Here is a 57,671-nt window from a genome sequence, read left to right as displayed (position 1 = left end):
ATGATCGACAAATATGGTGTGGCAGTGCGGACTGGAAGTATGTGTGCGCAGCCAATCGTGAATAAAATGGGATTAGACACAGTGATTCGTATTTCTCCGGCATTTTACAATACGATGGAAGAAATGGAAAAACTTGGCGAATACACAGAAAAAGTAATTGCTTTTTTTGAGAGGATAAAACGATAGAATAGTATGGGGATATTTTGTGAGACTGTTCCGAAAGGAACATTATAAATCAATTTTGGAGAGGGCAGCACCTAAGCGTGCTGTCCTTTTTCAGCATGAGAACCGGTTGTAATTAATAAAAAGTTTATAGAAAATTCCTTGTGTCATGGCGAAATTGCGGTATAATATAGAAAAAGTTATCATAATTAATGCAGAATTTCACAGATTTTTCATACTGCTTGAATCTGCAATGACGCAATGAACGTACACAGAAAGGGGTTTTGAAAATGGCTTTTTTTGACAAATTAGGAAACACAATTTCAGCAGCAGGAAAAACAGGATTAAGCAAAGCAAAGGAAATTAAAGATACAGCGCGAATCGCATTAGATATCCAGGAACGTGAAGGTGCAATCCGTAAACTTTATCAGGATCTGGGTCAGGCATATTATCATGCACATAAGGATGATGAGAATTCCGAATATACACAGATTGACGAGATTAAAGCAGCGTTTGAAGAAATCGGTGAACTGAAAGCTACGAAAGATGGTATTCGTGGAATCAGAAGATGTCCGGAGTGTGGCGCAGCTATCGCTGATGATGCGAATTTCTGTTCTTCCTGTGGTACAAAATGTGAGAAACCGGAGCCGGAAGTATATGAAGGTGAAGTAGTAGATTCTGAGGAAGAAGCGGATGAGGAAACTGTGGAATCAGAGGAAGAAGATGCTCCGGTAGAAGAGGAAGCATTCGAAGACGAAGAGAAGACAGAAGAATAAAAAGTGATGCAAGAATTTGTTTGACTTTTAAAAAAATAGGAAATATAATAACTAGAAACGAGTGGCGAGTAAGCGTAAATCCAGTTTACCGGCTACTCGTTTTTCTGTTTGGTAGAAATCGCATCGAATTTCCTATCAAATAGAAAGCACTTCGTGCAGACGATGCGCATTCGCACGTAGTTAAAATGAATATTTGCAAGAAAAAGTGTGTAGCCTGTCAGCGTAAGTCCAGCTTATATGACAGCGTTACACTTTTTTTGTGCAGAAAAGGGAGGAATGGAAATAAAATGGCAGAAAGTATCAAGATGAGAGATATGCCGGTGAATAAGCTGATGATTCAGATGGGAATCCCAATGATTCTATCAATGGCATTACAGGCGGTTTACAACATTGTAGACAGTGCATTTGTAGGAAATATGAAAGTGGGCAGTGAAGCAGCATTAAATGCTCTGACTTTGGTATTTCCGGTTCAGATGCTTATGGTTGCAGTTGGAATTGGAACAGGTGTAGGAACCAATGCACTTCTGGCAAGGACACTGGGGCAGGGAAACAGTAAAAAAGCTGCGAAGGTAGCAGGAAATAGTCTGTTTCTGGGTGTAATCATTTACGTCGCATGTTTTCTTTTTGGCATCTTTGGAGTGAAAGCGTATATTTCATCTCAGACAGTAGATACTGAAGTGCTCGAAATGGGTGTCGGTTATCTGCGGATATGTTGTGTGATTTCTTTTGGAATTATCTTTTTTTCTTTATTTGAAAAATTACTTCAGGCAACGGGACGTTCTCTTTATTCTACAATCGGACAGGTGGTCGGAGCAGTTGTAAATATCATTCTGGATCCGATTATGATCTATGGCATCGGACCGGTTCCGGATATTGGCGTGAAAGGTGCGGCTTATGCAACCGTGATCGGCCAGGTGGCATCCGCAGTGTTGTTGTTCATTTTTCATACGAAGCTGAATAAAGAATTTGAACACGGTACGAAATATATGAAGCCGGATACGGAGATTATAAAGGAAATCTATGCAATCGGACTTCCGGCGATTATTGCACAGGCATTGATGTCTATTATGGTTTATGTAATGAATCTGATTCTGAAGTTTGATCCGTCAGCACAGACAGCATATGGTCTGTTCTATAAAGTACAGCAGTTTGTTCTGTTTCTTGCATTTGGACTCAGAGATGCAATCACTCCGATCCTTGCATTTGCTTATGGAATGAGAAGCAGGAAGAGAATCCAGGATGGAATCAGATATGGTCTGATCTATACCACTGCATTAATGATTTTTGGCATTGCAATTACAGAGATTTTCCCCGGAGCATTTGCTACGCTGTTTAATGCGGGAGAGTCGCGGGTATACTTTATCAGTGCAATGAGAGTGATTTCTGTCAGCTTTTTATTTGCTGGAATTAATGTTGCTTATCAGGGTATTTATCAGGCACTGGATGGTGGTGTGGAATCGTTAGTCATTTCGCTTTTGAGACAGTTTGTGATCATCTTACCGCTGGCAGGGATTTTTTCTCTGTTTGTCAGAAATGGTCAGATAGGGGTTTCGCTGATCTGGTGGGCGTTTCCGATTACGGAAGTGATTGCATGTCTGGTGGGATATCAGTTTTTAAAGAGAATAAGAAAAAATGAAAGCAGTAAAATGTGAAAAAAGTGTGAAATTAGCACTCACCTCTTGATAATGGAAGTCGATTTTTGTCCTGTCTTGTGTATCCCGGAAGTGCCTGTTTTACAGGCTTTCCGGGGTATCAGTCATTTTGTCTGGTATTGTAAAGCAGTGTCAGATTTGTCGTAAATGTCGTAAATTTGTGGTCAAAAAATGATGAGAAATGGAGAGTGCTAATAAAATGGAATTAACGTATACAAATGTAAATGGATATCTGATCCCGAATCTCACCTATAAATCCGGTGAGCAGATGGAGCAACTTGGCAAGTATGGTTTTCTTCGCAGAGATTATCTGAAAAACTATCGAAATTCAACCTATCAGGTGATGCTTTTACAGGATACCATTGGAGAGCATCTTCTGGAAGTAGATAAGGCAGCCAGAGAACGGGAAGAAATGATTCTGAAACAGTTGGAAGAAAAAGAACCATTGTCAGATAAAGAAGCAGATCAGATGACCTGGGTAAGAGCTGCTAATCAGCACAGAGCGATTGCAGAAGAGATTATCCTGAAAGAGTTGATTTATGTATAAGGATTGCCAGTAACTAATCTGGCAGGTAACTGATAAAAATAGAATATTGTGAGCGAAGTAAGACGTGAGTCATAAGATATGGCTTGCGTCTTTTTCTTTTGAACTGGAAAGGAGGATGGGAGCATGGCACAGATTTTTCGTGTAGAGAGAACTAAGAATTTTACGGTGATGAGTAATCAACATTTCAAGAATAAGAATCTGACATTGAAAGCGAAAGGTCTATTGTCACTGATGTTAAGTTTGCCAGAGGACTGGAATTACAATATGCAAGGACTGGCAACACTGAGCAGAGATGGGATTGATTCTGTTCGTTCTGCAATTAAGGAATTAGAGCATCATGGATATGTGGAACGCCATAGATTGCGTAATGAATATGGCTTTTATGGCGATACCGAATATATTATCCGGGAAGTTCCATTAGGAGAAGAAAATGATTAAGCGAAGGAGAAAATGCTTAATGGTGGACAGTCCAATTTTGGACAATCAGGTCATAGGAAATTCCTATTTCCGGACATCAGAAAATAGGAAAACCAGATATGATAAATCCCATATTGGACAAACCGTCGCTATTAATAACCAATGTTATCAAATATGAATTATTAAAGAACCAGTAAATAAAATATCCATCTTATCAATTCACGTAAGTATTAATAGGATTGGATAAGAAAAGAAAGTATGAGGTATGATTATGAGAATGATGAAAAACAAAAATAATGAGACAGTTACAGTGATCGGGATTGATCATGGTTATGGAAACATGAAAACAGCTACCAGATGCTTTCCATCCGGTGTAGCCAGATATGACAAGGAGCCAATTTTTCAGAATAATCTTCTTGTTTACAATGGCATGTATTACCAAATCGGAGAGGAACACAAGGAGTTCTGTGCAGAGAAAACGCAGGATGAGGACTATTATGTGCTGACACTGGCGGCTATCGCAAGAGAACTTGATGGGAAAGGAATGAATCGGGCAAAGGTACACATTGCAGCCGGACTTCCGCTTACCTGGGTAGCTACACAGAAAGAAGATTTCCAGAAATATCTTCTCCAGAATGAAAGTGTGGATTTTATATTCCGCAATAAAGAGTATCATGTAGAGTTTGCAGGAGCTGATATTTACCCACAGGGATTTGCAGCAGCCTTTTACCGCTTACAGGATTTCAAAGGAATCAACATGCTGGTGGATATTGGAAACGGAACTATGAACATCATGTATATCAACAATTCCCGTCCATTAGAGAAGAAATGCTTTACAGAGAAATATGGAACGCATCAGTGTGTGCTTTCTGTCCGGGAAAGTCTGCTGAAAGAACTGGGAACGGTGGTGGACGATCTGGTGATTGAGCAGGTGATCCGTACCGGGACAGCAGATATTGGTGAGAAATATCTGATAGTCATTCGTAAAGCTGCCGGAGATTATACGAAAGAAATCTTCCATAAGCTGAGAGAACGGGAATATAATCCAGAACTGATGCGTCTGTATGTGGTCGGCGGTGGCGGTTGTATGATCCAGAATTTTGGAGAATATGACAAGAGTCGGGTAACGATTGTACGGGATATATGTGCCACAGCGAAAGGTTATGAAGCAATGACCGTAAGGAAAATCCAGAGAAACGGAGGGATGCTTGTATGAGAAAAGAACGGAAAATCATCAATACAAATATCCGTTTAAATCTTTGTGATGAACAGGACAGGCAGGCATGGGAATATTTGCAGACGATGGACAGGGAGAAATATAAATCGTACACCAGAGCTGTTGTAGTTGCTTTGAATGATTATTTTTCCAGAGAGTACAGGAATGAAGCAGATCCGTATCTGGAAACCAGAGAAAAGGAAGATGCGTTTCTGGAAAGAGTAGAGACAGCTGTCCGGGATGGAGTGAAAGAATCTGCCCCGATGGCTATAGCGAAGAATCTGATGGAAATGCTTGTACCGTTTGTAAAAGAATCGGTAAGAGAAAGTAATCTGCCGGACAGAACACTAACAATGGAGAAAACGGATGGAGAGATTGCAGAAGATAATCTGGACTGGGAGAAAGAAGCTGATATGGATGCAGCACTGGATTTTGCAGACAGTTTTTAGATAGTTATGAAATAGCAGTAACAGGAAAACAGACTGACAGTAAGAAATAGCTTTACAAAAACAGAATAGCAGAAAAAGACAATGGCAGTGGTTACATTTCAGACATTATGAATTGGAGAAATGTTTATGACTGCTATTTTTATTTTTTTTAGCAGAAATGGAAAGAGATCCAGAAAAAGAAAGACAGAAATTACGGAAAAATATAACAGAAAAGCGTTGGCAGATGGGTGGATTGAACAAGCAAGGCGAAGAAAAGAATAGAGTGCCGGATACGGCACATGATTGTCCGATACTTCGCATCGGAGTGATGCAGGAACAGCCTGTCTCAGAAAGAGAAAATCTATCGAAATGGGAGCTTTTCTATTTCTTCCACAGTCTGTCCCTGCACCACAAAACCACCGTCATCTCCATTTTGATCTGATAACGTAGGGTGAAAAATATGGCTTGGTGGGTGTCGGTTCAGTGGTGGGGAGATGACAGGCAAGTTTCGCAAAGTGGCAAGCCACTCTGCACCGGACCCAGCCTTTGGGCTGTTCCTAAACTTGCCAGAGGGCTCTGCCCCTTGGAACCCCGGCACGTCAATGGCGTAAGTATTCCTGCGAAATGTCCACCGGACATTCCTACGGAACACTTACTGATTGACTAGGACTCTGTCCTGCACCTGTATAAGAGAGCGTTGCACTCTCTTATAAATCTCCTGCCAATATACACCAAAACGCTGTGTCTGTTAATAAAGAATGAAAAATCAGGCAAAGAAAGGAGACAAAAGCCTATGAGAAAACGAAATCATACAGTAACTATACGGATGAATAAAGCGGAATATGAGCTACTTCAAAGCAAAGTAAAGGAATCCGGAAGAACACAGCAGGAAGTTGTGATAAAAGCAATTGCAGACTTGAAGATAGCTTCTACAGAGGAAGTGGAAGAACTGAAAAGATTGAACCAGATGTTTGCAGATATTTTCAGTCAGCTTCGTGGAGCTACTACAAATATCAATCAGATTGCAAGAAAGCTGCATACAGATGGAGAAGTTCCAAATGACAGTACGCTGTATTTCCTCAATAAAAATATTCTTAAGTACCGGAAGGAGAGTGAAAAGATATGGCTATTAATAAGACGATTAATAAGCGGACAAATACACATGGAGCAATGAGAAACTGCATCGAATATGTTTTGCGACAGGACAAAACCAACGAATTATTTACCTGTGTAACAGGTCCGTACTGCCATGATGAGATTAACTATGATCTGGTGTATAGAACCTTTTTAGAAGAAAAGAAGATGTGGGATAAAGATTCTGGAAGAATGTACGCTCACAACATTATTTCCTGGCATAAGGACGAGCAGATTACTCCAGAGCAGACATTAGAATTTGGAAAAGAGTTTGCAGAAAATTGGTTCAGTGGATTCCAGACCTTAGTGGCTGTGCATAAGGATAAAGATCATATCCACTGTCATCTGGTTACAAATTCTGTGAGTTATGAAGATGGAAAAAAACTGCATAACACCAAAAAGGATCTGGAACGTATGAAACAGCTTACCAATCAGATGTGCCGAGAACGTGGACTGACAGTTGCCGAGAAAGGAAAGCACTTTGATGGAAGCCAGATTGAAAAAGGGGAAGTCATTGCATGGAGCAAAGATAAATATAACCTGTTCCGTCAACAGGTAAAGGAAAGTTTTATAGCGGACTGTGCAATGGCGGTATTAAAGGCACTGGAAAATTGTATCAGCAAAGAAAAGTTTATAGAAAAAATGAAACAGTTTGGATGGAATGTGAACTGGACAGAGAAACGAAAGCACATCACTTTTCAGAATCAGGATGGAAAGAAAGTGCGAGACAGCAATCTGTCAAAAACATTTCATCTGGATATCAGCAAGGAGGGACTAGAGAATGAATTTAATGGAAATTACGAAAGGGTACGAGCCGAAGCAGAACGAACAAACGGAGCAGATGAAGAGCTTGCCGGATACTACCGACAAGTGGAAGCAGCTTGCGAAGGAGCAGGCGGCGTCACTGGAGCTAGTGACGGAAGAGAGAGACGAGTTACAGGTGAGAAATCAGAAGATGTACGAGTTTATCCAGAAATTTCAGGAAAGGACACACAAGCTGAAAATGGAAAAACAGAAGCTATTCTTCGAGAATCACGAAATGCAAGACGAAATTCGGAAATTAAACGACGAAATTCATCGTTTGACAACAGAACTGTCCGAAACGCAGAAGCTGAATCAATCGCTTCAGAAGAACAACGACGATTTGAGGAACAGAAACGGTTTGAAGAGCAGGAGCGAGCAAGAGCTGCTCGAAGAAGAAATAAAAGACGTTCGGAACCAGAACTCTAAATTACAGATACAGGTGAATAAATCATCTGTGCAAGCTGTTGATGAGGCATATAGAAAACAAAAAGAAGCAGAAAAACAATTACAGTCATTAAAGTATCAGGTGGAACAGAATAGAAAGACAGCTGAGAACGAAGTGCAAAAATTGAAAAAAAGGATAAGATTGCAATCAGAGAAAATAAACGAGATAAAATTTTTCTGTGGAATCGGATATATAGTGGCACTTGTACTTTCAGCTTGTCTTATTAAGATGTGCTTCTTGTGATTTTAAATGCGATATTTCAGAGTTGAATTACGATTTTTGATAGATTAGATTGTTTGAAACGCATTTTTATGATATGATGATAAATACCATGTGAACAGATATTTCAAGCAAATAAGATTGAGGTGAAAAAATGGCAGTTAGTTACAAGAAATTGTGGAAATTGTTGATTGATAAAGAAATGATGAAGAAAGATTTGCGTGCAATGACAGGAGTTAGTACAACAACGATGTCTCGATTATCAAAAGATGAAAATGTAAGTACAGAGATTCTGTCAAAGATATGTTCTGCTTTGAATTGTGACGTGGGAGATATCATGGAATTTGTTCCTGATAAAAAAGAGGAGCAGTAAGGAGGTACGGGAACATGGATCATTCTTATCCTTATATTGCGTCTTTGACCAGAGAGCCGTTCCTTTTCTACGAAATGCGTTCTACCGCAAAGCTAATGGTAGAAGGAATTTCCAATGATGCGATTGTAAAAGAAATTGTAGAGCAGAATCTCTTCCAGTACCCAACGGAAAAATCTATCACACGCATGGCGAAAGCCTGCATCAAACGGCTTCATGCTCTGGAAGATGATTCTCTGGTTTCTGCGATTGCGTCACAACCAACAGATGTAGCAAAACAGATTTGTCTGTATGCGTTAATGAAGCAAAGCCGACTGGTCTGGGAATTTATGCTGACCGTCATTGGCGAGAAGTACAGATTAAGGGACACATCTTTTGGTAAGATTGATTTGAATACATTTTTTATGCGTTTACAGGAACAAAATGATACCGTAGCTTCCTGGAGCGATAGTACGATAACAAAGTTAAAACAGATTATTGCCAGAGTGCTTGTCGAAACAGAATATCTCGATAATCTCAAGGCAGATCATTTGAATCCAGTATGGCTGCATCCTGTTTTGGAAAATGCCATCAGAAGCAATGACGATACGGCGATACTGCCGGCGTTTAATTGCTTTGTGTAGGAGGTAACCAGATGAGTGAAATAAAAGAGCGCCTGGACAAAGTTCGGGCATTGATTCAGGAATCAGAGTTTCTGGAAGGCAAGGGACTGAGCAATGAGGTGAATATCAGAATCTTCTGTTATGAACCGGAGAATGAAATGGTTGTCCGCCATTTTGTGAATCAGCTGGAAACTGATCAGTCCTTAGATTGCCATTTGAACGTTTGTAATTTATATAAAACATTTCTCTCTATCTGCGATGATATGGACATCACAGATGCGATTCCCGATATGGAAGAAGCTGACGGAAGTGCTTATCTTCTGGAGCAGCTTAACTCCGCAATCGGTAATGGAGAGTTCATTGATAAAATCCAGTATGAGCCACACGAACCAGGTGATGTGCTGATGCTGACAGGTGTGGGCGAGGTGTTCCCGTTTATGAGAATCCATACGTTACTGGAAGCCTTACAACCGTATTTTTCAGATGTTCCGATTTTGGTGATGTATCCGGGTGAGTTTGATGGTCGTCATGTAAAACTGTTCAATCGTCTGACACCAAATGATTATTACCGGGCATTCAATGTCATAGATTAAGGGGGATAAAGCCATGATGATTCGAGATATGTTTGCGGATGACATCAACCGCAAAATCAATGGTGTAATTAAAGTAGATCAGGCTGCTGATGATGTAATCGAGCAGGAGTTAAATGAATATGTCATTACCAGAGAATTGAAGAAACATTTCATTACGTTCTTCAATTATTATGGTGATGCTTTCGACCAGCCGACCGCTGATATGGGTGTTTGGATTTCTGGTTTCTTTGGAAGTGGTAAATCTCACTTCTTGAAAATGCTTTCCTATCTTTTGGAAAATAAAGAGGTAAAAGGCATTCGCAGTGTGGAACGTTTCCGTAAAAAATTTGAGGATGATCCGGCAACTTTTATGCTGATTGACCGTGCCACGAAGGGGCAGACGGAAACCATTCTTTTCAACATTGATATTGAAGGATTCAGCAATAAAGATAAGACAGCTGTACTTCGTGTATTTGCCAAAATGTTCTACAACCATCTGGGATTTTACGGTGAAAATCTGAAAGTTGCCATGATGGAGCGTTATATCGACCAGCAGGGAAAAACTGAGGAGTTCCGCAAAGTTTTTGAAGAAAAGAAAGGCAAGCCTTGGCTTGAAATGCGCCGTGCCTTTGCTTTCAATGGCAAGTTCATCATCCCGACATTGATGGAAGTTCTGGATATGAGTGAGGACGATGCTAAGGCGTGGTTCAATGATAAAACCGCAACAGAGATTTCTATTGCACAGCTTGTGGAAGATATGAAAGCCTATGTAGATACTAAACCTGCGAACTTCCGTCTGCTGTTTATGATCGACGAAGTTGGTCAGTATGTCGGCACAGACACCGATATGCTTTTGAACCTCCAGTCTTTGACAGAAAAAATCGGAAGTGAGTGTGAAGGAAAGATTTGGGTGATCTGCACCGGACAGGAAGCGATTGATGAAATCATCAAAGTTCGTGCCGATGAGTTCTCCCGTATTCAGGCTCGTTTTAAGACAAGACTGAGTTTATCATCTTCCTCTGTGGATGAAGTCATCCAGAAGCGTATTCTGAAAAAGAAACCAGAAGCAGCTAAAAATCTGGAAGATGTTTATGAGCAGAATGATTCTGTTCTTCGTAACCTGTTCAGCTTTAGCGGTTCCATTCTGGATATTAAAGGTTATTCCGGCCCAAGGGAATTTACCGAGAACTTCCCGTTCGTGCCGTATCAGTTTATCATCATGCAGAAGGTATTTGCTGAAATCCGGAAACATGGAAATTCCGGTAAGCACCTGTCTGGTGGTGAGCGTTCCATGCTGTCCGGTTTCCAGGAAGCTGCACAGAAAATTCAGGAGAAGGATGAATACGCACTTGTTCCATTCTTCCGTTTTTATGATACCGTACATACTTTTCTGGATGGTTCAATCCGTCGTGTAATTGAGCGTTGTCAGAAAGCTGCCGACAACGGCGATGGCATCGAACAGCAGGATGTGGATGTGCTGAAACTTCTGTACTTGATTCGATATATTGATGATATTCCTTCTAATTTGGACAATATCGTTATCCTTATGGCAGACGATATTCGTGTAGATAAGATTATTTTACGCGAAGCTGTCCGGGATAGTTTGAATCGATTAATGGGGCAGAAAAATTATATCAATAGAACAGGGGATACTTATAATTTCTTGACGGATGAAGAGCAAGATGTTCAGAAGGAAATTAGAGATACTAATGTCGATACTGCTTCTATAGTGGAGCGTATAGCTCAGATGATTTACGGCGGTATTTTCACAACCAAAAAATTCCGTTATGGAAAATATGACTTTGCTTTCGACCAGATGGTGGATAGCATTACGGTTGGTGTAGCAACAGGCGGTATGCGATTGCGTTTTCTGACCGTTGCTACCGATGCTATTGAAAAAACGGATTATCGTCTGATGGCAGAATCCAAAGGTAACGAAGCAATCGTAGTTCTGGCTGATACGCCTTACTATGAATCTTTGGAATCGGCTATGAAGATTCGTAAGTATGTATTGCAAAGAAATGTAAACTCATTACCAGATACAGTAAAGAAAATTATTGAAAACCAGCAGAGTGAAGCCACAAAATATGAAGAGAGTGCTGTGACCGAATTGCAAAATGCCATTGAAGGAGCGCAGTTCTATGTAGACGGTGAACATCTGGAAATCAAAGCCGGAAATGCAAAGAGCAGGATTGAACAGTCTCTTGAATATCTGGTTGCTCATGTATATAGCAAGCTTGACCTGATTACAGATAATGCAGGCAGTGATGCAGATATTATTGCGATTCTGACAGGTGCGGTAACGGCACTTCCGGGCATGGAGCCAAACCGTGATGCTGCTTCCGCTATGGAAGAATATCTGGAAATGCAGGATGCGAAAAAACTGCCGACATCTATGGCAGACGTGCAAAGCAAATATAGTGCAATTCCGTATGGATGGAAAGAAATTGATATTGCTGCGGTTGCGGCACAGCTGATTTATTCCCAGAAAGTAACCATCAAGTATGCAGGCAATACCATTCAGCCAGATGACCCGAAATTGCCAGATATGCTCCGAAAAAAGAGTGAGATCGGCAAGACTTCCATCAGCAAGCGTAAAACCATTTCTGCTACGATGATGCGTGATGTAAAAGCGATGCTCCGAGAGTATTTCGACATCATGGATGTACCGGACGATGAAGATGGGCTGATTCGCTTTGTGACTGAGAAATTTGGTGAACAGCGTGATTACTATACTTCTCTGGATGCCCGTTATGACGGACATAAATACCCAGACCGTGCATTAGTTCAGGAAGCCATTCATCTGATGGATGATGTACTTTCTCAGAAGAAAGACAATATTGCTCTGATTGAGCGTGTGCTGAAAAAAGAGGATGCTCTTTTCGACAATAAAGAAGCCATGAGCAACGGCATTGAAAACTTCTTCAAAACCCAGGTAACAGTATTCGACCAGGCAGTGCAGTTTGAAAAATCTCTGCATGATGATCTTGACTGTATTGCAGAAAATGAGGAAGCACACAAGGCACTGAATACCATTCGTTTGATTATCATGGTTCAGACCGGAAGTAAGTTCAACTATAACCGGATTCGTGAACTGAATCCGCTGATGGATACGGTTCGTACAGCTCATGACAAGATGTTGGAAGAAAAACGTGTTGAGATTCTGGAAACGGTTCGTCAGTGTATGGAAGCAACCCACACTGCCGCAAACGGCGATTCCAAGGTATCCCATCTGATTGAGAAATCAGATCGGTATTTCAGCCAATGCAAGGAGAAAATCGCAGAATTAAAGAGCCTTGCCCTTCTGGATGCCATGTTTCTGCCAATGTGTCAGTACAAGGATGATACAGTCAGCAATATTGAATCTGTTTTGGAACCGCCTGCACCGAAGCCACAGGTACAGCCGACACAGCAAGGAAAAGAGCAAGCAACTGCAAAGAAAAAGGTTGTCCGAGTCTATAACCGTCAGGTTGTATTCCAGGCAAAGACCTTACAGACGGATGCGGATATTGATGATTATGTAGAGAAGATTCGTTCTCAGCTGAAACAGTTGCTGAAGAATTGCGACGAAATTAAGCTGAATTAAGGAGTGTACCTATGGAAGAATTACTTGAAAGACTGGTTATTGCAGTTGAACAGCAAAATTCAGCTTTTCCTTGGGATAGTGTAATTTCAATATTAGCACTAATTGCTTCATGGGTTACAATTTTCTTTTTGCTCAAGGAACGAAGTGAGAAAAATCGCCCTTATATGCAAATATCGTTTGAACTTGTTCGCTCAACGTTGGCGTGCATTGTTTTGAGAAATGTTGGCACTGTTCCATTGGAAGTTAAAAGTTTGACGTTTAATGAAACTTTTACCAAACAGTTGCAAACGAAAACGCAGAAACGATTAAAAAAGAAAGAATCGACGAGTATTGTGATTTTTCCAAATCAGAAATGGGTTATTTCATTTGATACAAATGTTTTTAATATCATAAACGATTTTGAAGAAAAAACAGTAAGGATTGGTTACGAATATTGTAAGTATGGGAAAAACAAATCTTATATTGAAAAAATTGCAATCGATTTTTCAGAGTACAGTGGATTTTTAAACTATATTTCAGAAGTGGATGAGTTTAAGAATAGTGTTGATAATTTGAGAAAATCAATGGAGAATATTGATAAAGGTATTAAGAAATTGTCTGTTCGAATAGAAGATGGAGAAAATTATGGATAAGAATGCGATTAAAAAATTTGCTGTCTGGGCAAGAACAGAGCTGATCGCCCGTGTTTCACTAAAAGGTGTGGAATACGGTATCACAGAGGACAACATTGAGGATGCCAATGCGGACAGTGTTGGCGGAAAAGTCCTCGCTGCCAATGAAAAGAAACAGCGTCAGGCTCTGATTGCCGAGATTAACGATAAAGGATATAAGCAGGTCATGGAAGAGGTTGCCTATACTTGGTTCAATCGCTTCTCTGCTCTGCGATTCATGGAAGTCAACGGCTATCTTCCTTCTCATGTGCGTGTATTTACGGACGAGGAAAACAACTTTAAGCCGCAGATTATAACCGAAGCCATTCATCTGGATTTGGATGGACTCGATATGGAAAAGGTCTATGAACTGAAAGATGCAGAAAAGAGCGAAGAACTGTATAAATATCTGTTGATTGTGCAGTGTAACGCTCTGAATAAAATTCTGCCGGGAATGTTTCAGAAGATTGCGGATTACACCGAGCTTCTTCTGCCGGACAATCTGCTTCGTGAAGGCAGTGTGATTCAGCAAATGATTGAGCTGATACCGGAGGAGGACTGGAAGGATGCCGTCCAGATCATCGGCTGGCTGTATCAGTATTATAACAGTGAGAAAAAAGATGATGTTTTTGCGGCACTGAAAAAGAATGTGAAAATTACGAAAGAAAACATCCCTGCAGCAACCCAGCTTTTCACACCGGACTGGATTGTTCGCTACATGGTAGAGAACAGCCTTGGTCGTCTGTGGCTGGAGGGACACCCGGATGTCAAAGAACAGCTTCTTCCGACAGAGGAAGAACAGTCTGCTTATGCTGCCGGAAACCGTGACCCGGAAGATACCAAATGGCACTACTATCTGGAAGAAGCCGAGCAGGAACCGGAAGTGCAAGCACAGCTTGCAGAGATTCGCAAGGAATACGCCGCACTGACACCGGATCAACTGAAAGTCATTGACCCATGCTCCGGTTCCGGTCATATCCTTGCATATATGTTTGATGTGTTGATGAAGATTTATGAATCCTACGGATATACTACCCGTGAAGCGGTGGCAAGCATTGTGAAGAATAATCTTTACGGTCTGGATATTGATGACCGTGCGGCACAGCTGGCTTATTTTGCGGTAATGATGAAAGCCCGTCAGTATGACCGCCGATTCTTTAGCCGTGGCATTCAGCCCCATGTGTATGCTATTGTGGAGAGCAACCATGTAGATAAATTTGCTGTGGACTATTTCTGTAATGGCGATATGAAGCTAACAACGGCTATGGATACCATCATCAAAGAGTTGCATGATGCCAAGGAATATGGTTCGATTCTGACCGTAACACCACAAGATTGGTCTGCCCTGTATGATCGCTTTGCTGAGATTACAGAAGATATAAATATGTCCCGTGAAACGGCACTGCGAGAATTACTGCCGCTGGTACAGGTGGCGGAAGCACTGGCACAGAAATATGATGTGGTTGTGACAAATCCGCCGTATATGGGTGCGTCTAATATGAATCTGAAGCTGAATGAGTTTATTAAAAATAACTATGCAGATTATAAGAGCGATTTCTTTTCTGCGTTTGTCATTCATGCTTCTCAAATGACAAAACAGAGTGGTTACTGCGGATTCTTTACACCTTATGTTTGGATGTTTATTCAAAGTTATGAGAAAATGCGTAATTACTTGTATAACCAAGCAACCATAGAAACATTGATTCAGTTTGAATATTCTGCTTTTGAGGAAGCAACGGTTCCGGTATGTACTTTTGCTTTCCAAAATCGCCATGTACAGAAAAAAGGATGCTATTTGCGCTTGGTAGATTTCCGTGGAGGTATGGAAGTTCAGAGACAGAAAACATTGGAAGCAATTAAAAACCACGATTGTGGGTTTTATTACGAGCAGAATACAGATAATTTTTCAATAATACCAGGAAGTCCTGTGGCATATTGGGCAAGTACAAAAATGCTTGAAGCATTTCAGACAGGAAATAAATTTGCAGGTGAAACAAAAAAGGGAGTGTTGACTGGAGATAATAATACATATCTTCGTTTATGGCATGAAGTGAATATTGGCAAGATTGGGTTTGAATTGTATTCTCATGCTGAAATGATAGATTCGTCAATGAAATGGTTTCCTGTTACATCTGGAGGAGAAAAGCGACGGTGGTATGGCAATTTTGATACGATTGTAAATTTAGAGAATGATGGGGCGGATATAAAAGCAAATGTTAAGAATTATCGTTTGAGAGATTCACAGTATTATATGCTGGAAGCTATAACTTGGACAGAAATTTCTTCAAGCATTTTTACCTGTCGGTATGTTCCAAAAGGAATTTTGTTTGGAAATGGTGGACCAGTTAGTTTTTTCTTTAATAAAAAACTTATGTATCATTTAGCACTCTTAAATTCAAAAGTTGCAATGGAAATATTAGGATATTTAGCACCGACAATTAACTATGGTCCTGAGCAGATAAATAGAATACCAATTGTATATTCAAATGAAGATGAGGTAAATCAATTAACAAAATGGAATATTTTATTATCACAAACGGATTGGGATTCTTTTGAAACTTCATGGGATTTCCAGCACCATCCGTTACTTCGCAAAGTTCCTACCATTGCTGAAGCCTTTGACCAGTGGCAGGCTGAATGTGATGACCGCTTCAACCAGCTGAAAGCCAACGAGGAAGAACTCAACCGTATCTTTATTGATATTTACGGTTTACAAGATGAGTTAATACCAGAGGTTGAGGATAAGGATGTTACTGTCCGCAAGGCTGACCTTGGCAGAGATATTCGTTCTTTCATTTCCTATGCGGTTGGCTGTATGTCTGGTCGCTACTCTCTGGATGTGGACGGTCTTGCCTATGCAGGTGGCGAATGGGATGCAAGCAAGTATGCTTCCTTTGCTGCGGATAAGGATAACATTATCCCGATTTGCGACGATGAATACTTCGAGGATGATATTGTTGGTCTGTTCGTGGAGTTCGTGAAAACCGTTTATGGTGCAGATACTCTGGACGAAAACCTGAAATTCATTGCGGATGCTCTGGGCGGCAAAGGTCAGCCGAAAGATGTGATTCGGAATTACTTCCTGAGCGACTTTTATTCTGACCATTGCAAGATTTATCAGAAACGCCCGATTTACTGGCTGTTTGACAGCGGTAAAAAGAACGGTTTTAAGGCTCTGATTTATATGCACCGCTATCAGCCGGACACCATTGCCCGTATTCGTACTGATTATGTGCATGAACAGCAGGCACGTTATCGCACTGCTATTGTCGATTTGGAACAGCGTATTGCCAATGCTTCCGCTGGTGAGCGTGTGAAGCTGAACAAAAAGCTGACTACCTTGCAGGCACAGGATACTGAGATCAGAACCTATGAAGAAAAGATTCATCACCTTGCTGACCAGATGATTTCGATTGATCTGGACGATGGAGTGAAGAAGAATTATGCAATTTTCCAGGATGTTTTGGCTAAAATAAAGTAAGGAGGGCTTGCGTAAATGGAAAATATATTTGCTACGTTTTTACAAACTGCGGGATTATATGATTCTAAAGAAATTTGTGAAGATAATATTGCAGACTTGATTGAGTTACTTAAGGGAAATGTTAAAATTAGCGCTTATTGTAAAGAGTGCAAGCAAGAGCGTGTTTTTCACATGAAACCTATTGAGTATTATTTTGAAACGGGTCCAGAGGGGGATGAAGAAATTAGGTGTGCATCTCTTGGCGAGGAAATAGAATCACTTCAAAATATGATATTTAGCACCAAAGCCAGACAAGAAAAGAGTTCTGCTGAAGAATGGAAATGGATAAATTGGCAAATAGCTGATACGACGAGATTAATGAAATTGGAATATATTTGTTCAATGGATGAGAAGCATCATCTGGATTATATTATTTTGACAACAGACAATTCAATGATGAAAATCGGGCAGTATCCATCTATTGCAGATATGACATTTCCAGAATTAGATGCTTATAAGCATGTGATTTCTAAACAAGATCGAAAAGAGCTTGGAACTGCCATAGGGTTATTTGCAAGTGGTATTGGTGCAGGTTCATATGTTTATTTGAGACGAATTCTTGAAAGACTTATTTATCAAGCAAAAGCAACTGCGGGAGATAAAGTTAATGATGAGGAATTTGAACAGGCAAGGGTGGCTGAACGAATTAAGATGTTACAGGGATATTTGCCTGAGATACTCATCAAAAATACAACTATTTACGGAATCCTAAGCAAAGGTATTCATGAATTAAGCGAAGAAGAATGCAAAAAATATTTTCCTGTTGTGAAAGAATGTATTTATCAGATACTCGGTATGTGGGAAAGTGAGAGAAGAAAAAAGGCTGATGAAGATGCTTTAAGCAAAGCACTGAGCTCAATTTCTTCATCAATCAAGTAAAAATATGGTGGTTAGGACTGTTAAAGAGAGCGAGGTGTTACGATGACCATAGAAGAAATTCTTGCAGGGGAATCAAAAAATGTAGAGTTTAAAGAGAACCTGCCGGAGAAAAGCATCAAATATATGAAGTCTGTGGTTGCCTTTGCAAATGGAACCGGAGGAAAAATCATTTTCGGAATTGCCGATAAAACCAGAGAGGTTATTGGCTTTGACAAGGAAGATGTGTTCAAGAAAATGGATGCTATTGCCAATGCTGTATCAGACAGCTGTGAACCAGCAATTATCCCGGATATCACTTTACAGACGGTTGATGGTAAGACTGTTATTGTGGTAGAGGTTTCTGAGGGCAGACAGCGCCCGTATTATATCAAAGCCCTTGGCAGAGATGGCGGTGTATATGTTCGTGTTGCCGGAACTACCCGCCTTGCCGACGAGTATATGATAAAAGAATTGTTGTTTGAGGGCAGTAATCGTTACTACGATCAGGCTTTATGTACTGGGTTAAATGTTACAGATGAAGATATTGATGCCCTTTGCAAAGCTATGAAAGAGCAGGCTGTCAAAAATGCCCGTACAGAGGAACAGAAAGCATCGATTAAAGATGTAGGCAGACAGCAGTTGCGCTCCTGGGGGATTTTGATTGAGCGTGATGGAAAAGATTATCCGTCCAATGCTTTTGCTATTTTAACAGGCAACGGTGGACTTCATGTTGCAACGCAATGTGGCGTGTTCAAAGGGACAACGAAAGCGGTATTTGTTGATCGTAGAGAATATACCGGTCCGCTTTGGGAACAGATAGACGAAGCGTTTCAGTTTGTTTTGAGAAATATTCATCTGGGTGCTACAATTGTGGGAATTTATCGCCAGGATGTTTATGAGATTCCACCGGATGCCATTCGTGAGTTGATTATAAATGCTATGGTACATCGTAGTTATCTGGATCATGGTACGATACAGGTAGCGGTATATGACAACCGATTGGAAATTACTTCTCCAGGAAAGCTGCCAATGGGACAAACGATGGAGCGTATGAAAGAAGGCTATTCCAAAATCAGAAATGAAGCCCTTGCCCATGCGTTTGCCTATATGAACCTGATTGAGCATTGGGGAAGCGGCATTCCGAGAATTATTGATAAAGTAAAAGCTGCCGGACTGCAGGAGCCGGAGTTTATTGGTGGCGAAGTTGATTTGCGTATCAATATTTATCGAGGTCAGGTTGATACCAATAACGCCATAATTAACGCCAATGATACTAAAAATGGCGCTAATGGCGTTAAATGTGGCGCTGATGATGGCACTAATGGCGCTGAAGTGCCGCTTAATAAGGAACAGACGCAGATAGAAAAATTGTTGCAGATTATAGAGAAGAATCCGTCTGCAACACAGGCTTACTATGCAGAAAAAATGGGTATATCGAAAAGAACGGTTTCTCGAATGTTCGCTTCTTTACAGGAAAAAGGTAGATTGGTACAGAGCGGAACAAAACGAAAAGCAAATTGGAAAATTATAAGGTAGGAGGACAGCATGGATACAGATAAAATAATACAAGATTTAAATCGCAGGTTTGCTGCACCTCTTCCTGAGTTTTATCAGCGTCGTATCATTTTCTGGTATGATGAAGATAAGGAATTTGAGGATAAACTGGATGAAGTGGTTTTGGAAAATGCAAAGGTGATTGCGCTGACAGGAAATAATGCGTTTTCTGTAAAAAAACTGCTTTCAGTAGATGATTTGACCACAAATTATCTGGTTTACAGTCCGTGTGTCTATAATCGCCCGGATGATAACTGGCTTCTGGATGTAGAGCTTTACAGTGAAGAGTTTCGGGCAGATCTGATTTCTATCTGGATGGATGAGATGGGACTTATATCAAATCCGGCAATGAGGAAACAGGTTAAAAACTATCGTGCTTATTTTAATGCGAAAGACCGTCGTTTGAAAGTTAGCACGCAGAATAAAGTTCCGGAAACACCGGCACAGTTACACATGGCTGTCATGGCGGCAATCTGTGGATTGAAAGATGCACAGCCTAATATGATTCTCCGGAGTGTGTTCCAGGCGGGACTTGATTTGAATAATAACACGGTTTATCAGGATTTTGTAAAATATCATGCAGACGCAGCATTTTGGGCGATGGTTCGTCAGGGATGCGGATTTGTGGAGGAAGAACCAGACCTTGGGCGGTTAGCAATTCATCTGCTTTTAACTGCAGCGACCCGCACCATGCGACAGGAATATCTTGCCGGACTGGACAGCTTTATTTCCATGCCACATCAGGCATATTGCTATGATTTTATTTCTGAATGGCTTCATAGTGACAACATTCCGCAATTATATGATGTGGCACGTTATGTTGAGGATGAAGCCCGTCTGCATCAGCGCTTTGAAAAGCTGACGGTAGAGGATTTGGTAGGAACAGAGTGCTTTCCGTGTATTAATGAAGTGATTCTGACAAAGCTAATGACAGAGATCAGTGATCATATCATTGATGTGGATACCATTACGAATACCGTTGAAAAACGTAGAACTTGTGTATGGTATGAGCCATTTGAAAATTTTTATGATGGTATCTTACAAGTGGCGAATATGCAAAGTTTCTTTAAGGAACATTCTGCCGGATTCCATAACGCAGAAGCGAAAAGTATCTGGAAAGAATATACAGAGAGTTACTATCAGATGGACACTTATTACCGATTGTTCCATCTTAGTTTTCAAAAGAGTTTGGAGACTTCCAATATTCTGCTAGATGATCTATTCAAGCACGTTGTCGATAAAGTGGAAGGACTCTATAATCATTGGTTCTTAGGTGAGTTGGGCAACAACTGGTCAGATGTATGTGCGAATGAACTGGCAACTTACGGTAAAGTTCTGGAAGTACCGCAACAGGAGGATTTTTACCGTTCCCGTATTCAAACCTCGGATACGAAAGTATTTGTAATTATCTCAGATGCCATGCGTTATGAAGTGGCAGCTACGATGGCAGATCAGCTTCAGCGAGAAACGCAAAGTAAGGTTTCTATCAGCAGTATGCAAAGTATCTTCCCTTCTACTACAAAGTTTGGTATGGCAGCTTTGTTGCCGCACAAAGAACTGACAGTAGAGGTTCGGAACGATATTTTGACAGTTTTGGCAGATGGACAGTCTACGGCAAGTACTTATAGGGATAAGGTTCTGAAAACAGAAGATTCGGCAAGTGTGGCCTTAAAGTACAATGACATCATTGCTATGAAGCGAGCGGAAAGAAGTGCTTTGGTAAAAGGTATGGATGTGGTCTATATTTACCACGATACCATTGATGAAGCCAGCCACACTTCGGATACTGCTGTTTTTGCAGCGTGTGACAAGGCGATTTCAGAATTGAAGAATCTTGTGCGTATTATCGTAAATGAATTTGGTGGAACGAATATTCTAATTACGGCAGATCATGGATTTCTTTATACATACAGTCCTTTGAAGGAAGAGGACAAAGTAGATAAAAGAGGCTTTTTTGATGTGGATGTAACAAACTCTGACATTACAAAAAAAGAAAGTATCAAGCGATGTGTGGAGTATGGCAGAAGATATGCAATTATGCAGAAGGGTGTGCAACCAGATTACTTGATGCCTGTAAAATTTCTGGGAGGAAATACAGAATTTGATGGATTTGCGCCGAGAGAAAGTATTCGTATCAAAATGAATGGTGGCGGTATGAATTTTGTGCATGGTGGTATTAGTTTGCAGGAAATGGTTGTTCCGGTGATTGAGTATCATTATCTCCGCAATGATTCTATGGAATATAAGCGAAATAAGCAGAAATATGATACCAAGCCGGTAACAGTCAATTTACTGTCCGCAAACCGTAAAATCAGCAATATGATTTTTTCATTGAACTTCTATCAAAAAGATGCGGTCAGTACAAACCGTGAAGCAGCAATCTATCAGGTTTACTTTACAGATGAGGACGGCAAGCAGATTAGTGATATTCAGAAGATTATTGCAGATAAGACCAGCGATAATGGTGCAGAAAGAACTTTCCGTTGTCAGTTTAATTTGAAATCTCTGAAATACAGCAATACAGCTACTTATTATCTGGTAATTGCAGATGAACAGGGATTACAGATGCCACAGCGGGAGCCATTCCAGATTGACATCGCCTTTGCGGTGGACGAGTTTGATTTTTTTAGTTAATGCCGTAGGAGGAGAGAAAGATGGAGCAATTTGCAGAGAGTGAAAGTACCCGTGAAGAAATAAAGAACAAGCTCCGTCAGAACTTTGACGGTAAGATTGTTCGGAAAGACCTGACAAAGAAAATTAAAGAAGGGGCGAATGTCCCAGTGTATGTTCTTGAGTTCTTGTTGGGACAGTATTGCAGTTCAGATGATGAGACGGTTATAGAGAAAGGCGTACAGAATGTGAAGCGTATTCTTGCTGACAACTTTGTACGCCCGGATGAATCACAGAAAATTCTGTCTCAGTTGCGTAAAAAAGGCAGTCACACAATCATTGATATGGTGACTGTTCGATTGGATATGAAAAAGGATTGCTTTTTTGCAGAGTTTTCTAATTTGGGCATTGGTAATGTACCGATTGCCGATGAATATCCAGAAAAATTTGATCGCCTGCTCTGCGGCGGTATCTGGTGTATTGTTCAGCTGGATTATGAGGTTGAAGGTGACAATAACTTTGGTATTGAGGACATTGATGGAAATCTGCTTCGTTCCAAACAGAAAAAGCAGAAAGATATTTCACCAATTAGTATCCGTAAGCTGACACCAATCCAGATGCCACACATTGATATTGATGAACTGAAGCAGGGACGAAAGGCTTTTACGAAAGATGAATGGCTGGATATTCTTCTTCGTTCTATCGGCATGGAGCCAGATGAATTTACATATCGTGAGAAATGGCTGCTCCTGACCCGCATGATTCCATTAGTTGAGAATAACTTTAATCTTTGTGAGCTTGGACCGAGAAGCACCGGTAAATCTCATCTTTACAAAGAGATTTCACCAAACAGTATTTTGATTTCCGGTGGACAGACGACGGTTGCAAACCTATTTTACAATATGGGACGCAAAACGGTCGGACTGGTCGGCTTATGGGATTGTGTAGCCTTTGATGAAGTGGCAGGTATCAAGTTTAAAGATAAAGATGGCATTCAGATCATGAAGGATTATATGGCATCCGGATCTTTTGCCCGTGGCAAAGAAGAAAAAGCTGCTACTGCGTCCATGGTATTTGTGGGAAATATCAATCAGAGTGTGGATGTGCTGTTGAAAACCTCCAGTCTGTTTGCACCTTTCCCGCAGGAAATGGGAACAGATACAGCATTTCTTGATCGTATGCACTGCTATCTTCCTGGATGGGAGATACCGAAGTTCAGACCGGAGCATTTTACCGATGATTACGGTTTTATCAGTGACTATTTAGCAGAGTTCATCCGAGAGCTTCGCAAGGAGCAGTATGGAGATGCACTTGATCATTACTTCCGCTTGGGGAGAAATCTGAATCAGCGTGATACAATTGCGGTTCGTCGTATGATAGACGGTTATCTGAAGTTGATGTACCCAAATGGTGAGTTTACCAAAGAAGAACTGGAAGAAATTATTCAGATTGCATTGGAAATGCGTCGCCGTGTCAAGGAGCAATTGAAGAAACTGGGCGGTATGGAATTTTATGATGTAAACTTCTCTTATATAGATTTAGAAGATATGTCAGAATATTATGTTTCCGTACCAGAACAGGGTGGCGGTAAGCTGATACCGGATGGAATGTGTAATCCGGGACAGGTTTATACCGTATCCAGAGGAAAAAGTGGCATGATTGGTGTATTCCGTTTGGAAAGTCAGATGCTTCCAGGCAATGGCAAAATTGAACGGACTGGCTTAGGCAGTGATTCTAAATGCAAGGAAGCGGTGAACACGGCATTTAATTATCTGAAAGCCAACGGCAATCGGATCAGTGGATCTATCAGCACCTCAACTAAGGATTACATCATCAATTATCAGGATTTGCAGGGTATCGGCATGACAGATAAACTGGCACTTCCAACATTGATTGCACTTTGTTCGATTGCCCTTGGAAAGCCTGTTGTCAGCAACTTGGCAGTGTTGGGAGATATAACAATTAGTGGCACAATGATAAAGGTGGATGAACTTGCCAATACACTTCAGGTGTGTCTGGATAGCGGCGCAAAGAAGGTGCTGATTCCAAGTACCTCATTTGTTGATTTTGCAAGCGTTCCGGCTGATCTGATGAGTGCATTTCAGCTGATTCCGTATCAGAGTGCGGAAGATGCAGTGTTTAAGGCGTTGGGGGTAGAGTAATATAAGGAGGGATAAAATGTTTGAATCAGGGCTTGAATTTTTAAGGGCAGATTTTCATCTGCATACACAAAAAGATAAAGAATTTTCATATAGTGGTGAACCAAATGATTTTGTGAAATCATATATTTCGGCATTGAAACAAGCTAATATTTCTGTTGGAGTTATTACCAATCATAATAAATTTGACAAAGATGAATATAAAGCCTTAAAAAGGGCAGCAAGCAAAGAAAAAATATTTATATTACCTGGTGTAGAATTGACTGTTAAAGAGGGAGCTAATGGTATACATACTCTTATAGTTTTTAATCCTGATGAATGGTTAGAAAATGGCAATAATCACATTCAAACATTTTTAACAGCCGCATTTGCAACAATATCTAATCCTGAAAATAGAAATACAAAATGTTGTTATGATTTAAAAAGCACATTGGAAAAACTGGAGGAGTATGGAAAAGATTATTTTGTAATATTTGCCCATGTTGATCAAGGCAGTGGTTTGTTTAACGAATGTGGAGGCGGTCTTTTAGAATCGCTCTCAGGGCTTGCTCCGTTTAGAAAACGAGTTTTAGGAATACAAAAATCGAGGACAAGGGATAATATAAATAAATTTAATCGTTGTTTTGGATATATTCCAGCTCTTATAGAGGGATCGGATCCTAAATCATTGAAAGATATTGGAAAAGGCGATAAACAAACATATTTAAAAATCGGAGAATATTCATATGCGGCGATTAAATTTGCATTACAGGACTATAAAAGTAGAGTTGCTGAATCATTACCGGAAAGAAGACATGGGTATATTGAATCTATAAGTTTTCAAGGCGGAAAATTTGATGATCAGACTATTAGATTTTCATCAGAGCTTAATTCGTTAATTGGAATTCGCGGAAGTGGAAAGTCGTCTGTGCTTGAAGCAATTCGTTATATATTTGATTTACCGTTGCAAACAGATAAAGAATATAAAGAATCACTGATAAAAAATATTTTTGGCTCAGGAGGAAAAGCAACATTATCTGTTGTTGATAAACATGGCAAACATTATATTGTTAGTCGTATATACGGAGAACAGAGTAATGTTATAGATGAAAATGGACTTGACTTAAATATACAACCGTCAAGCTTGTTTGATGGAATTCAATATTTTGGGCAAAAAGATCTATCAAATAGTGCTGATCATGAAAATGGTCTTCTTGAGAAATTGGTTGGTGGAAAAATAGGGAAAAGTGCAGAAATAACATCTTGTGTGAAGGAGTTGACAACATCGGTTTCTCAATTATTAGATGCGAATAAAATTCCAGAGCAGATTGAGGAATACAAAATTAAAAAATCTGAAGTTGAGCATAAAATGTCTATTTACAAGGAAAAAGGCGTTGCAGAAAAATTAAAAAAACAAACTGGATACACAACAGATAAAGCAAAGTTGGATTCTGTAAAAGGACGAATTGATTCAGCAGTACGAGAATTAAAAAAGTGTTATGATAATAATAAAGATGTGACTTTAGGCTTGCAGGGCGTGGAAAGTGTTTATAATTCTGATATTATAAAGAAGGCAAGTGATATTTTAAGTGCAATTGGAAATGAAATTTTAAAAATTGGAGAGGCCGTCACGCAGATAGAAAGTAATTCGTTAGAATTTGCAGATGTAGTGGAAATGTTATCGAAAAAAATAGATGGATTATCTGATGAATTTGCTGAAATAAAAAGAGAAATCAAAGATGATACGTTAGATATTGATGGATTTGTCAAAATGACAGAAGAGCTGGAAAAATATAAAGAGAATTTAAAGCAACTAGATGAACGAGCTAAATCCAAAAAACAAATAGAAAGTGCATTCAAGAAAGCAATGCGTGAAAGAAATGATATATTATTAGAACAATTCAATGCATATAAACTTGAAATTCAGAAAATTAATGAATCACAAAATGAATTAAAAATCACTATTGATTTTAAAGGTGACAGAGATAATTTTAAATCACAGATGAAGACTGATTTTAGGGGGTCAGGTATTTCTGAAATAAAATATCAATACTTATGTGACACGTTTAGAGATTATGTGGAGCTTATAGAAGACTGGATATTATGTGATGGTATGAAAATCAAGGAAATTATTTCATCCTCAGAATATACAAAGCTTGATAAAAAATTGCAAGATCAGTATGCGGATCTTCTGAAGAATTAGGTTTCCAATAATGTTGAAATATATTATCATGACAAATTATTACGACACCATTCAATAGGGCAGCGTGCGTCAGCTCTTATATTGTTTATACTCATGCAGTCTGATAATGATATTATTCTTATAGATCAGCCAGAAGATGATTTGGATAATAAAATTATTTACGATGAAGTAATTACAGCAATTGCGAAAAAGAAACAAGATATACAATTTATTTTTGCTACACACAATGCTAACATTCCAGTTCTGGGTGATGCTGAAAGAATTTTTGTGGTTGAGTATCAAGATACAACGATTGATATATCGCAAGGGAATATTGACCTGAAATCTACACATAAGCAAATTGTAGATATTATGGAAGGCGGAGAGGAAGCATTTGATAAAAGGCAATTAATTTATACATCATGGAAATAGATTGCATAGATGATCAGATTAAAAAATCAAGAACAAACAAATATGTATATTCCATATTGGGCATAATTTAAGTTTCGCTAAGTTTCACTTATATAGGTGTCTGAGGAAAATTTAATAGGAAAAACATAAAAAAAGCACTGAAAACCATTGGATTATTGGTTTTACAGTGCTTTTCCTTTTGCAAAAGAGGAAAAATGCAGTGAATTTAAGTTTCACTGAGTTTTGATTTTACAGAGAGCCATTGCTTCTTAGGCTCATATTTTCCACATCCATCACAAGTCTGCGGCCAGTTAATTTTCCATTCAAAATATTCATCTCTGGTAATCATACCGGATTTCAGCTCATCCATTCGAACTACCCATTCTTTCAGAAAATCATTCAGAACCCCATAGTCAAACCACATACAGACAGGTGCATGAGCCGGCCAGCTATCATTGTCATGGTAGTAAACGGAAGTGTCTGCTACTTCATTGCATTTTTCACCGGGAAATTTCTTAGGGAGAAGCAGATGCAATGCAGATGGATTAAATTCATCCAGCCAGAAAAGCAGTTCCATCATTTCGGAAGCGTCACGTCCAGCGGTATCATAGAGGGTATAAGGATTGACATCCAGAGCCTTAGCCATTTTATCAACCAGATCTTTTTTTGGAACACGAACACCTTTTTCATATTGTACAATTCTATGCTGATCGGTCAGTCCGATTTTCTCTGACAGTTCTTTTTGTGTCATTTTCCGGAATGTCCTGATTTTTTTTAGTTTCAGATTAAAATTCATAAAGTCACCTCTGCATTAGTCCTGATAAACATCCGTTGAAGATAGTAAAATCAAGAAATAAATAACTATTTGTCCATATTATAACATAAACTAGCAGAAAATCAATAAAAAAGAGTACAAAAAAGAACCTATAACGCATGAAGTGCTATTGACATTAGCAGTAACGGGGGATATAATGGCATTAAATCAAATAGGTACAAAAATGTATACCTGCAAAGCTTTTGATTATTGAACCTTGAAAATTGAATGAGCTGTATGGGTGCCTTTCGGGCTTAAAGGTAACACAGGATTCCACCGCTGTATCAGAGAGTAAGTAGTATGTGGAAACCGAAGATACTCCGGCAACGACTGGTATGCTTGAGAAGAAGCTGCCAGTATTCAGAAAGATTTCTGATAGAGGTCAATTGTAACGTTGACACCGCCACATACAAATGGAAGCCAACACGCCGAACGGAATGGAAAATCATTGTAAGAAGTCTAAACAAAAAGTAGAGTGTACTGACAACGGGCATAACCGCTGTCTGGGAGGTGATGCAGAAGAATACGGAGGAAAGGAGGTAGGTGCATCATGAGAAAAACAACAGAGTATAAGGCTGAGAACCGTCTGACGGTAGATATTGAAGGATTAATGGCAATGTTATCCTGCGGAGAAGTAACTGCAAAGAAAATTGCAGATTATGCAGAAGCAAGAGTGATTGTTGGAAGACGAGTTCTTTATAACGTGGATAAGATAAAAAAATATCTTGATGCAATGGCAGTGTAATGAAAGATGAGAAGATAAAATACAGCAACTTTCCTTCGGAATGAAAAGTAAAAAAGGGAAAAATTCCTGTAAAATAGGCAAATAAAAATTAGCATTTTGCAGGAATTTACCCTTGGAAACCATAAAATATTATGTTAATCTGTGAGCAGATATCAGACAGTATATGACTGATACCGACAGGACAAAAATCATTCCGAATAACGAAAAAATGAAGTGAAAGGAATGATTGATATGGCAAGAAAAGATAATAAAGGCAGAAATTTAAAAACAGGTGAATACCAGCGTCCGGATGGACGTTATGAGTATCGCTACAAGGATGAAATTACCGGAAAGCGTAATTCGGTTTATGCAGCTGATTTGGCGAGTCTGCGAGAAATGGAAAAGAAGATTAATAAGGATATGGATGATCTGCTTATTACAGATGCATCCGTCAAGAAGTTGACCATAAATACGTTGTTTGAGCGATACATGTCAACAAAGAATATCAAGGAAAGAACGAAAAAGAATTATATCCGTATGTGGGACTATCGGATACGAAATACTTTGGGAAACATTCGTGTTGTGGATTTTAAGACGTCTCACGTAAGGACGTTTTTTTCCTCATTGTCAGATGAAGGACTGGCACACAGCACGATCAAAGGTCTTTATGGTTTATTGAATCCTAGTTTTGAACTGGCAGTGGAAGATGGGATTATCCGCAAGAATCCGGTAACAGGAACACTTGGAGATTATGGGGCTCCGGCAAAGGAGAAAGAAGCACTGACACTGGAACAGCAGGAAAAACTTCTGAAGTTTGTTGAACAGAGTAATGTGTATAAGCCTCATCTTCCAATGATGCAGGTTATGTTTGGGGCTTGCCTGAGAGTGAGTGAAACCATCGGCTTAACCTGGTCAGATGTGGATATGAAGAACCGGGAGATTCATGTAGGTGGACAGCTTGTGTATTATGAAGGTAATGAAGGATATTGTTTCCATGATTCAGAAACCAAAACGGATGCAGGAATCAGAGATATTCCTATGACACAGATGGTATATGATGCGTTCCGTAAACAGAGAGAGCTGAACCTGATGCTTGGTTTGCAGAGTAATGTGGAGATCGGTGGACGCAGTGGATTCATCTTCAATACCAAGCATGGACGTCCGATCATGCCGGCGGGAGTGAACAGCTTTCTGAAAAATATTGTCAATGCCTATAATAAGAAAGAAAGCAAACTGGCAGAAGAAGAGAAGCGAGATCCGGAGCTGATGCCTCCTATTTCATCGCATACCCTTCGTCATACGGGATGTACCAGACTGGGTGAGAACAATGTCAATCCCAAAGTTATGCAGTATGTTATGGGCCATTCAGATGCACAGATCACAATGAATGTCTACAATCATATTGCAGAGAAGTCTCACGTGGAGAATGAGATGTCTAAAATGAATCTGCCGGGAACTGTACCTGCTGTGGTATAAACCATAAGCTGTTGTCGTAAAATGTGGTAAGAAAATCAGACGAATATATTTTTCCAAGAATTTGTCGTAAAAATGTGGTCAAACCAAGAAAATCGAGTGCGAAAGTAAGTGAAAAATCCCTGTGAAGCCCGTAAAATCAAGGCTTCACAAAATCTTCACAAAAAATTAGCACTCACCTCTTGACATGGCTAATAATAGGTGATATAGTACAGATAGAACAAAGGAAGAGAGATAAAAGGAACAAAGAAAAGTTCCGAAGATCCAAAAATCCAATGCTCAATGCGAACAACACTTCGGTTACTCCGAATGTGCAGACAATAAAGACAATTACTGAAAGGAGTAATGACTTATGATGATGCCTAGAATTTTTGGAGAAAACTTATTTGATGATTTTATGAACGACTTTGCATTCCCGGATTTTACAGACAGTGCAAATATTGAGAAAGCTTTGTATGGTAAACATGCTAAAAACATAATGAAGACAGATGTCAAAGATACCGAAAACGGATATGAAGTAGATATCGATCTTCCGGGCTTCAAGAAAGATGAGATCACAATGAAACTGGAAAACGGTACATTAACCGTCAGCGCAGCAAAAGGTCTTGACAAAGATGAAGAGCAGAAGGATAAGAAATATGTAAGACGTGAACGTTACGCAGGTGCTATGAGCAGAAGCTTCTATGTGGGCGAGCATGTAGCAGTAGAAGATATCCATCCGAAATATGAGAATGGTATTTTAAGCTTTACCGTTCCGAAAAAAGAGCAGAAAGCAGTAGAAGAGAAAAACAAATTTATTGCCATTGAAGGTTAATCTGAACGCAGATAAGATAATTGAATCTTAAATGAACTTTCCCTAAATAAAAATCCCTGGCAGGAAATAGATCCTGCCGGGGATTTTTTTGTCAAAGAATTACAAAGAGATATTTTGCGTTGATGCTTGTTTTGGAAACGCTGTTTTGGTATAAACAACCATTAATATTGCACCGATCAACCAGGAAATCGGATATACCATGTATACACCATCAATGGTTGGAATATGTGGTACTGCCAGCCGGATCCAGATCACGCGGTAAACACAGAGTGAGAACAGGATAATGACCATTGGCGGAACAGATTTTCCGATTCCGCGGATGGCGCCTGCCAGTCCATGCATAATGGCCAGCAGGAAATAAAATGGGCAGAAGTACAGCATGGCTCTTACACCAAATTCGATGACCGTCGGATCTTTGGAAAAGATACCGATCAGCGGATGTGCAAACAATAGCAGGATACTGCCGACGCAGATACAGTAAATAACACCCATGGCAACAGTGACCCGCATGCCTTTCCGTACACGCTCCATATTGCCGGCTCCGTAATTCTGTCCGGAAAAAGTAGTAGCTGCCATACTGAAACTCATGACGGGCAGAATGTTAAATCCGTCGATCTTGATATATGCCGCAAATCCCGCCATGGCGAGCGCACCATAGCTGTTGACACTGGCCTGAACCAGAACATTTGCAAAAGAAATTACGGTATTCTGGATGGCGGTCGGTACACCAACCTGGATAATACGGATAGCAACCGTTTTATGAATCCGGATTTTTCTCAAGACTACTTTGTAGCTTTCATTTACACGCATCAGATAAAGCATACAGAGTACGGCAGAGAGCAGCTGACTGATATCTGTCGCAATCGCAGCGCCGGCAATGCCCATCTTTAAGACAGGGATAAATAACAGATCCAGTATAATATTGGTAAAAGAAGCAATTGCCAGATATAATAATGCACGCTTGGAATTGCCGACAGCGTTCAAAATGCCACTTGCCATATTATAAAGAATACTGAAGATTACGCCTGCGAAATAAAGCCGCAGATAAGTGATGGATTGAGGCATAACTTCTTCTGGTGTGCCCATCCAGCGAAGAATCTGCGGAGACAGAATAAGACCGGCAGCGGTCAGGACAACGCCGAGGATCAATGCAATTGCCAGTGCAGTATGTACGGACTCATGGATTCCTTTTTTGTTCTGTGCACCGATAAACTGGGAGACAATGACACCGGCACCGGCAGCGGCTCCCATACTGAAAGAAATTAGCAGCATGATCAGGGAAGAACTGGAACCGACGGCAGCCAGAGCTTCACTTCCAAGGAAATTTCCGACCACGATCGAGTCGACCGTATTATATAACTGCTGAAGCATATTTCCCAGAATTAGCGGAATAGAAAAAAATAAAATATGTTTCCAGATACTTCCTTCTGTCATCAGGGTAGAATGTGATGTCTTTTTCTTGTGTAATGCAATCCCCATATTTGATAGACTCCCTTCTGTTGTAACTTGTATAAAAGAATGTTTCACGCAAAATAAAGTTCCAGAAAAAATACTCATGTGTTATGTATATAAGTATGTATTGCATTTTCCCTGAAACTTTATAGAATTTTTTCATTGAATCTATTATAACGCTTCTTATTTGTAAGAATCAATATAGAAATATGCAAAGATATAGTCTCCGGCAGAATTGCAGAGTAAATGAGCATTGCTTTGTAAAAATCTTTGCTGAAAACCAGCTTTATGCCTGTCTGCTTCATTGACTTTTCAGGGTGCCTGTGATACGCTTAACTACTAGGAAAAAAAGAAAAATTCGTCCGTATAAAACCCAAAAGGAGTGATTTGATTATGTGTAAAACCTGCAAAGGAAAATATTATATGACAACAGCGATTGCCTACACATCAGGCAAACCGCACATTGGAAATACTTATGAGATCGTACTGGCAGACAGTATTGCCCGTTACAAACGACAGGAAGGTTATGACGTATACTTCCAGACCGGAACAGACGAGCATGGTCAGAAAATCGAGTTAAAGGCAGAAGCAGCCGGTGTGACACCGAAGGAGTATGTCGACAAGACTGCCGGAGAAGTAAAACGCATCTGGGATTTGATGAATGCTTCTTATGACAACTTCATCCGTACAACGGATGAAGATCATGAGAAACAGGTGCAGAAAATCTTCAAAAGACTGTACGATCAGGGAGATATTTACAAAGGATATTATGAAGGAATGTACTGCACACCGTGTGAGTCTTTCTTCACAGAGTCTCAGCTGGTAGACGGCAAATGCCCGGACTGCGGTCGTGAGGTTCAGCCGGCTCAGGAGGAAGCATATTTCTTCAAAATGAGCAAATATGCGGATCGTTTGATCGACTATATCAATACACATCCGGAATTTATCCAGCCGGTTTCCAGAAAAAATGAGATGATGAACAACTTCCTGCTGCCGGGATTACAGGATCTGTGTGTATCCAGAACTTCTTTCAGCTGGGGTATTCCGGTAGATTTTGATCCGAAGCATGTCGTATATGTATGGCTGGATGCGCTGACAAACTATATTACAAAGATCGGTTACGATGCAGATGGAAATTCTTCAGATCTGTTCAAGAAAAACTGGCCGGCAGATCTTCATCTGATCGGTAAAGATATCATTCGTTTCCATACGATTTACTGGCCGATCTTCCTGATGGCTCTGGATCTTCCGTTACCGAAACAGGTATTTGGTCATCCGTGGCTGCTTCAGGGCGATGGAAAAATGAGTAAATCCAAGGGCAACGTACTGTATGCAGACGAGCTGGTAGATTTCTTCGGCGTAGATGCAGTCCGTTACTTCGTGCTTCATGAGATGCCGTTTGAAAATGACGGCACGATTTCCTGGGAACTGATGGTGGAGCGTGTAAACTCGGATCTTGCAAATACGCTTGGAAACCTTGTAAACCGCACGATCTCCATGAGCAACAAATATTTTGGCGGCGTGGTAAACAAAACAGGCGTTGAGGAAGACGTAGATGCTGACCTGAAAGCAGTTGTAACAGGAACCCGCGACAAGGTAGCTGCAAAAATGGATCAGCTGCGTGTGGCAGATGCAATTTCAGAAGTATTTACCTTATTCAAGAGATGCAATAAATATATTGACGAGACGATGCCTTGGGCACTTGCAAAAGATGAGGCAAAACAGGATCGTCTGGCAGAGGTTCTCTACAATCTGGTAGAGAGTATCAATATCGGTGCAGAGCTGTTAAAGAGCTATCTGCCTGAGACATCTGCAAAAATCCTTGCTCAGATCAACGGCGCAGAGCGTGATTTTGACGATCTGGCAACCTTTGGTCTGCGTGAGAATGGTCTGAAAGTAACAGATACACCGGAAATCCTGTTTGCACGTCTGGATCTTGCAGAAGTTATGAAAAAAGTAGAAGAACTTCATCCGCAGGTTACAGAAGAAGCACCGGCCAGGGAAGCAGAAGCTGATGAGGAAGTGATCGACATCGAACCAAAGGAAGAGATTTCTTTTGAGGATTTTGGAAAAATGCAGTTCCAGGTTGGTGAGATCATTGCCTGTGAAAAAGTGAAAAAATCCAAAAAACTGCTTTGCTCCCAGGTGAAAATCGGAAGCCAGGTAAAACAGATCGTTTCCGGAATCCAGAAACATTACACACCGGAAGAGATGGTTGGCAAGAAAGTGATGGTACTTGTAAACCTGAAACCGGCAAAACTGGCAGGTGTGCTTTCCGAAGGTATGCTGTTATGTGCAGAGGATGCAGATGGTAATCTGTCCCTGATGACACCGGAGAAAGCAATGCCATCCGGAGCGGAGATCTGCTAATGATTTTTGATACACATGCACATTATGATGATGAACAGTTTGATACAGACAGAGATGCTCTGCTGCGCGGAATGGCAGAGCAGAATGTCGGCACGATCATAAATGTCGGTGCGTCTTTGGAAGGCTGTTGGCGCAGTGTGGAGCTGGCGCATCAATATCCCTTTGTCTATGCGGCCGTTGGCATTCATCCGGATGAGGTGGGAGATTTAAATGAGGAGTCTTTTGCCCGTCTGCGGGAAACCGCCCGCATGGAAGAAAAAGTAGTCGCTATCGGTGAAATTGGTCTTGATTATCATTGGGATGTTCAGCCGCACGAAGTGCAGAAGTACTGGTTTGTAAAGCAGATGGAACTGGCGAAAGAACTGGATCTGCCGATTGCGGTGCACAGCAGAGATGCGGCAAAAGATACCTTTGATCTGATCGCAGCCAGAGGAAAAGGTCAGCGTGGCGTGATCCATTGTTATTCCTATTCTCCGGAGATGGCACAGGAATATGTAAAGCTCGGATATCATATCGGACTCGGCGGTGTGGTTACATTTAAAAATGCAAAAAAGGCAAAAGAAACGGCCAGACAGATTCCGCTGGATCACATTTTACTGGAAACGGACTGCCCGTATATGGCACCGACACCATTTCGTGGAAAACGTAACAATTCCGCATACATTGATTATGTGGCGCAGGAAATCGCAGATCTGAAAGGAATTTCCAAAGAAGAAGTGATTGCTGTTACCGAAGAAAATGCAAAGAAGTTATTTGCAATTATTTGATAAGATGGCTCTGAATCGTTGAAATATAGGAGAATCATATGAGTGAAAACAGACCAAAACCATATCTTGGAAATCCGCAGGAGACCATTGTGGTATTAAACCGTTATAAATTTGCATTTCAGAAAAAGTTCGGTCAGAATTTCCTGATCGATACCCATGTGCTGGAGCGCATCATCGATGAGGCTGGTATTACACCGGATGATTTTGTGCTTGAAATCGGACCGGGTATCGGTACCATGACCCAGTATCTTGCCTGCGCAGCCCGTGAGGTTGTGGCAGTGGAGATTGACAAAGTGCTGATCCCGATTCTGGAAGGTGATACGCTGAAAGCATTTGACAATGTAACTGTCATCAATGAAGATATTTTAAAAGTGGATATCAACAAACTGGTGGAAGAGAAAAACGGTGGCCGTCCGATCAAGGTGGTGGCAAATCTGCCATATTACATTACGACACCGATCATCATGGGACTTTTCGAGAGTCATGTACCTATCGAGAGCATCACGATCATGGTGCAGAAGGAAGTTGCAGACCGTATGAAAACCGGACCCGGTTCCAAAGAATATGGTGCCCTGTCTCTGGCGGTACAGTATTATGCAAATCCGGAGATTGTAGCAAATGTTCCTCCGAACTGCTTTATGCCTCGGCCAAATGTCGGTTCCGCAGTGATCCGTCTGACAAGATATGAGACACCTGTGGTTGATGTCAAAGATGAGAAGCTGATGTTTCGTATTATCCGTGCATCCTTCAATCAGCGTAGAAAGACACTGGTCAATGGACTGAAAAATTCCGGTGAGATTAATTTTAGCAAAGAACAGATCGAGGCGGCGATCACAACCATCGGCAAACCGCTGACAATCCGTGGAGAGGCACTGACGCTGGCTGAATTTGCAGCGTTATCTAATGCTTTTTCTGATATGTAATGATCAGATAAGAATATCTCATGCGTTTGGCTTGAAGGAATCAAAGGATTTTGTATAAGAATAAAGTATCTGTGGAATAAATAATAATCTGAGTCATAAAGTTTAGAATGAAAGAAAAATTCAAACTTTATGGCTCAATTTTTATATTGGTTATTTTTGTTCCCTTCCTGTTGATGCTCTGGGTAGAGGGAGGCTTCGGAGGGAGACAGGCGGATCCTGTGCAGCAACAGATCGAAGAGGCACTGCCTTTTGTGGTCGCAAAGGAGGTTTCTGTGGGAAGCAGAACAGAAACACTGAAAGCGCAGGCAGTCATTGCCAGAACGAACCTCTGGGGAATGTATCTGAAAAATCAGAGTGATGATGCGCAGGGGAAAAGAGATTGGCTGGAGCCGGGTGGAACAGAAGACTTAATGACATTGTGGGGAGCATCTGCCTATGAGAAAAATATGGAGAAATTCAGACAGGCTGTGAAGGAGACGCGTGGTGAGATCCTGACCGTTGAACATCAGCCGATCCAGGCGGCATACCACTATGCGGCAAATTGCAAAACCCGAAATGCATCGGAAGTTCCGGGGCAGGAAGCCGCAGTGTATCTGCAGAGCGTGGATAGCCCGGATGATATGCTGGCGGATGGATTCTTAAGCATCAGCTATATGGAAAAACAGCAGATGGCAGATGCATTGGCATCGTTGTTTCAGGAGGATGCTCCACAGGCGGAAAATTTGCCGGGAGCACTGGAACTGACTGTCAGAGACAGCGCCGGTTATGTGACGGAGGTCACCTGTGGAAGGACGGTGGCAAACGGCGAGGCAGTACGTCAGGCACTGCATTTGAATTCAGCCTGTTTCTATTTTTCAGAGCTGGATGGAAAGATACGGATTTTGACAAAAGGCATTGGACATGGGCTCGGTCTGAGCCAATACGGTGCCAACGAACTGGCAAAACAGGGAAAGAATTACCAGGACATTCTGAAATATTATTATCAGGATGTTACGTTAGAACACTGGTAATGATTATATGATTTTACATAATTTATGATGCCAGGGTCAAAAGCCTGAAATAATTAATTTCTGTATTGAATAGTTTTTCATTTTTCCGGAAAGAATAAAAGTAAAACAGCAGCCGATGGCGGAATCTGGAGGAGAAAAATGGAAAAAAAAGAAAGACGACGGGTACTTATTCATAGACAGAAATCATATTTGACAGCAGGCGTGGTCACATTGGTGGCAGTAGTGGCCATGATGGGCGCATATCAATACGAAAAGCGTGCAGAAAAACAGGAACAGCAGGAGCAGGTGACTCTGGCGGAGCAGACGGATACCGATGAAACACAGAATACCACAAATGCGGATGATACGCAGGAGACCATGGTGACACAGAAGCCGGATCAGCAGACTGAAAATACGGTCAGCAATCAGGCAGACAGTTCTGCCCTGGCGCAGACGGATACCGTGCAGGGAAGCACAGACACGACGGCAGTATATCAGCAGGTACAGACCAATGAAGAACCGGTGCTGCACTTTGCGGCGACAGATACCATTGGCTGGCCGTTGGAGGGCGATGTAATCCTGAATTACAGCATGGATCGTTCGGTATATTTTGCCACATTGGATCAGTATAAATATAATCCGGCACTGATCATTGCCGGGGCAGTAAATGACCGTGTAGTGGCTGCTTCCGATGGACAAGTTATCGGTGTGGATACCACCGCAGAAACCGGACAGACGGTGACCATTGGGCTGGGAGACAGCTATCAGGCCATCTACGGACAGCTCAAGGAACTGGAAGTGTCAGCCGGTGATTATGTCAGCCAGGGAGACACCATTGGATATCTGGCAGAACCGACAAAATACTATTCCGTGGAGGGAGCCAACCTGTATTTTGCCATGACAAAAGAAGGAAAACCGGTGAATCCAATGGATTATATAAGATAAGTAATGATTTGATCTCAGAATGTTTTGCGGATCGTATTTGCAGCACACATTTTATTCGGAATTGTGTATAATAACAATATAGAGATCAAAATTCGCAATCGATATAAAAATGATACAGTTTTACTTCAGAAAAAGACGGTTATCTCAATCTGAATTGAGATTCCGCTTCTGCAAGTGATGAGTAATAACAAATCCTTTTCAGTCGGAGAACCGATTTCTGACCTGAATAAAATACAGTACGTCGATTGCTTTTTATAAGAGTGCCTGAGATGCCATGAATGATGGAAAACCAGAGATTTTGATGTGGCATCTCGGGATACAAACATAAAAAAAGCAATAGTATAAATACCTGATCGTACAGATGCAAAAGCATACTACAAAGTGAGATGATCAGAATAAAAAATGGGAATAAAATGAGAGTGACAACAGAGAACACAAAAAAAACGGCAGAGACAGAAACAAAAAATGCCTCCGTAAAAAAAGCAGATGAACAATCAACAGAATCTGCAAGAAAAAAAGCAGAAAAACCGAGCGGGAATGCAGCTGCAAGAAACTATACATATATTTTGAAATGCGGGGACGGAAGTCTCTATACCGGATGGACAAATGATATTGCAGCACGTCTGGAACAGCATCGCAGAGGAAAAGGAGCGAAATATACCCGGGGACGGGGACCGCTGGAACTTGTGTATCTTGAAGTGCATGATACAAAGTCAGAGGCAATGAGCCGGGAAGCGCGGATCAAACGATTTACAAAAAGAGAAAAACTGAATCTTCTTGGAACAGAAGAATGGCGCTTGGAACTGACAGGAACAGAACTGGAGTTGCTGGGATAAAGTTTTGCGAGAAAGAGGAAACAGATAAAAAACTGCCTTTTGGGGCAGTTTTTTATCTGTTGCGGTCTGGTTATCGGGAAACAATAAGTTTGCAGATCGGATTTCCCATAGAGGAAAACTTCTGCTCATATTCAGTCATGACATTTCCCTGATTCAATGTTTCATCATGGTGCAGATCCCAGGTGAAGGCATCCAGATGCCAGCCTGCCGGTTCCACCTGCTCCAGAGAAAACTGAAACAGATCTTTGTTATCGGTCTTAAATTCTACATGACCTTCCGGTTTCAGGATCTTATCATATCTGCCGAGGTAAGTCGTGGAAGTCAGACGTCGTTTCGCATGTCTGTCTTTGGGCCACGGATCGGAAAAGTTCAGATAAATGCGGTCTACTTCATGTTCAGCGAACATATTGCAGATATTTTCAGCATCCATACGGACAAAACGCAGGTTTTCCGGCAGTGTCTCCAGTGCATCTGTTTTTTCCAGAGCACGGATAAGCACGCTGGAATATTTTTCAATACCGATATAGTTGATTTCCGGATTCTGCTGTGCCAGTGTTGTGATAAACTGACCTTTTCCCATACCTACTTCAATGTGGATCGGATGATTATTTCCAAAAACTGTATGCCAGTTTCCGGCCTGAGGATTTTCCTCGAGAATACACAATGGATGCTCGGCGATAGCCTCCCGGGAGCCGGGTACATTTCTTAATCTCATATAAAATTAGTCCTTTCTTTTGTAAAGCTTCAACATATCATTGTAAAAACAAAGGAATCGCAATCGTTCTGATTCCCATGATTGAAATGTCAGATGTAAAACAGTTTTATGTCTGTCTGGTATTTTACTATAAGATGCGAATTGCGACAAGTAAATTACAGTTGTTTGGAAAATAAATGCAGTGCATTTTATTAAGATATCATGAATTTTGCATGATATGTCCTGCTTCCTGGTGCGGAAGCGGTGTTTTTACTGGACGGAATATCGAAATTTTGCTATGATAGTAGTTGTGTGAATTCCAAATTTATACAGATTTTTCTGCATGTATCTGAGAAAAAAGATGATAATCAGCAGATTTGTGGGAAAAATAGAGTGAAAGATACAAAGTATGCAAACGCGATGGATAATGGTGCTGTTTGCCATATTTGGAGGAAAAAATGAGAAAATTTTTAAAGAGAATGACAGGCATTTTTCTGTGTGTGGCGATGGCAGCAGGTGTTTATGGTGCAATTCCGGTATATGCAGAAGGCACGGATACAGGTACTGATATTCAGGCACAGGCTGCACAGTGGCCAACGGGACCGGCGGTTCAGGCAGCCAGTGCGATCATCATGGATGCGTCCACCGGAACGGTTTTATATGAAAAGGATGCAGACACGCCGCGTTATCCGGCAAGTATTACCAAGATCATGACGACACTGCTGGCATTGGAAAATTGCAATCTCGACGAGATGGTGCATTTTTCTGCGACAGCTGTATATGAAAATGAGGGCGGTACGTCCCATATTGCCAGAGATCTGGATGAGGAAATGACACTGGAGCAGTGTCTGTATGGTATCATGCTGGAATCTGCCAATGAGTGTTCCTATGCAGTGGCAGAACATGTAGGCGGCGGTGATTATCAGAAATTTATCGATATGATGAATGCCAAGGCAGCAGAACTTGGCTGCACCAATACACATTTTAATAACTGTAACGGTCTGCCGGATCCGGCGCATGTGGTTAGTGCCCGTGATATGGCGCTGATTTCCAGAGAGGCTATTAAGAACAGTATGTTCCGCAAAATCGTAGGTACAGTGCGCTATGAGATTCCACCAACGAATAAACATGCGGATCCGACGCCGTTGAACAACCACCACCAGATGATCAGCGCATACAAAGGCCGTCAGAATCTGTATGAATACTGTATCGGCGGCAAGACCGGCTGGACATCCGATGCCGGAAATACACTGGTTACGTTTGCTGAAAAAGATGGTATGACACTGATCTGTGTAGTCATGAATTGCACGGCAGGTGGTCAGTATGCTGATACGAGAACATTGTTTGATTATTGTTTTGAAAACTTCAAACTTTATAATGTGGCACAGAACGAGACACGCTATGAGAATACAAATAAACAGGAAAACACGTTGTTCACGGAATGGAATGCCTTTGCAAAAGTGGAAGATGACGCACAGATCATCCTTCCGGCAGCTGCTAATTTTCTGGATACCCAGACAGATGTGAATTACGATCAGGCCGGGGGAAGTATCCTCGGAACGCTGGTGTATTCTTATGGTGGCCGCCAGGTGGGAACTGCGAATGTGGTGACGACCGGAGCAAAAGTGGCGGAGTACCCGTTTGGAGAAAAATCCGGAACCATTCAGAAATCAGACAGTGCGAAGGAAAATGACACTTCCGTGGCAGCAGATTCTTTAGATAAGACAAAGTCAGATGTAGCAAAGAATGACATCGGAAAGAAAAAAAGTCTTTCTATCAGCAGAAATAAATTGTTGCTGGCAGGCGGCAGTGTGGCTGTTGCCATTGTGATCGTACTTGTCATCTGGTTCCTGATAAATAACCACAGACGGATCTGGCGCAGGAAAAATACGCGGGACCGCCGTTATAAAACTATCCGGAACAACCGGAAGTGGAACCGCCGGGGTGGCCGGAAATAAGACATAAAATTTAATATAATATAAATCATATAAGGCAAAATCGGAGAAATTTTTCTCACTCGCTAGACGTTCGCTGAGGAAAATTTCTCCGATTTTGCTATTTACGTTAGTATATTAGTATGAGTTGCTTTAGATTGCCGGGAATTTCAGTTCTTTGTATTTGCCATATTTCTGCTGTACCACGTCCATATGTTCAAAGAAATCAATTCTTGTCTTGATGATCTCGTTTAAGTGCTCAGCACGGGCAGCATTTACATTTCGGTCACGGATCAGTCCGTTCTCAGCCAGAACAAATTTATACTCACCGTTCTCATCTTTTACAAGGTCTCCGCCTGCACCACAAACTGCGCACTCAAACGGGAATTCGATTCCATCCCAGTGTTTGTCGCCTTTGTAGATCAGTGCGGAATGACATCTCGGGCACATTCCCTGATCCGGATCACCGAGCCATCCACGCTCTTCTACCGGAGTGTTAATTGCTTTGATGATATTTTCCCCCATCTTGTGGGCACGTTCAATCTGCTCGTCACGGAGTAATACATTACCCGGACGTCCGTTTCTGGTAGAAAGCATCTGGTCAACAACCTGTACAGACTGAGTGAACATGGTAGCACTCATGCCTTCGAGAGCCAGTGTCTGCCAGTCGTGACAGGAACCGCCCACTGCGATGAGTCCGCCGACCATATGCGGATCTTCTTTGACTGCGCCGATCTCAAGCAGGAAAGAAAGCTCGTAAGCCAGAAATCTCTGCGCGAATTTCAGATACAGGGAGCTTGGAGTCAGATCGTATGTAGGAACACCAACGATGATAGCATTGCAGGTGTACATTTCCTGAACAATCTTGTCCATGTCATCTTTGTCTTTCAGGATACAGCCGTTGTATTTGTCTGCTTTTCCCATTGCTACGTTACCCATCTGCATGGTACATCCCTCGCATCCGGTACAGTGCTCGATGTTGTAATCAAATAAGTTGATGAGTTTACACTCAGCACCGGCCTCCTGACAGGCAAGCAGAGCTTCTTTCACTAAAATTTCGCTGTTTCCGTTGTGGCGTCCTGCCACGATACCTAAAACCTTCATTGTAAAACCTCCTGTTTTTATATCGTTTACTGGTTTGAACGCACAGGTCGCAAAGCGACTGCGCTCATGAGCAAGTAGCGAAAGCGGATTGCGAATGTCCGCTTTACAATTGAATATAGAATCATGTAAGGCGATCTGGCTGTTACTGTCGATTGCCTGATAAATCCAGTGTAACATGAAGGAAATTGTGTGCCTAGTGATGTATTCTTATCAATACATGCAAAAGATTTATATAAATATGCCTTTTGGTAATGGAAAAGTTGCATTTGAGTTATAAATAAAGATATAATAGGAATCAAGACATGATAAGTGCAGAAAACATGAACGTGATGGAGTGTAGAGTGCAGTGATTCTGAGAAGAATATGACAGCTTTCGCTGAGCAGAATCACACACCAAGTCTCACGTGCGTTCGACTTGAAAGAATAGATACAGGGATAAAATCGGACATAGGAATGAATGAAGACTGAAATAGAAAGAATCGGACATAGAAACGGAGCATATAGATATAGGGAGGAACAGGGGAGATGACTTTTAATCAGATCAAATATTTTGTAACCGTGGCGGAGTGTCTGAGTTTTACAGAAGCAGCGAAGTGCTTGTTTATTACGCAGCCGGCGCTGAGCCGTCAGATCAATGCTATGGAGGAGGAACTGGGAACCAGACTTTTTATCCGGGAGAAAAAACGACTGAAGCTGACACCGGGAGGCAGTGTGCTGTACAACCGGCTGCCGAAGGTGCTGTCAGATTATGCAGAGGCTGTAGAAGATGCAAAGCATGCAAATTCCGGTTATGAGGGAGAACTACGTATTGGTTTTCTGGATATTTATGATATTTCGGAACTGTTCGATGATGTGATCCGGGAGTTCCGGGAAGCATATGAGCAGATCGCAATGAGTCTGGAGCGGTTTGCCCTGGGAGAACTTCCGGCCCGTCTGGCTGCCGGAGATCTGGATCTGATCCTGACTTACGGTTTTTCGCTGTATGACAAACCGGATCTGGTGACGGTGAATGTGCAGAAATTTGACTCGTGCATTATGCTGAATCAAAACCATCCGTTGGCGCTGCAGGAGACGGTGGCGTTGGCAGATCTGAAAGATGAGCGGTTTATCCAGCTTGGACCGAAGGCCAGTGAAGAGGGATTTCGCTATATCACAAACCTCTGTGCCCGCTGCGGGATCCACCCGGATTTTCTGTTGGTGGAAAAGATGGAGGATGTCATGCTCTGGGTGCAGACCGGGAACGGCGTGGCAATTACGTCAGACCGGACGATCGAGGGTCAGAATCCACATGTAGTGCTGCGTAATATTGATATGCCGGAGGCGAAAAATCACAACATTACTATGGCCTGGAGAAAGAATAATTATAATCCGGCCATTGCCATTTTTATGGAAATGCTCGAGAAAAAATTAACAAAAATTTAATACAAATCGTGCATGATATATGAAAAAGCGGAGAAAAGTTTGAAAAAAGTACAGGAATAAAAACAATCTTGGGGGAAAATAACAGATTTTGTCATAACAAAAATGGATTAAAAAAACAGGATCCTCTAAAGAAAATGGTAAAAAAGCTTTAAAAATGGTAAAAAGCAAGGAGTTACATCCAAAAAAAAGATCATAGTAATGCAGAAAATGCATTATAATATACAGCATTTGTGCAATATGCATATAAAAGCAGCGGACATACCAATGCGGTTTAGTGAAATGTGTTGACTTTGAGAATCTTTTAAGATAAAATAGCGGTGTTTTCAGGGCAGATAATGATGTATTTATCTGTTCCGGTGAAGTTGTTTTTGAAACAAATAAAAAATGGTTTTATGGTGTTTAGGAGGAAAGTTGAAATGAACAACAAAAAGACAAGCAGCTGGAACCTTGGTGTAAAAGGTTACATCATCGTAATTCTGGCATTTTTCTCATGTTATGTGTATTCAGCACTGACATCCGATTCTCTGAACGTAACCCGTGACGTATTTATCGGTCTTGGTATCAACCAGGCAGCGGTTTACGCAATGTCAACAATCGCAGTACCGTTCGGTATCATCGGTAGTATCATTCTCGGTCGTCTGATCAACAAACATTCAATTCGTCTTTACTGGGGACTGAGCATGATCATCACAGCTGTATTTACAGTTCTGATCGGTCAGGTACACAATACCGTTGGTGTTGTGGTATGCTATGTAGTAATCTACACATTCTCTCTTGCATCCGCTATGTTGCTTGCAGGTGAGATCATCGGACACTGGTTTCCGACAAAACGTGGTGTAGCTATGGGTCTTTGTACCGCAGGTTATCCGTTGTCTGCAGCTACAACATCTGCAGTAGCAGGTATGTTCGTCGGAACAGTTGGATATTCCGCATATTATATAGCAATCGCAGTTATCGCAGTTATCGTTGGTATTGTCGTTATCGTATTTGTTCGCGATTTCCCGGAAGAAAAAGGTGGTTACCCGGATAACAATCCTGCATTTGATGGTGAAAAAGCAAAAGCTGAGCATCAGGCAGCGCTTGAGTACTTAAAAACATCCAAATGGACTGCTTTAAAATGTCTGAAAACAGGACGTATGTGGGTGCTCTGGATCGCAGTTGGTATCACAGGCTTCATGTCCATGGGTATCATGTCCAACTTCGTAACAAAATTCATGGTTATGGGTTATGAACTTCCGACCGTACTTCAGATGCTTGGTATCGCAGGTGTGCTTGCTATCCCGGGATCTATCGTAGTAGGTTGGTTAGACGTTAAGATCGGTACAAAGAAAACAGGTATCCTGATCAATGTTCTGGCATTTGTAGCAGTTCTTTGCTGTTTAACACATGTAACTGTATTACATTACATCTCCCTTCCGATCCTTGCTGTAATGTTAGGTGGATCTTCCAACTTAATGGTATCCTGTACAGCAGCTATCTGGGGACGTTATGATTTCAAAAATGCATTCTCTGTTATTCAGCCTCTGAACTCTGTAATGACAGGTGTTGGTATCACAGTAGTATCTGCTTGTAACTCAATCGATCCTACTTGCCAGCTCGCTTACATTATCATGGCTGTTATGGCTGTTATCGGACTTATCGCTATGTGTGTATTAAAAGTAGAGCCGATCGACAGTGAGGTACGTTAATCGAATCTCGTCTGAGACATTAGAAAAGTAAATACATCGTCTTTATAAAAACATATTTATAAGATGTTCGGACAAAAAGAAACCTGTCGGCATGTGGAATTACCATGTACCGGCAGGTTTTTTCGCAAAAATAAGTATATCGACAGGTGAAAATATGGTATGATAACAGGTATGTTCTGGCTTTCGATAGTGTCAAATAGCCTATGAAAAAACAGAGACAAAGAAAAAGGCTCAATGAACCTTGAGAATGGTACATTATTTTTAAGGGGGAAAATACATGTATAACGAACAGCAGATACAGGCGTATCTGAACCGGCTTCACTATAATAAGGAGATCACGCTGACACGGGAGGTGCTGGATGAACTGATCTATGCACATCAGTGTTCCATTCCTTTTGAAAATCTCGATGTCTATGATTTTCAGAAGGAGATCTCGCTGACGGAGGAAGCGTTATATGACAAATTTATCGTACAGCGGAGGGGCGGTTACTGCTTTGAGACGAACGGATTTTTCTGTGTGATGCTTCGCTCTATGGGATTTGACGCACGTCCCTGCCTGTGCAGAGTTATGTTTGGTCTGACGGAGCCGTCGCAGAATCTGTTTGATCACCGGGCAACCATTGTCACGCTGGATGGAAAAGACTATTTCTGTGAAGTCGGTCTGGGCGGAGCCATGCCGCCGGCATCTATGAAAATTCCGGATCAGGGACTGTGGACAGCGGATACCGAAGATGTATGGCTTGAGATGAAAGGAGAAGAATTTTCTATCCGTGCCATCGAACCGGGTTGGTATGGAACGATGCGCCGGGTACGGTTGAATCGGGATATTTATGATGATCCGATGGACCGAAAGGAACGTCTGGAGGTTATGTTTACCACGATTGCAGTACATGAGATGGATTTTACATCTTTGAATTATTATCTGTCTCATGCAGAGAAATCGCTGTTTCGCTGCCAGCGGATTGCCAATCTGCGCACAGAGCGTGGATATCGTGCACTGACGGGGCTTGTTTATCGGGAAGTGACAGACGGAATACGCAGAGAGCAGACACTGATGCCGGAGGAACTTCCGGTGATCCTGAAGGAAAACTTCGGAATAGAACTGACAACAGAGCAGATTCGGTATTTTGCGGGATAAGTAGAAAATAATCAGAAAGAGCGGTGATACAATCAGATGGAACCTAAGCAGAAGACAGAACAGGATACGACAGTTGGAAAGGAACATTTTGTCCAAAAAACAGAATATCTGGATGAAAAACTGCTGGCATACAGCCAGACAGATGCCTATCCATTTCACATGCCGGGACATAAGCGCCAGTCTATGGGAAACTGGACCGGAGAAGCAATTGACATTACGGAGATTACCGGTTTTGATAACCTGCATCATGCGGAAGGGATTCTGCAGGAGGCGCAGTGCCGGGCTGCGGAAACGTTTGGCGCGGATGAGACCTTTTTCCTGATAAACGGAAGTACGGCGGGGCTGCTATCTGCCATCTGTGGAACTGTCAGGAGAGGAGGGCGGCTGCTGATGGCACGCAACTGCCACAAAGCCGTCTATCATGCGGTCTATCTGATGGAACTGAAGACTGCATATCTATATCCGGAGCAGACAGACTTTGGCATTCAGGGAAGCATCTCACCGGAACAGGTGCGTGACATGCTGGAGCAGTATCCGGATACGGAAGCTGTTTTGCTGACTTCCCCGACCTATGATGGTGTCGTTTCCGATATTGCAGCGATTGCAGCTCTGGCGCATGAAAAAGGTGTACCACTGATCGTGGATGAGGCCCACGGTGCGCATTTCGGTTTCTCACAGGGATTTCCGCAGAAGGCGCTTGCCTTTGGCGCGGATCTGTGTATCGAGAGTGTGCACAAAACGCTGCCTGCCTACACCCAGAGCGCACTGCTTCATTATCGGAAAAATCCGTGGATCGATCTGGAGCGGGTAAAACAGTATCTGGGAATTTATCAGACCAGTTCTCCATCCTATATTCTGATGGCTGGGATTGACCGCTGCACCCGGATCCTGTGGGAGCAGGGAACGGAACTTTTTGCGGCATACGAACAGCGGCTGCATGATTTTTATGAAAAATGCAGAACATTACAACGGATCACTGTGCTTTCCCCTGATGGGAAAATCGGAGAAAACGGGGAAAATGATCCGGGCATCTGGGCGCGGGATCCGTCCAAAATTCTGATCTGTGCCGAGGGCGCGGGACTGCACGGGCAGGAACTGGCGGAACTTTTGACGGAGCATTATCATCTGGAACTGGAGATGGCCTCCGGTCACTATGCGACGGCCCTGACAACGCTTATGGATACACAGGAAGGGTTTGACCGGCTGTTCGCTGCACTGCAGGCGATTGATAGAAAGAATCGTAAAAGCGGGATGCTGCGTCAGGGGCAGAAATTCGAGACAGCAGATTTATTTACCACAGATGACATATACTGTGAGGCAGAAAAAGTGCTGGAGATTGCAGAGGCAATGGATGCACCGAAGACGACAATCCCTCTGATGAGTGCGACAGGCTGTGTATCCGGGGAGTTTGTCTATCTGTATCCGCCGGGAATCCCGATCCTGGCGCCGGGTGAGCGTGTGACGGAGGAGATTCTGGAAACGCTGCGCATCTGTCAGGCACGGAACATGCAGATAGAGGGAATGAAAGATTACAGTGGACAAAGCTTGGAAATCTGTAATATACTGTAATCATAATGAGATTTTAGAATGAAAGAGAGACATGATCATGGGAAACATCTATTGTCTGATGGGCAAAAGTGCATCGGGAAAAGACACGATCTATAACCGCCTTCTGGCAATGGAGAGACTGCATCTGCGGCGTGTCGTTCCTTATACCACCCGTCCGATGCGCTCCGGGGAGACCGACGGACAGACGTATGTTTTCTGTACGGAGCAGCAGGTGGCAGATTTTGAAGCGGCGGGAAAAATCATTGAACTGCGTGCATACCATACGATGTATGGCATATGGAAATATTTTACCGCGGATGATGGACAGATCTGCCTGGCGGAGAGCGATTATCTGATGATCGGAACACTGGAAGCATATGAGCAGATCCGTGATTATTTTGGCATGGACAAAGTGTGTCCGGTGTATGTGGAAGTAGACGACGGACTGCGTCTTCAGCGTGCGCTGGATCGGGAACGTGCGCAGGATCAGCCCAAATATGCGGAGATGTGCCGCAGATTTCTGGCGGATGAGGAGGATTTTTCCGAGGAAAATCTGGAAAGAGCAGGGATCACAAAGCGGTTTCAGAATACAGATCTGGATCAGGTCACACAGGAAATCGCTTCTTATATGAAGTAGATAGCATTTCTTTTTATTTTACGTACCGTTTATAGGAGAGCGTATTTTCGTCTGAGATAAGCATCAGAAGGAATGATTCGATTTTTTAGGAAACGGAACGAACAGATATTGGCAGTAAGGAGCAGTAATGGCAGGATTTCATGAGATTATCGGACATGAACAATTGATTGCGCACTTGCAGAGTGCGATTGTAATGGATAAAGTATCTCATGCATACATTATCAACGGTCCAAAGGACAGTGGGAAAATGATGCTGGCACAGGCATTTGCCATGGCGCTGCAGTGTGAGACTTCCATCCGGAACCGGGAGGGAGCGACAGGTCGTCCAGAGGAGAAACTGTCACCGGAAATCCTTGCAGAGCCATGTCTGGAGTGTCATTCCTGCAAACAGGCACTGGGGAATAACCAGCCTGATATTATTTATCTGACGCATGAAAAGCCGAATACGATCTCTGTGGCGGACATCCGTGAGCAGATCAATCATGATATTGAGATCAAACCTTACAGCAGTAAGTATAAAGTATACATTGTGGATGAAGCAGAGAAAATGAATCAGCAGGCACAGAATGCGCTGTTGAAAACCATCGAGGAGCCGCCGGCTTATGCGGTGATCCTGCTTCTGACCACGAATGCGGATGCATTTTTGCAAACAATCCGTTCCCGGTGTGTGATGCTGGACATCAAGCCGGTGAGCGACGAGAAAATCCGGGAATTTCTGATGAAGAAACGTCAGGTACCGGATTACAAAGCGGAGGTATGTGCAGCCTTTGCCAGAGGCAATGTGGGCCGTGCGGTGGCGCTGGCTTCTTCCGAACGGTTTAATGAACTGAAGGACGTTACCGTTTCGCTGCTGCGCAGACTGGGTGATATCCGCAGATATGATATTTTACAGGAGATAAAACCACTGAACGATTTCAAGGACGATATCAGAGAATTTTTTGATTTGGTTTTGTTTTGGTATCGGGATGTGTTATTATATAAAGCAGCAGGTTCCGAAGAACAGCTGATCTTCCGGGAACAGGCGCTGGAAATCCGGCGTCAGGCAGAGAAAAGCACTTACCATGGCCTGCAGCAGATTTTAGAAGCAATAGAGACAGCAGACCGACGGATCCGGGCAAATGTAAATTTTGACCTGACCATGGAATTGCTGGCAATGACGATCAAGGAGAACATTGGATGATAAAAGTAACTGGAGTCAGATTCCGTCAGGCGGGAAAGGTGTACTACTTTGACCCGAAAAACCTGAAACTGGAGCGGGGCAGCCATGTCATCGTGGAGACAGCCCGCGGTATTGAATATGGTACAGTCATTGTACCGCCGAAAGGCATTACAGACGATGAGGTGGTTCAGCCGCTGAAGGCGGTGATCCGTGTGGCAACACCGGAGGATGACCGCATTGAAGAGCGAAATCATGAAAAAGAGAAAGAAGCATATAAAATTTGCCTGGAAAAGATCGAAAAACATGGTCTTGCGATGAAACTGGTACAGGCAGAGTATACGTTTGACAACAATAAACTGCTGTTTTATTTTACCGCAGACGGAAGAATCGATTTCCGTGAACTGGTAAAAGATCTGGCAAGTGTGTTCCGTACCAGAATCGAATTGCGTCAGATCGGTGTCCGGGATGAGACCAAGATTCTGGGCGGTATCGGCATCTGCGGACGACCGCTGTGCTGTCATACATTTCTGACCGAGTTCGCACCGGTGTCCATCAAGATGGCAAAGGAACAGAATCTGTCCCTGAATCCGACCAAGATTTCCGGTGTATGCGGCAGATTGATGTGTTGTTTGAAAAATGAGGAAGAAACTTACGAATACCTGAACAGCCGTCTGCCGAATGTGGGTGACCGCGTGACGACTGTGGATGGATTGAAAGGTGAGGTACAGAGTGTCAGCGTACTGCGCCAGCTGGTGAAAGTGATCGTAGATATGGGAGATGAAAAAGAAATCCGTGAATATCCGGTCAGACAGCTGAAATTCCGTTCCAAGCGCCGCAGAGATCACGGCGAGCGTCTGAGCAAAGAGGAAATGCGCAAACTTGCTGAGTTAGAGGACAAGGGAGGACATTCCAAGTTAAATGAGTAATTTATTGCCGGGAGAACGAATCGACGAATTACAGCGAAACGGCTACCGCATTATCCAGAATCCGGAACGATTCTGCTTCGGCATGGATGCGGTGCTGCTGTCCGGCTTTGCCCGGGCAAAAAAACAGGAACGCTGTCTGGATCTGGGCTGTGGAAACGGGATCATTCCGATCCTGATGGAAGCAAAGACAGAGGGAAAACATTTTACCGGACTGGAGATCCAGCCGGAGAGTGCGGATATTGCGAGACGCAGCGTGGCGTTGAACGGGCTGCAGGATCGGATCGACATTGTAGAAGGTGATATTAAGGATGCTTCAAAAATTTTTGGAGCATCTTCTTTTCATGTCGTGACGACAAATCCACCGTATATGACCGCACAACACGGACTGACAAATCTGTATGAGGCAAAAACCATCGCAAGACATGAAGTATTGTGCAATCTGGAAGATATTATCCGGGAAAGTGCGAGACTTCTGATGCCGGGCGGTCGTTTTTATATGGTGCACCGGCCTTTCCGGCTGGCGGAGATCATATCTCTGATGGTGCAGTACCGCATGGAACCCAAACGGATGCGTCTGGTATATCCTTACGTGGACCGGGAGCCGAATATGGTGCTGATCGAGGGACTGCGGGGTGGAAAAAGCCGAATGACCGTGGAAAAACCATTAATTGTATACAAAGAGCCTGGAAAATATACGGATGAGATATATGATGTATATGGTTATTAAATTTATTTATCGTATAGCTTTGAATGATTGATTCTGTTTTGTACGATAGATAGTAATGCAAAAAGTGAAGTATATGAAAAATGTAAAGATACAATTTTTATCGGACTGTGAGGTGAAAAAAGGTTATGGCTGGAAAATTATATTTATGTGCAACACCGATTGGAAATCTGGAGGACATTACGCTGCGGGTATTACGCACTTTAAAAGAAGTAGATCTGATCGCAGCAGAGGATACCAGAAATTCCATCCATCTGCTGAACCATTTTGATATAAAGACACCACTGACCAGCTATCATGAATATAACAAAGTGGACAAGGCGTATCAGCTGGTGGAAAAGATGCAGCAAGGCACAAATATCGCGCTGATCACGGATGCGGGTACGCCGGGTATCTCCGATCCGGGCGAAGATCTGGTGCGGATCTGCTATGAACAGGGTATCGAAGTGACATCCCTCCCGGGAGCAGCGGCATGCATTACCGCATTGACTCTGTCCGGGCTTCCGACCCGTCGTTTTTCCTTTGAGGCATTTCTGCCAAAAGAGAAAAAAGAACGCGCGGCGGTATTGGAGGAACTGAAAAACGATACAAGAACACTGATCGTATATGAGGCGCCACACCATCTGCTGGGGACATTAAAAGAACTGCAGAATGCACTGGGAGACCGCAGGCTGACAGTTTGCCGGGAACTGACAAAAAAATTTGAAACAGCGTTTCAGACCACATTTTCGGAAGCAATCCGTTACTATGAGGAGCAGGGGGTTCGCGGAGAATGTGTTCTTGTTATCGAGGGCAGAAGCCGTGAGGAACTGGTGCAGGAGGCACAGCAATCCTGGGAGGCAATTTCGGTGGAAGAACATATGGAGCATTATCTGAGCACCGGTATGGATCGGAAAAGCGCAATGAAACAGGTGGCAAAAGACCGGGGCGTTGGAAAACGCGAAATTTATCAGATGTTGTTGAAAGCAGAGAATGAGTGATATCGCACAAGTTTAGCAGAAGTACAGAGATATGTACAAGAATAAAGGCTATGCCTGGAACATTCTTAGGCTTATAGGGGAAGGAGTAGCTATGACAAAAGACTTGACTGTTGGAAGCCCGATGAAACTGATCTGGCAGTTTTCCATACCGCTGGTACTGGGAAATCTGTTTCAGCAGATGTATAACATGGTAGATACGGTAATCGTAGGCCGTTATTTGGGGCTGGATGCCCTGACCAGTGTAAGTTCTACCACATCTATTACATTTCTGATCATTGGTTTTTGCCTTGGTACCTGTACAGGGCTGGCGGTTCCGGTGGCACAGAAATTTGGAGCAAAAAGTTACAGTGAAATGCGTAAATTTGTGATGAACGCAGCCTACCTGGCGATTTTCCTCGCCGTAATCATGACTATCGTGACCTGTGCGCTGTGCGGTTCCATCCTGACCTGGATGAAGACGCCGAATCAGTTTTATCAGGGCGCGTATGATTATCTGTTTGTCATTTTCCTTGGAATCCCATTTACGTTTTTATACAATGTAGTGGCCGGCATCATCCGTTCACTGGGAGATTCCAAGACACCGTTTTATTTTCTGGTACTGTCCGCAGTGATGAATATTTTTCTGGATATGCTGTTTATCATTGTATTCAAACTTGGTACGGCGGGGGCTGGATGGGCGACCATTTTATCACAGGCAATTTCCGGAGTACTTTGCTTTCGCTATATGAAGAAAAAATATGACATTCTGAAGACAAATCATCAGGAACGCAGACTGGATATGCATTACATAAAGACACTGTTTACAATGGCTGTGCCGATGGGACTGCAATTTTCCATTACTGCCATTGGAAGTATTCTGCTCCAGAGTGCGGTAAATACACTGGGAGCAGTTTATGTATCTGCATTTGCGGCAGCTACAAAGGTAAAACAGCTGGCGATGTGTCCATACGATGGATTTGCCACAGCCAGTGCAACCTTTGGCAGTCAGAACCTTGGCGCCGGCAATCTGAAACGAATCCGGGAAGGATTGAAATCAGGAATTATCATTTCTGTGATTTACAGTATCGCCATCGGAATCGTGCTGATTTTTGCAGGTTCCAAGATTGCCCTGATCTTTGTATCAGGAAGTGAGACAGAAGTGCTTGGCTATGCACAGCAGCTATTGACCTGCGCAGGATTTTTCTATTTCTTTCTGGCATTCCTGAACTGCACACGACTGACCATTCAGGGGCTCGGTTACAGTGCCATTGCCATGTGTGCAGGATTAAGTGAACTTCTTGCCCGTGGTCTGATGTCTGTCTTTGTCATTCCGAAATTTGGATATACCGCAGTATGTTTTACAGATCAGACTGCATGGATCGCGGCAACCGCCGTGGTAATGCCGGTATTTTTTGCAATTATGAAACGTCTGGAGAAACGGCAGGCGGAAGTTACCGATTCTCCAACACATAATCCCGCAGCACATTGAATGATGCCGGGCCGATTTTTAATACTTTTTCATAAAAGGCAGAGTCCGTATAAGTATCCGGATTCTGCTTTTTCATTTCTTCCTGCAGATCATGAAATTCCAGATATCCGATATAATATTTCAGATAGTTGGCAGGTTCGGATACGATCAGTTCAAAAATATCCCGCAGTACTTCCTCATCAGTGAATCCGTAAGTGGAAAAGAAGGCTGCTGTATCGTTCAGCGTCCATCCTTCATAATGGATCCCCATATCCGCAGTGGCGTAAAGACTCAGGATTGCAGCCTGATTTGCAGCGCAGAGTTTTGCAGCATCTTTGGACAGTCCGCTGTAAATATAGGAATGTAATTCCACGAATGTCGCCCAGCCTTCTGTGTAGCCGGGATAGCCAAGCAGTGACCGGATGGGCGGCACATCCTGGCTGTGGAAGTAGAGGTTTTGATACAGATGTCCCGGAAAACCTTCATGCGCCAGTGTCGTGAACAGCCGGATGCCTTCATAACCATTTTTCTGATTGATGTAGATGGTGTTCTCTGTCAGCTGATCCAGTGGGGAAGTCAGATAAAATGCCGGGGAGAGATAATCTTCCATGGCAGCATTGATATATTTGACTGTTACATTGCAATCCGGGAGGGAAGGAAAGTCGGCAGTGATCGCCTGCTGCAGCGTAGCCAGCATTTCTTCGGGAGACTGCGCGGAGAAATCGAGTCGTTCTGGCTCATCAGTGAGATCCGGGTGATCTTCCAGCAATTTTGATACCAGAAGCAGATCTTTTTTGCGCTGGCTGGCGGTACGTTTTTCCAGTGTGGCGACGGAGTCATCGCTTCCGGTATAGCAGCGCACCAGATATTCATAATAGGTGTTCCCTTCCGGAAAATGACAGAGGCCGGCATCGTTATATCCGCTATTCTGTAATCCGGCAATTGTGTTGGAAAGCTGTTCAAATGCCGGAAATACCTGCTGTTCCAGAATGTCGCGATTTTGGTTTTGATAGGCAGCACGTTCGTTTTTGGACAGTTCACTCATGGCATCTGTTTTTTCGTTGAAGGTAGCAACAAGATAATGGGAGTTAAGATCTGCTGTGAAGTCTTTGCACTGTTGGATCAGACGCTGGGTGGCAAAGGATGGCATAAAACGCCCGGCAGCAGCTTTTTCCTTCTCATATGCGCTGATCTCAGAAAAATACCGTGGAATGTCGGACAGTAACGACAGGTAATCTGTGATGTCCCTTGTATTCCGAAAGGTATATTCTGCCAGCAGGATGGGAATCTGGGATTGCAGTCCGGTAGTGGGAGTCAGCGGCTCTTCATAACAGTACCAGTTGGCACCGTTTTTTGTGAGATCCAGAGATTCTGACAGAATATCCAGGGTCAGCCGATTTTCAGCCGATAGTTCAGCCGATTGAAATTGTTGCAGTCCGACAAGCAGATTTTCAGCAAAGGCTGCAGCCAGGGCAGGAGAATCTGCAGAGCAGGTTCCGAGAGATGTCTGATAGTCCGTGATACCGTAAGCGGCAGGATCTGCCAGTGTGTAATGAAGGTTCAGCAGATTTGCGGAAGCTTCCTGCCGAAAAAGTTCTGTTACATAATCCGTGAAGGCGGCATTCAAAGCAGTGGTGTTTTCGGATGATGCGTCAGAAGCCGATGCAGCATCCGGTGCATCGGCATCAGAAGAACTTTTGCCGGAATCTGCCTGCGGATTCGTCAGAAACTGAACAATCCAGGTGTCGGAATCTGCACATTTACAGACGGCGGCGCAGAAAATTCCGAGACCAATGAGAAACAGGGAGAGACAGAGGGAAAAACGGATTTTACGAAAAAAATGAAAATGACAGTGGCGCATGGCAGGTACCGGCTATGATTATAATTATTATTAAAATATGTGCCGTCAGGCAGGAATATGACGGGGAAATTGTAATGTTGTGTTAATTGTGATAGAATAAGCCAGAGATGAGACTACATAAGAAAGGACAACATACTATGAAAAAATTAAACGTATTTATTTGTTTTTTAGCAGTTATTTTTGTATGTGCAATGGCAGAAATTACTCCGGCCCGAGCAGAAGAACGACAGTCTGCTGCTTCCGGTGCTCAGACGGTTGCGCAGGATATTACTTTGTATGGGCTGTCAAGCAGCTATGATGGGGTGATCGCGATTCCTGCGGATATGGATACGGAATATCAGATCCATGCAAACGGAAGAGATATCAGCTATACAGTAACGGATGGAAATAATATTACCGTAGATGATCGTGGTGTCGTGCGGATAAAATATACGACGACTTATTGGTATGGAAATATAGGATATTCTTATCCAATCCAAGATAAAACACCTACCAGTATCGAAAAAAGTTTTGATGCTGGCGATGCAACAGTGACGGTGACAGCAGACGGTGTGCAGACAAATATAACAGTTCATGTGGCAGACTATGCGCAAAAATATGCGGATGATAAGATTTTACAATACATAAATGAAAATATTGCAGGAAAAAATCTCAGTGATATGGAGCTGATGAAAAAAATTGCTGCATATCCGGCCAGCTTTGATTATGGTGCATCGCATTCCGGATATGTGTCTATGATTATTTATGGAAATGGTGACTGTTGGGCGAGTACATCTACCATTATCAGAACTTGTGAGTTACTCGGAATTGATGCCTGGTCCAGAAACGGGAACAAGGATTACGGCGCAGGAAGCGGTCACATGAATGCAATGGTATATTATGATGGCAAATATTATGAACTGGAAGCCGGTTACAGCGGAACAGCACCGCGATATTATTCTGCTGAGGAAAGAGATTCGCTGTTTTGCTTTCATGATAAAGATGATGGGACCTTGTCCATTTATCAGTATGACGGACAACTTACATCAGGTGATACTTTGGAAATCCCGGCAACCTATCAGGGAAAAACAGTTACGGAAATTGAGGATCAATTTTCACAGGGGTCAAACAGAACATGTGGAACAATCCATCTTCCGGATACGATCACAAAGATCGGAGCATTTGCATTTTCGGGTTTTGAACAGGCGACATCCATCAATATTCCGGCCAGTGTAAAGGAAATTGGAACAGGTGCTTTTGCACAGTGCTTATCGTTAGAGAACTTTGAATGCACAGGAATTGGAAATAACTATGCCTCCCAGAATGGTATTCTGTACAGTTGTGATAAAAAGATTGCAATCAGCGGCCCGGCGGTAAATGATCCGCAGTTTGCATCGGGCGTTCAGCAGATTGCAGAGGGTGCATTTAGTTATAATACAAATCTTGTAAAAATAGTAATTCCAGAGAGTG

Annotated in this window: 47 protein-coding genes and 1 pseudogene (2 of these 48 cut by a window edge); 43 read left to right on the top strand and 5 right to left on the bottom strand. The window is 42.3% G+C overall.

The window, feature by feature from the left end; translation table 11 throughout:
* From ACIRUQ_RS12820 to ACIRUQ_RS12715, 22 genes and pseudogenes are all read left to right on the top strand, one after another.
* Positions 1-186: the end of an aminotransferase class V-fold PLP-dependent enzyme gene (locus ACIRUQ_RS12820; RefSeq protein WP_055289406.1), read on the top strand. It extends 1,041 nt beyond the left edge of the window; the window shows 186 of its 1,227 coding nt (coding positions 1,042-1,227); its start codon lies off the left edge, out of view; it ends in the stop codon at positions 184-186.
* Between the two features lie 266 nt (positions 187-452).
* Positions 453-938, top strand: coding sequence for a zinc ribbon domain-containing protein (locus tag ACIRUQ_RS12815; RefSeq protein ID WP_055289404.1), 486 nt, complete (start codon positions 453-455; stop codon positions 936-938).
* Between the two features lie 287 nt (positions 939-1,225).
* Positions 1,226-2,590, top strand: coding sequence for an MATE family efflux transporter (locus ACIRUQ_RS12810; RefSeq protein ID WP_055289402.1), 1,365 nt, complete (start codon positions 1,226-1,228; stop codon positions 2,588-2,590).
* 199 nt (positions 2,591-2,789) lie between these two features.
* Entirely contained in the window at positions 2,790-3,137 is a 348-nt protein-coding gene (locus tag ACIRUQ_RS12805) for a TnpV protein (protein WP_055289399.1), read from the top strand.
* Positions 3,138-3,260: 123 nt separating this feature from the next.
* Positions 3,261-3,575 (top strand): helix-turn-helix domain-containing protein, encoded by a 315-nt coding sequence (locus ACIRUQ_RS12800; RefSeq protein ID WP_055289396.1) that lies wholly within the window; start codon positions 3,261-3,263, stop codon positions 3,573-3,575.
* A gap of 250 nt (positions 3,576-3,825) precedes the next feature.
* Positions 3,826-4,770 carry a ParM/StbA family protein gene (locus ACIRUQ_RS12795; protein ID WP_055289394.1) on the top strand — a complete coding sequence of 315 codons (945 nt, stop codon included), beginning with the start codon at positions 3,826-3,828 and terminating at the stop codon, positions 4,768-4,770.
* Positions 4,767-5,219 (top strand): hypothetical protein, encoded by a 453-nt coding sequence (locus ACIRUQ_RS12790; RefSeq protein ID WP_055289392.1) that lies wholly within the window; start codon positions 4,767-4,769, stop codon positions 5,217-5,219. Before ACIRUQ_RS12795 ends, ACIRUQ_RS12790 begins: the two co-directional genes overlap by 4 nt.
* Before the next feature lie 223 nt (positions 5,220-5,442).
* Complete coding sequence (locus tag ACIRUQ_RS12785) at positions 5,443-5,640, top strand: hypothetical protein (protein WP_187306275.1); 198 nt, start codon at positions 5,443-5,445, stop codon at positions 5,638-5,640.
* 351 nt (positions 5,641-5,991) lie between these two features.
* Positions 5,992-6,372: a plasmid mobilization protein gene (locus ACIRUQ_RS12780; RefSeq protein WP_055289390.1), complete on the top strand. Its 381-nt coding sequence runs from the start codon at positions 5,992-5,994 to the stop codon at positions 6,370-6,372.
* Positions 6,321-7,562 carry a relaxase/mobilization nuclease domain-containing protein gene (locus tag ACIRUQ_RS12775; RefSeq protein WP_242853573.1) on the top strand — a complete coding sequence of 414 codons (1,242 nt, stop codon included), beginning with the start codon at positions 6,321-6,323 and terminating at the stop codon, positions 7,560-7,562. The genes ACIRUQ_RS12780 and ACIRUQ_RS12775 overlap by 52 nt, the downstream gene beginning before the upstream one ends.
* A 13-nt stretch (positions 7,563-7,575) precedes the next feature.
* Positions 7,576-7,824, top strand: a complete 249-nt coding sequence (locus tag ACIRUQ_RS12770; RefSeq protein WP_181977234.1) for a hypothetical protein — start codon at positions 7,576-7,578, stop codon at positions 7,822-7,824.
* 130 nt (positions 7,825-7,954) lie between these two features.
* Positions 7,955-8,173, top strand: a complete 219-nt coding sequence (locus tag ACIRUQ_RS12765; protein WP_002578407.1) for a helix-turn-helix transcriptional regulator — start codon at positions 7,955-7,957, stop codon at positions 8,171-8,173.
* Between the two features lie 14 nt (positions 8,174-8,187).
* Positions 8,188-8,793 (top strand): DUF1819 family protein, encoded by a 606-nt coding sequence (locus tag ACIRUQ_RS12760; protein ID WP_055289386.1) that lies wholly within the window; start codon positions 8,188-8,190, stop codon positions 8,791-8,793.
* 11 nt (positions 8,794-8,804) lie between these two features.
* Positions 8,805-9,365 carry a DUF1788 domain-containing protein gene (locus tag ACIRUQ_RS12755; protein WP_055289384.1) on the top strand — a complete coding sequence of 187 codons (561 nt, stop codon included), beginning with the start codon at positions 8,805-8,807 and terminating at the stop codon, positions 9,363-9,365.
* A 13-nt stretch (positions 9,366-9,378) separates the two neighbouring features.
* Complete coding sequence (gene brxC, locus ACIRUQ_RS12750) at positions 9,379-12,930, top strand: BREX system P-loop protein BrxC (RefSeq protein WP_055289382.1); 3,552 nt, start codon at positions 9,379-9,381, stop codon at positions 12,928-12,930.
* Positions 12,931-12,941: 11 nt separating this feature from the next.
* Positions 12,942-13,562 carry a hypothetical protein gene (locus ACIRUQ_RS12745; RefSeq protein WP_055289380.1) on the top strand — a complete coding sequence of 207 codons (621 nt, stop codon included), beginning with the start codon at positions 12,942-12,944 and terminating at the stop codon, positions 13,560-13,562.
* On the top strand, positions 13,555-17,061 hold the full coding sequence (gene pglX / locus ACIRUQ_RS12740; protein WP_055289378.1) for a BREX-1 system adenine-specific DNA-methyltransferase PglX: 3,507 nt from the start codon (positions 13,555-13,557) through the stop codon (positions 17,059-17,061). Before ACIRUQ_RS12745 ends, pglX begins: the two co-directional genes overlap by 8 nt.
* Positions 17,062-17,076: 15 nt before the next feature.
* Complete coding sequence (locus ACIRUQ_RS12735) at positions 17,077-17,979, top strand: hypothetical protein (protein ID WP_002578401.1); 903 nt, start codon at positions 17,077-17,079, stop codon at positions 17,977-17,979.
* 42 nt (positions 17,980-18,021) lie between these two features.
* Positions 18,022-19,494: an RNA-binding domain-containing protein gene (locus tag ACIRUQ_RS12730; protein WP_055289376.1), complete on the top strand. Its 1,473-nt coding sequence runs from the start codon at positions 18,022-18,024 to the stop codon at positions 19,492-19,494.
* Positions 19,495-19,503: 9 nt separating this feature from the next.
* The gene (gene pglZ / locus ACIRUQ_RS12725) at positions 19,504-22,146 is read left to right on the top strand and encodes a BREX-1 system phosphatase PglZ type A (RefSeq protein WP_055289374.1); all 2,643 of its coding nucleotides are present in this window, start codon (positions 19,504-19,506) and stop codon (positions 22,144-22,146) included.
* Positions 22,147-22,166: 20 nt separating this feature from the next.
* A complete protein-coding gene (brxL, locus tag ACIRUQ_RS12720) occupies positions 22,167-24,284 on the top strand; it encodes a protease Lon-related BREX system protein BrxL (RefSeq protein WP_055289372.1) in 2,118 nt (705 codons plus the stop codon).
* A gap of 16 nt (positions 24,285-24,300) precedes the next feature.
* A pseudogene (locus tag ACIRUQ_RS12715) lies at positions 24,301-26,874 on the top strand (TrlF family AAA-like ATPase).
* A gap of 205 nt (positions 26,875-27,079) precedes the next feature.
* Here the strand turns inward: ACIRUQ_RS12715 and ACIRUQ_RS12710 are convergent.
* On the bottom strand, positions 27,080-27,604 hold the full coding sequence (locus ACIRUQ_RS12710; RefSeq protein WP_404856494.1) for a helix-turn-helix domain-containing protein: 525 nt from the start codon (positions 27,602-27,604) through the stop codon (positions 27,080-27,082).
* Between the two features lie 613 nt (positions 27,605-28,217).
* Between ACIRUQ_RS12710 and ACIRUQ_RS12705 the strand changes: the two genes are divergently transcribed.
* The 3 genes from ACIRUQ_RS12705 (at position 28,218) to ACIRUQ_RS12695 (ending at position 30,678) form a co-directional block, all read left to right on the top strand.
* Entirely contained in the window at positions 28,218-28,412 is a 195-nt protein-coding gene (locus ACIRUQ_RS12705) for a hypothetical protein (protein ID WP_002578394.1), read from the top strand.
* Between the two features lie 231 nt (positions 28,413-28,643).
* On the top strand, positions 28,644-29,867 hold the full coding sequence (locus tag ACIRUQ_RS12700) for a site-specific integrase (RefSeq protein ID WP_055289428.1): 1,224 nt from the start codon (positions 28,644-28,646) through the stop codon (positions 29,865-29,867).
* A gap of 349 nt (positions 29,868-30,216) precedes the next feature.
* Positions 30,217-30,678, top strand: coding sequence for an Hsp20/alpha crystallin family protein (locus ACIRUQ_RS12695; RefSeq protein ID WP_021740756.1), 462 nt, complete (start codon positions 30,217-30,219; stop codon positions 30,676-30,678).
* A gap of 99 nt (positions 30,679-30,777) precedes the next feature.
* On the opposite strand, the gene ACIRUQ_RS12690 is transcribed toward ACIRUQ_RS12695, so the two are convergent.
* Complete coding sequence (locus ACIRUQ_RS12690; RefSeq protein WP_022035373.1) at positions 30,778-32,157, bottom strand: MATE family efflux transporter; 1,380 nt, start codon at positions 32,155-32,157, stop codon at positions 30,778-30,780.
* A gap of 366 nt (positions 32,158-32,523) precedes the next feature.
* On the opposite strand from ACIRUQ_RS12690, the gene metG reads away from it, so the two are divergent.
* From metG to ACIRUQ_RS12660, 6 genes are all read left to right on the top strand, one after another.
* Positions 32,524-34,500: a methionine--tRNA ligase gene (gene metG, locus ACIRUQ_RS12685; RefSeq protein WP_055289368.1), complete on the top strand. Its 1,977-nt coding sequence runs from the start codon at positions 32,524-32,526 to the stop codon at positions 34,498-34,500.
* Entirely contained in the window at positions 34,500-35,267 is a 768-nt protein-coding gene (locus tag ACIRUQ_RS12680; RefSeq protein WP_055289367.1) for a TatD family hydrolase, read from the top strand. The genes metG and ACIRUQ_RS12680 overlap by 1 nt, the downstream gene beginning before the upstream one ends.
* 38 nt (positions 35,268-35,305) lie before the next feature.
* A complete protein-coding gene (gene rsmA, locus ACIRUQ_RS12675; protein ID WP_055289365.1) occupies positions 35,306-36,190 on the top strand; it encodes a 16S rRNA (adenine(1518)-N(6)/adenine(1519)-N(6))-dimethyltransferase RsmA in 885 nt (294 codons plus the stop codon).
* A 218-nt stretch (positions 36,191-36,408) separates the two neighbouring features.
* Complete coding sequence (locus ACIRUQ_RS12670; RefSeq protein WP_167618734.1) at positions 36,409-37,200, top strand: SpoIID/LytB domain-containing protein; 792 nt, start codon at positions 36,409-36,411, stop codon at positions 37,198-37,200.
* Between the two features lie 138 nt (positions 37,201-37,338).
* Positions 37,339-38,124: a M23 family metallopeptidase gene (locus ACIRUQ_RS12665; protein WP_055289363.1), complete on the top strand. Its 786-nt coding sequence runs from the start codon at positions 37,339-37,341 to the stop codon at positions 38,122-38,124.
* A gap of 413 nt (positions 38,125-38,537) precedes the next feature.
* Positions 38,538-38,960 carry a GIY-YIG nuclease family protein gene (locus ACIRUQ_RS12660; RefSeq protein ID WP_082432679.1) on the top strand — a complete coding sequence of 141 codons (423 nt, stop codon included), beginning with the start codon at positions 38,538-38,540 and terminating at the stop codon, positions 38,958-38,960.
* A 70-nt stretch (positions 38,961-39,030) separates the two neighbouring features.
* Here ACIRUQ_RS12660 and trmB read toward each other — a convergent pair whose 3' ends face one another.
* Positions 39,031-39,675 (bottom strand): tRNA (guanosine(46)-N7)-methyltransferase TrmB, encoded by a 645-nt coding sequence (trmB, locus tag ACIRUQ_RS12655; RefSeq protein ID WP_021740746.1) that lies wholly within the window; start codon positions 39,673-39,675, stop codon positions 39,031-39,033.
* Positions 39,676-40,112: 437 nt separating this feature from the next.
* Between trmB and ACIRUQ_RS12650 the strand changes: the two genes are divergently transcribed.
* A complete protein-coding gene (locus ACIRUQ_RS12650) occupies positions 40,113-41,612 on the top strand; it encodes a D-alanyl-D-alanine carboxypeptidase family protein (RefSeq protein WP_055289361.1) in 1,500 nt (499 codons plus the stop codon).
* Positions 41,613-41,741: 129 nt separating this feature from the next.
* On the opposite strand, the gene ACIRUQ_RS12645 is transcribed toward ACIRUQ_RS12650, so the two are convergent.
* Positions 41,742-42,692, bottom strand: coding sequence for a flavodoxin family protein (locus tag ACIRUQ_RS12645; protein WP_055289359.1), 951 nt, complete (start codon positions 42,690-42,692; stop codon positions 41,742-41,744).
* A 525-nt stretch (positions 42,693-43,217) separates the two neighbouring features.
* On the opposite strand from ACIRUQ_RS12645, the gene ACIRUQ_RS12640 reads away from it, so the two are divergent.
* From ACIRUQ_RS12640 to ACIRUQ_RS12595, 10 genes are all read left to right on the top strand, one after another.
* The gene (locus tag ACIRUQ_RS12640; protein WP_021738475.1) at positions 43,218-44,114 is read left to right on the top strand and encodes a LysR family transcriptional regulator; all 897 of its coding nucleotides are present in this window, start codon (positions 43,218-43,220) and stop codon (positions 44,112-44,114) included.
* A gap of 416 nt (positions 44,115-44,530) precedes the next feature.
* Entirely contained in the window at positions 44,531-45,802 is a 1,272-nt protein-coding gene (locus ACIRUQ_RS12635) for an MFS transporter (protein ID WP_022035655.1), read from the top strand.
* 277 nt (positions 45,803-46,079) lie between these two features.
* Positions 46,080-46,940, top strand: a complete 861-nt coding sequence (locus ACIRUQ_RS12630) for an arylamine N-acetyltransferase (protein ID WP_055289357.1) — start codon at positions 46,080-46,082, stop codon at positions 46,938-46,940.
* A 36-nt stretch (positions 46,941-46,976) separates the two neighbouring features.
* Positions 46,977-48,509 carry an aminotransferase class I/II-fold pyridoxal phosphate-dependent enzyme gene (locus ACIRUQ_RS12625; RefSeq protein ID WP_055289355.1) on the top strand — a complete coding sequence of 511 codons (1,533 nt, stop codon included), beginning with the start codon at positions 46,977-46,979 and terminating at the stop codon, positions 48,507-48,509.
* Positions 48,510-48,546: 37 nt separating this feature from the next.
* On the top strand, positions 48,547-49,125 hold the full coding sequence (locus tag ACIRUQ_RS12620) for a guanylate kinase (protein ID WP_055289353.1): 579 nt from the start codon (positions 48,547-48,549) through the stop codon (positions 49,123-49,125).
* Positions 49,126-49,252: 127 nt separating this feature from the next.
* The gene (locus tag ACIRUQ_RS12615; protein WP_022035659.1) at positions 49,253-50,305 is read left to right on the top strand and encodes a DNA polymerase III subunit; all 1,053 of its coding nucleotides are present in this window, start codon (positions 49,253-49,255) and stop codon (positions 50,303-50,305) included.
* Entirely contained in the window at positions 50,302-51,210 is a 909-nt protein-coding gene (locus ACIRUQ_RS12610; protein WP_055289351.1) for a stage 0 sporulation family protein, read from the top strand. The genes ACIRUQ_RS12615 and ACIRUQ_RS12610 overlap by 4 nt, the downstream gene beginning before the upstream one ends.
* Positions 51,203-51,937 (top strand): tRNA1(Val) (adenine(37)-N6)-methyltransferase, encoded by a 735-nt coding sequence (locus ACIRUQ_RS12605; protein ID WP_055289349.1) that lies wholly within the window; start codon positions 51,203-51,205, stop codon positions 51,935-51,937. Before ACIRUQ_RS12610 ends, ACIRUQ_RS12605 begins: the two co-directional genes overlap by 8 nt.
* A 125-nt stretch (positions 51,938-52,062) precedes the next feature.
* Positions 52,063-52,914: a 16S rRNA (cytidine(1402)-2'-O)-methyltransferase gene (rsmI, locus tag ACIRUQ_RS12600; protein ID WP_022035661.1), complete on the top strand. Its 852-nt coding sequence runs from the start codon at positions 52,063-52,065 to the stop codon at positions 52,912-52,914.
* Positions 52,915-52,945: 31 nt separating this feature from the next.
* Complete coding sequence (locus ACIRUQ_RS12595) at positions 52,946-54,382, top strand: MATE family efflux transporter (protein ID WP_404856493.1); 1,437 nt, start codon at positions 52,946-52,948, stop codon at positions 54,380-54,382.
* Here ACIRUQ_RS12595 and ACIRUQ_RS12590 read toward each other — a convergent pair.
* On the bottom strand, positions 54,345-56,222 hold the full coding sequence (locus ACIRUQ_RS12590; protein WP_082432678.1) for a DUF885 domain-containing protein: 1,878 nt from the start codon (positions 56,220-56,222) through the stop codon (positions 54,345-54,347). The two genes, ACIRUQ_RS12595 and ACIRUQ_RS12590, sit on opposite strands and share 38 nt — an antisense overlap.
* A 137-nt stretch (positions 56,223-56,359) precedes the next feature.
* On the opposite strand from ACIRUQ_RS12590, the gene ACIRUQ_RS12585 reads away from it, so the two are divergent.
* Positions 56,360-57,671: the start of a leucine-rich repeat domain-containing protein gene (locus ACIRUQ_RS12585; RefSeq protein ID WP_055289345.1), read on the top strand. The gene runs 1,430 nt beyond the window's last position; 1,312 of the gene's 2,742 nt are visible here — the first part of the coding sequence; its start codon is at positions 56,360-56,362; its stop codon lies beyond the right edge, outside the window.

This window comes from Eubacterium ramulus, assembly GCF_045002895.1.
Lineage (GTDB): Bacteria > Bacillota > Clostridia > Lachnospirales > Lachnospiraceae > Eubacterium_I > Eubacterium_I ramulus.
Note: the sequence above shows the minus strand (reverse complement) of the source record. Positions and strands in the feature narration are given on the sequence as shown.

What these genes read in the sequence shown, in the direction of transcription:
- ACIRUQ_RS12815 (WP_055289404.1), top strand. Translation starts at nt 453, where the DNA reads ATGGCTTTTTTTGACAAATTAGGAAACACAATTTCAGCAGCAGGAAAA.
- ACIRUQ_RS12810 (WP_055289402.1), top strand. Translation starts at nt 1,226, where the DNA reads ATGGCAGAAAGTATCAAGATGAGAGATATGCCGGTGAATAAGCTGATG.
- ACIRUQ_RS12805 (WP_055289399.1), top strand. Translation starts at nt 2,790, where the DNA reads ATGGAATTAACGTATACAAATGTAAATGGATATCTGATCCCGAATCTC.
- ACIRUQ_RS12800 (WP_055289396.1), top strand. Translation starts at nt 3,261, where the DNA reads ATGGCACAGATTTTTCGTGTAGAGAGAACTAAGAATTTTACGGTGATG.
- ACIRUQ_RS12795 (WP_055289394.1), top strand. Translation starts at nt 3,826, where the DNA reads ATGAGAATGATGAAAAACAAAAATAATGAGACAGTTACAGTGATCGGG.
- ACIRUQ_RS12790 (WP_055289392.1), top strand. Translation starts at nt 4,767, where the DNA reads ATGAGAAAAGAACGGAAAATCATCAATACAAATATCCGTTTAAATCTT.
- ACIRUQ_RS12785 (WP_187306275.1), top strand. Translation starts at nt 5,443, where the DNA reads ATGGGTGGATTGAACAAGCAAGGCGAAGAAAAGAATAGAGTGCCGGAT.
- ACIRUQ_RS12780 (WP_055289390.1), top strand. Translation starts at nt 5,992, where the DNA reads ATGAGAAAACGAAATCATACAGTAACTATACGGATGAATAAAGCGGAA.
- ACIRUQ_RS12775 (WP_242853573.1), top strand. Translation starts at nt 6,321, where the DNA reads ATGGCTATTAATAAGACGATTAATAAGCGGACAAATACACATGGAGCA.
- ACIRUQ_RS12765 (WP_002578407.1), top strand. Translation starts at nt 7,955, where the DNA reads ATGGCAGTTAGTTACAAGAAATTGTGGAAATTGTTGATTGATAAAGAA.
- ACIRUQ_RS12760 (WP_055289386.1), top strand. Translation starts at nt 8,188, where the DNA reads ATGGATCATTCTTATCCTTATATTGCGTCTTTGACCAGAGAGCCGTTC.
- ACIRUQ_RS12755 (WP_055289384.1), top strand. Translation starts at nt 8,805, where the DNA reads ATGAGTGAAATAAAAGAGCGCCTGGACAAAGTTCGGGCATTGATTCAG.
- brxC (WP_055289382.1), top strand. Translation starts at nt 9,379, where the DNA reads ATGATGATTCGAGATATGTTTGCGGATGACATCAACCGCAAAATCAAT.
- ACIRUQ_RS12745 (WP_055289380.1), top strand. Translation starts at nt 12,942, where the DNA reads ATGGAAGAATTACTTGAAAGACTGGTTATTGCAGTTGAACAGCAAAAT.
- pglX (WP_055289378.1), top strand. Translation starts at nt 13,555, where the DNA reads ATGGATAAGAATGCGATTAAAAAATTTGCTGTCTGGGCAAGAACAGAG.
- ACIRUQ_RS12735 (WP_002578401.1), top strand. Translation starts at nt 17,077, where the DNA reads ATGGAAAATATATTTGCTACGTTTTTACAAACTGCGGGATTATATGAT.
- ACIRUQ_RS12730 (WP_055289376.1), top strand. Translation starts at nt 18,022, where the DNA reads ATGACCATAGAAGAAATTCTTGCAGGGGAATCAAAAAATGTAGAGTTT.
- pglZ (WP_055289374.1), top strand. Translation starts at nt 19,504, where the DNA reads ATGGATACAGATAAAATAATACAAGATTTAAATCGCAGGTTTGCTGCA.
- brxL (WP_055289372.1), top strand. Translation starts at nt 22,167, where the DNA reads ATGGAGCAATTTGCAGAGAGTGAAAGTACCCGTGAAGAAATAAAGAAC.
- ACIRUQ_RS12710 (WP_404856494.1), bottom strand. Translation starts at nt 27,604, where the DNA reads ATGACACAAAAAGAACTGTCAGAGAAAATCGGACTGACCGATCAGCAT.
- ACIRUQ_RS12705 (WP_002578394.1), top strand. Translation starts at nt 28,218, where the DNA reads ATGAGAAAAACAACAGAGTATAAGGCTGAGAACCGTCTGACGGTAGAT.
- ACIRUQ_RS12700 (WP_055289428.1), top strand. Translation starts at nt 28,644, where the DNA reads ATGGCAAGAAAAGATAATAAAGGCAGAAATTTAAAAACAGGTGAATAC.
- ACIRUQ_RS12695 (WP_021740756.1), top strand. Translation starts at nt 30,217, where the DNA reads ATGATGATGCCTAGAATTTTTGGAGAAAACTTATTTGATGATTTTATG.
- ACIRUQ_RS12690 (WP_022035373.1), bottom strand. Translation starts at nt 32,157, where the DNA reads ATGGGGATTGCATTACACAAGAAAAAGACATCACATTCTACCCTGATG.
- metG (WP_055289368.1), top strand. Translation starts at nt 32,524, where the DNA reads ATGTGTAAAACCTGCAAAGGAAAATATTATATGACAACAGCGATTGCC.
- ACIRUQ_RS12680 (WP_055289367.1), top strand. Translation starts at nt 34,500, where the DNA reads ATGATTTTTGATACACATGCACATTATGATGATGAACAGTTTGATACA.
- rsmA (WP_055289365.1), top strand. Translation starts at nt 35,306, where the DNA reads ATGAGTGAAAACAGACCAAAACCATATCTTGGAAATCCGCAGGAGACC.
- ACIRUQ_RS12665 (WP_055289363.1), top strand. Translation starts at nt 37,339, where the DNA reads ATGGAAAAAAAAGAAAGACGACGGGTACTTATTCATAGACAGAAATCA.
- ACIRUQ_RS12660 (WP_082432679.1), top strand. Translation starts at nt 38,538, where the DNA reads ATGAGAGTGACAACAGAGAACACAAAAAAAACGGCAGAGACAGAAACA.
- trmB (WP_021740746.1), bottom strand. Translation starts at nt 39,675, where the DNA reads ATGAGATTAAGAAATGTACCCGGCTCCCGGGAGGCTATCGCCGAGCAT.
- ACIRUQ_RS12650 (WP_055289361.1), top strand. Translation starts at nt 40,113, where the DNA reads ATGAGAAAATTTTTAAAGAGAATGACAGGCATTTTTCTGTGTGTGGCG.
- ACIRUQ_RS12645 (WP_055289359.1), bottom strand. Translation starts at nt 42,692, where the DNA reads ATGAAGGTTTTAGGTATCGTGGCAGGACGCCACAACGGAAACAGCGAA.
- ACIRUQ_RS12640 (WP_021738475.1), top strand. Translation starts at nt 43,218, where the DNA reads ATGACTTTTAATCAGATCAAATATTTTGTAACCGTGGCGGAGTGTCTG.
- ACIRUQ_RS12635 (WP_022035655.1), top strand. Translation starts at nt 44,531, where the DNA reads ATGAACAACAAAAAGACAAGCAGCTGGAACCTTGGTGTAAAAGGTTAC.
- ACIRUQ_RS12630 (WP_055289357.1), top strand. Translation starts at nt 46,080, where the DNA reads ATGTATAACGAACAGCAGATACAGGCGTATCTGAACCGGCTTCACTAT.
- ACIRUQ_RS12625 (WP_055289355.1), top strand. Translation starts at nt 46,977, where the DNA reads ATGGAACCTAAGCAGAAGACAGAACAGGATACGACAGTTGGAAAGGAA.
- ACIRUQ_RS12620 (WP_055289353.1), top strand. Translation starts at nt 48,547, where the DNA reads ATGGGAAACATCTATTGTCTGATGGGCAAAAGTGCATCGGGAAAAGAC.
- ACIRUQ_RS12615 (WP_022035659.1), top strand. Translation starts at nt 49,253, where the DNA reads ATGGCAGGATTTCATGAGATTATCGGACATGAACAATTGATTGCGCAC.
- ACIRUQ_RS12610 (WP_055289351.1), top strand. Translation starts at nt 50,302, where the DNA reads ATGATAAAAGTAACTGGAGTCAGATTCCGTCAGGCGGGAAAGGTGTAC.
- ACIRUQ_RS12605 (WP_055289349.1), top strand. Translation starts at nt 51,203, where the DNA reads ATGAGTAATTTATTGCCGGGAGAACGAATCGACGAATTACAGCGAAAC.
- rsmI (WP_022035661.1), top strand. Translation starts at nt 52,063, where the DNA reads ATGGCTGGAAAATTATATTTATGTGCAACACCGATTGGAAATCTGGAG.
- ACIRUQ_RS12595 (WP_404856493.1), top strand. Translation starts at nt 52,946, where the DNA reads ATGTACAAGAATAAAGGCTATGCCTGGAACATTCTTAGGCTTATAGGG.
- ACIRUQ_RS12590 (WP_082432678.1), bottom strand. Translation starts at nt 56,222, where the DNA reads ATGCGCCACTGTCATTTTCATTTTTTTCGTAAAATCCGTTTTTCCCTC.